The following is a 57,671-nucleotide window of genomic DNA, read 5'->3' as shown; positions in this document are numbered from 1 at the left end:
CTGGATAATATTTTCGGGAATCACAATGGTACCCGGTTACAATTGATTGAGATCATTCCGCCACTTGAGGGCAAAGTAGCACAAATCACCTTTAAAAAAGGCGATTCCGAAATCCATTATAACTATCTGAGTGCTGGCGAAAAAGAAGTTTTTAACCTGCTGATAAATTTGTTGAGCAGAAGTGCTCTTTATCAGGACAGCATTTATTTTTTTGATGAAATCGACCTTCATCTCAATACAAAATTACAATTCCGTTTACTGAAAGAAATAACAGAAAACTGGATTCCGGAAAACAGTCAGCTTTGGACCGCCAGCCACTCCCTTGGATTTATCGAATATGCCCGGACGAATGATAATGCATCCATTATTGACTTTGATGATCTTGATTTTGACGTTCCAAGAAGTCTGTATCCAGAACCAAAAGACAATCCGGATCTTTATGAAATAGCTGTTGGAAAGGAATTTTTGCCTTCTCTCTTTCAACATCTTACCATATGTTTTGTAGAAAATAAAGACCGTCAGTATTATGCAAATACGGGGATTGAGAAAACGGTTTTTGTTTCAGCAAATAACAGAAATGACGTTTATCATAAGATAAAAACATCATCTTCATACAAAGGAATTGTGGACAGGGATTTTTTAAGTGATGAGGATATTGTTCAAATCAGAAAGTACTACCCCAACTTGTTCATTCTTGACTATTATAGCATAGAAAATTACTTATTCCACCCCGAAAATCTGGCGGAATATTATCAAAGTCAAAACAAAGCTTTTGACAAAGCCAGGTATATATTGTTGCTCACCGAAGCTAAAGACCGGGAAAAGGATGCATTTATCCCCAACCTGACAATGGACAGGACCTCTTATCCTTTTTTCGGTGAACCGGAATTTAATAACAAGCCTTTGCAAAACCGTTTTAAAAATAAACAGGAAAACAAAGATCAGGCAGTTATTATCGCAGGGTATATCAACAGTGATGACTTTGAGCTTTATTACAAAGCGCTCCCGATGAAAAGTTATTGCACTCAGTTACCACAGCGGCAGAATATTGCGAAATCCGATTTAGCAAAAACAAACTGGTTCAAAATGAAAATCCGGGAACTGTTGGTTTAAATTCATCAAAAGGAATTTTCAACCAGCACAGTCCAGAACAAATTCTAAGGGGCGGGAAACTATCTTCTGTCCAAATTCATTCTGATGACTGGACGGCTACTACTTCTGATCTCCCTCTTGTTTTCGCCCTGTGTGGTTTTTTCACAACCGGCTTCTGCCCCCGCAGACTTCGTCTGGGTGGACGCCAGCGGCGAAGGCCGCTTCCAGGCTGCCTGGTTTCGCTACGAAACAGATCTCGACAAACTCCCACAAAGTGCGGTAATTCACCTCTTCGCGGATTCCCGCTATCATCTGATGGTCAATGGCACCTTCGTCAATTTTGGCCCTTCCCGGTTTTATGCCGATCATCCTCAATTTGATACCTACGACCTGCTGCCCTTTCTTCAACCGGGAAAAAATGTTTTGATCGTAAAGGTCTTTTCAAATGGTACGGACTCCTACCAGTTGAAGCGAAACCCGCCGGCTTTTATCGCCTGGGGTGATATCATTCCGGCAAAAGGCAAAAAACTTTCCCTCCAGACTCCGGGAAACTGGCTTTGCCACCGCATGGAAGGCTACGATTCGCAGACCAATAAAATGTCCTTTGCCCTCGGGCCATTCGAAGTGTATGACGCCCGAAAAGATCCGGCAGACGCCGAAACTTTTAATGCAAATACCAGGAACTGGAAAAAACCGCAAAAACTTACTCAACCGCTGCCCTGGGGCATACTTACTGCCCGTACCATTCCGCCGCTAACGCAGGAGCGTTTTTCGCCATTCTCGCAAACGGGCCCCTATCTGCTGACCAATGACGAGGAAATTTACTCTTTTAGGGTAAAAGTGCCCGATGAAAACAACGAGGAGTTCCGGTTTGGCCGAACGCTGTTTGGCCATACATGGATATATTCGCCCAAAGCACAAACCATAGAAGCCGGTATCTGGTGGGGCGAACATTTCCTCAATGGGGAAGGGCCGCTCAAACAAATTAATGCGCATGAAAACAATCCACACAAACAAATAGTTGTATTAAAACTGAATGAAGGATGGAACGAATTTTTTGTTCGAAGAAAATCCTTCTGGGGATCGTGGGACTTTTTTCTCTCTGTCCCCCGCTCATCTGGCTTAGTTCTATCATTGAATAAAGCGTTAGAAGATTCCCTGTGGTTTGAAACCGCAGGTCCGTTCCGCCGGGAAGAGGAAGAAAGAATACAGCAATTAGCCATACCCTTTCCCCCTAACCAGCTTCCCGGCGTTCTTTCTTCCCAATGGCAACCCCACCATCTCAACGATGACGCCCATAACCCCGCCTTTGACATGGCCTGGCGGTATTTTTCAGAATCAAAAATTCCTGGCCCGGTACAGCCCATAACTCTCAAAGCCGGAAAAGATGCGGCAGTGGTTTACGATTTCCGGTACAAAAAACTGGGAAGAATTGTCGTCGAATACGAAGCACCCGAAGGCACCATTCTTGACCTTGGATTTACCGAAGACCTCCTGGGCGAAAAACCCTGGATGATGAAACGTTCGGGGCTCTACATGGGCGCCCGACATATTGCCCGTGAAGGCGTCAACCGTTTGGAAACCCTCCGGCCTTACGGACTTCGTTATCTCCAGCTCAACATCCGCAATCACAAAGGCCCGGTTGTCATCAAAAATGTATATGTCATCAATCAGGTTTATCCATTCGAAGAAACAGGTTCATTTGCCTGCTCGGATCCCATGCTGACGGCCATCTGGCAGCTCGGCTGGCGCACGCTGCGCGTATGTGCGGAAGATTCCTACACAGATACGCCTTTTCGCGAAAGAGGGCTGTACGCGGGAGATATGCTGCCTCAGATGGCTATCACGCTGGCTGGCAGTGGGGACTTGCGGTTGGTACGCCGCTCGCTGGTGCTGTTTCAGGACATGTACGCCGACCTTTTCCATCCGGGCACGCCACGCCATCCCGACGAAATCGGCCTGCTGGAAGATTACCCGCTACTGACGCTGGAAGCCCTTCGCTGGTATGCCGTTCGTACGGGAGAATGGACTTTTGCAGACAGTCTGTATCCCAACTATGTCCATTTGCTCGATGAAATACTGAAACGAAGAAATGAAGACGGGCTGATTTTAAATGAAAGAGTATTTATCGAATGGACGCAGATACAAAAAAGCAAGGTGTACAATGCCGCCTATCACGCATTGCTGGCCCGCTGCTGTTTGCTGATGTCGGAAATCGCTGGTCATCTGGGCAAAAAAGATGATGTGAAAAAATATCAGACATTTGCCGCAGAACTTACCCAATCCCTTCAAAAAGCCTATTGGGATGAAAATAAAGGTATGTACCGCGACGGGATAACAGGGGATTCGGCCATCAGCCACCACTACCCTATTTCCAGCGCCTGGCCGTATATTTTTGGCCTGACCGATCATACCCGGGAGTCGCAGTTTCTGCCACAGATCGCAGAGATGCTCAAAGACATCGGAGATGTCAACCGCCAGAGACTGGCTACACCTTATGGCTCTTTTTACCTGTTTGCAGCGCTTTATAAGGCCGGCATGGCCGGAGACGCAGAAACGTTTATGCGCAAACACTGGGGGCCGATGGTTTTAAAACATGATGACACAGCGTGGGAAAATTTTGGCGATACGGGCATCGGCACCCTGAGTCATGCGTGGAGTGCAGCCCCCACCTTTTATCTGACCACGCAGGTATTGGGGGTAGATCTGGGTTATCCCCATGCCACAGATGATGCGACCGTGCACATTTCCCCACAATCAGAAACGGTAGAATGGGCAGAAGGAGATGTGCCCCACCCCAAAGGAATCATACATGTGGAGTGGAGAATACAAGGGCCTGATTTGTGGCTCGAATATACAGCACCCCAGGGTGTGACCTGTATCGTCAAACCCCGGGGCAGACTCGCAGAGAAGACCTTGTGGGTGAATGGGGAAAAATACTAACCCGCTATTTTACATATCATACATGGCAATATCATGGAGAATCTTAGACACCTCCGCTGGTTGCAGTCCGGTTGCCTTAACATTAATTTTCAGATCACCAATCAACACAGAGGTATCCGTCCAGGACAATGTGCCATACGATTTGATTTCACTCCATGAAATATATTTAAGGTCGGGGTTAAGCCAATAGTCAGGATTCCCCTGGCGGATAATTACCCCTCGTTCGGTAAATACAAATCCATAATCAAATTTTTTAAACGCCGAATACCAGGAAACATTGTTGAGAGCGCCGGCAATCACTTCGTTCTCCGAGACCCGATAAAAGGTGCGCAATGTGCTTTCCAGAACATGATCGATAGCAGACCGTGGATACACATTGGATGCATGACTCGCGCCGGCAATTTCTTTGTAGTTTTCAAGAATGCCGCTGATTTTTGTGCCTGGGATTGAAGTGGGTTTGGGGGAACTAATTATTTTGGAAGTAAATAAACCTTTTGTTCTCGCATATAATTCCCGAAAAACCTGATACATAGATTGCGCTACAGGAGCTATTGATAACGGCCAGGTGACCAATACATCACAAATTAGCTCCAAATTACCTCCACTATTATTCCACAATGAAGGGGTAGTTTTTTGCTTATCAGCGGTATCGGCAGGTCGGTTGGGGGAAATCGGTGAAGCCCAGTTTGTAAAAGGTACAATCTGGAACTCAGATTTTTCCCAGGGGAAAAATTTTTCTTTAGCCATACTGGCCATAACGCCTATTGCTTCTTCTGCCTCCTCTCTCAATTCATAAACGATCTCCGCTTGCATGATACTCCCCAGACTTTTTAAAGCCCAAAGAGACTGAAAGGATGTACTCGCCATATCCAATTTGTTTATGCGATTTGTATAAGAGTTTATACTTGATCGATTATTTATGAAACCTACACACATCCTTACCAAACCACTACAAACTAAACGTGGCAATTTTAAAGTTGCCACACATGCATATGTACCTACCATTAGTGGAATACGGTTTCTCATGAAGCCTGAAGTTACCTGAAATACACTTTTTCCAGTACTCAGTTGAATTTCATGTACTGTCGCGACCTCATTAGAGGCAACTTCGGTGATACTAAGAATTGTCGGCTGAAGTGTTGTTTTTTGCAGATATTCTTTATTTTCAGCCTTTAATGACAGCATAGACAAGAACGGCAATAAAAATATTACCCATGAGAATTTTTGCAAGGGAATTCGTTTCATAATGGTTAGATTTTGAATAAAACTTAGTAAATGAGATAGAAGTAAGCATTCTGGGAGCAAGGAAATACTAGAATATCTTCTTTCGCTGAAAATATTTAATTAAAAATAACATCAGAAAGTCAAGATTGTTTAAAAATAAGATATTGTTTACCGATCACCAAACTTCAGGTGTAACAAATTTCGGAGTATTTTTTACCCGAAAATATCCTGTTCCCCTCTTACTACTCCTCACACTCGCGGGAGTAATCACCTGGTTTGGTGATGCTTTTTTTCACCCCAATCAATATATTTTCAGTGGAGCAGGCGACGGACTAAGGGCCTATTATGCAACCAGTTATGAGCTTTTGTACGGACATTTTGGCACATTCAGAGGGGTCATGTATCCGCATGGTGTGCCGCAGGTATATATGGATATGAATCCGCTCGTGACGGGGATCATGAAGGTTTTCCAGTCGTTTATCAATATCGAACCCTATACCGTCGGTTTTATCAATACGCTCATGATCCTGGCCTTCTTCCCGGCGGCATTTTTCAATTTCCGTCTGTTTCAAAAAAGCCTGATCCCGGCGGCGCCTGCTATTATTTTTGCGCTGATCATCACATTTATGGCTCCGCAGATCCGGCGGCTTACGGGACATTTTCCGTTGGCTTACAGTTTTTTTGTGCCGATGATCTGGCTGGTTTTATTGCGGGTGGGGGAAAATCGCCAGACGGGAAAATGGCTGTTGGTTTACGCGGGTCTTACCTCGCTGTTTTCTTTTACCCATCCCTATTACTTTCTGCTGGGAGGGGCTTTTATGGTGAGTTATCTGTTGGTACATTTTCTCCAAAACAAACCCCTACGCCGAAAAAATGTACAGTTTTATCTGGCAGGAGTGGGCACCGCTTTATTACCCGGTATCATTCTGAAAATATGGGAAATGGTTACGACTCCGCAGGATGCCCAATTCGTCAGTTATCCCTATGGTTTCCTCAATTATATGGCGGGGTTTGAATCGGTTTTCCTCCCCTCTCAACCGCCTTTATTTGATATGTGGAGGCTTTTGATTCCTGTCCGCAGACTGGACAGTGAAGGATATGCCTATGTCGGTTTTGTGGGCTTACTGGTTTTGCTTTCAGTAACAGGGCGAATATTCATCCTCTGGCGAAAGAAAAAACGAAACCGAATTTTGCGCCCCGTTTTACCCGATACCCTGCGCATTTCTCTCTGGGCAGGAGCCTTACTACTGATTCCCGCTTTTGCCTATCCGTTTCAACTTTTCCCCGATTTGCTCGATCTGGTTCCGTTTATCCGGCAGTTTCGCTCGATGGGCAGGCTGGCATGGGTATTTTACCATGTGTTTATGGTTTTTTCGGCCTTTTATATTTACGCTTTTTACAGAGCTCTTCGCATCCAACACAAAACTGTACTGGCAACGATGCTACTGTTTCTGAGCGTTTTTTCGTGGGTAGCTGAGGCGGTTATTCTCGCAAAAAACGAACGAAAAATCATTCTCGCCAATCATATCTCCCATTTCCCCGAAAGACAGGCAGACTTCTCGCATATACTTTCTGAAGCGGGTAAAAATGCTGCTGACTTCCAGGCGATCATTGCGCTTCCTTTCTTCCATATCGGCTCGGAAAAGCTTCAAATCTCTGACTGGATGGCCAACCGTTTGGCTTTTGCCGTATCGCGCCATACGGGCCTGCCGATGGTCAATTTTACCGCTGCCCGCACCCCGCTTTCTTATTCCCTCGAAGCGGTCAACCTCGTCAGCCATCCGCTTATACCCAAAGAACTTCCCGGCAAAATTGACGACCCGCGCCCGTTTCTGGTGATATATCCGGGAGGAAACCTTTCGCCTGGCGAACAATTTATACTTGACCGGGCCCGGCCAATCGGCAATTTTGGCGAAACACAATTTTATAGCCTCGGCTTACCGGATCTCTCTTACGATCGGATAGGTTTTACAACTGCGGTTAATAATGAAAATGACAGCTTATGGGCTTCTGCAGGAGAATTATCCTATTCGCCCCCGTCAGCTTCGCCCCCGCTTTACTGGAATAACTTTGGCGACGATGGGGGATTGCCGGGAAAATTGGTGCTAAACAGTAATCAAAAATTTACAACCCTATACGACGGCGTATTGTCTGTGACAGAAAATAATTTTCCGCTCGAACTTTCATTCTGGACAAATCTCGACATCGGATCCAACTATCTTTCCCATATCAACGTGAAGCAGTATAAAGGCGAACGAATGGTGGACTGGCAGAAAATCCCCATTGTAGATACCCGGGATGTGATGGAAAAAATGGCCAGGGTTTCTGTTCCCTTTACGGTACTGGAACCTAAAAACCGCGTCCTGATAGACACGAGGTCCGAAAACCGATGGTTTGACAATATCCTTATTTGCCCCGCAACAACACGGGTGAAAGGGTATTTTGCCGGTGATAGTTGTATGATGTACAACAATTATCTTATTTGCCAGCCGGGAAAATGAGCAGTTAGTTTAGCGCCTGATCTAATTTTTCGAATGCCTCAACGTTGTAAAGAGAAAAATCTGTGAAAATTGTACACTATCTTTTTTTGATTATCCTCACAACCTTTACCCTTTCTGCCTGCCGGTTGAACCCCACCGAAGGCCTTGAATGGGATGCGGATTTTCTTACGCCGATTGCCCATGCATCCACAGGCATTACGGATCTGGTTCAGGACACTACTTTGTTAAGTGTGGGGCCTGACAACCTGATCTCGATCGTTGTAAGGGATACAGTGGCCAGCGCCGCACTCAAAGACTTTGTCGAATTTCCCGACACGACGGTAGTACTCGGAGTCAAACTCGACACCCTGACCCTCGCGTCTGACACCATCAGTCAGACCCTGACACTGGCCGATCTGGCCCGGCAGCTTATCGCCAACGGCGACGCAACTACGGGCAACCTCCTGCTCCAAAACCACGGCAATACCGTGCCTATTGTCCCCGGTACTCCCGGACTCAGCAGCGGCCTGATCGAAATCGATGCCAGCACTTTTTTTCAATATGCAGAACTCCAGGAAGGCGAGCTCGTACTCAGCATCACCAATGAGTTTCCGCTGAATATCACCAATGTCATTCTGGATGTAAAAAATAAAAACCTGCCCGGCCCGTCGCTGGTCGCAGATACCTTCGGCATTATCTATAAAAACTCTACCGTAACGGAAACCTATGACCTGGCAGGAAAACAGGTAGAAAGTGCGCTCGAAGGCCAACTGGCAAATCTGGATGTGGAAACTGGCTTTTTTGTTCCGATCGACACCAATGATTTTATCCGAATCACCCTGGTAGCGCAAAACCTGAAAGCCAAAACAGCCACGGCCGTTTTCCCGGCACAAACCATCATCGACAGTGTCAGAAATACCACCTACCGCTTCGGCGGAGATTTTGCCGATATAGAGCTCACCAAAATCGTTGTAAAATCGGGTAAAATACGCGCCTCCACGATCAGCACGGTCGAGGACACCATCCGGTTTCAGTATATTCTTCCCGCCGCAGTCAACAGTCTGGGACAGGTTCCATCAGTGGACATCAAACTTAATCCGGCGCCGCCGGGTGGGGTTACAACACAAATTGTCGAGCGGGAACTCGGCGGGTTTACCATCGACCTGACTGCCGGAGGAACCACCTACAACACATTCGAAGAAAAAATCCTCGTCGAACTCCTGGAGTCGGGCAAAATCGTGACCCTCGACCAAACCGACAGCATTCAGGTAGAATTTGGCCTCGTGGAAATCGAACCTACTTATGTTGAAGGATATATCGGACAGGAAGTCTTTCGGTTTAGCGGCTCGCAGTCGGTAGATGTATTTAATGACCTCGATGTAAAAAAATTAAAATTCACCGAACCGAGCGCCACCATTACATTTGCCAGTTCGGTAGGAGTTGATGCGCAGGTTGAAATCAATACATTCACCGCCGTCAATAAAAAAACCGGTGTGGAGACCCCGCTTTCCGGAACGCCGCTGGTTACAGGGCCATTAAATATTGCCGGGGCAGAACTACCCGATACTGCGGGAATCGTGCTGACAACTGTGCGGTTTACCCCTGACAACAGCAATATTACCACGTTTATCAACCTGCTGGCAGATGAACTCGCCTACGACCTGAAAGTTACCACCAACCACAATGGCAATCCGGCACTGCACGACAACTTCGCTTCTGACAAAAGCCAGCTTGCCGCTTATGTAGATTTCCAGTTGCCGCTGGCAGGGATTCTCGAAGATCTGGTGCTGAATGATACGACAGACCTCGACTTCGGCAATATCGATCTCGCAGAAATCGAAGGCGGCACGTTGCGCATTCTGCTGGAAAATGAATTTCCGCTGGAGGCAACGGTAACAGCGCAGGTGTTTGACGAAAACTACCGGCTGCTCTCCACGCTCACAGAAAATCAGATCCTGTCTCCGGGAACGGTAGATGGCAGCGGGTATGTCACTACACCCGGAAAAACTACGCTTGAAAAGAGTTTTACCCTGGCTGAACTCGAATCCATTATTCAGGAAGGAAAATATCTGGCGCTTCACTATAGCATGCGCACAGCGCCTTCGGGCACCCCCGTAAAACTTTACGCCGACTACCGGATCAACGCCAAACTCGTCGGACAATTTACCTACCGACTCAGAAACTAATTGTATGACAGCATATTTGCGGAGGATGTACCTCCTGATTTTCCTGATTTTTTCGATTGCCACCCTGAGGGCGCAGTCGGGATTACAAATACAGTTTCAGCCTGAAGAAATTACGGCGCAGTTTTCACAACCCGCCTTTCTCTCCATTCACCAGATGAAATCTTTCAGTGTGGGGGTCGGCGGAGAATACGGCTTAGCCGCCAATACCCTGAGTGTAAACCGTTTGCTGATGGACGACAGCTTTATCAGCAAGGAAGAAAAAGATGTATTGGTCGGGCAAATGGGTGACGATAACCGACTTCGGCTTGGCTTCAACCAATTGGCGATGCTCAATCTGGCAGTCAAAAACCAGCGGATCAGCATTTCATTTCGCGACTTTCAGGGCGGGTATTTCCGCATCAACAATCCCTCCACAGCCGGACTCATCCTTTACGGAAATGCGCCCTACGCCGGACAAACCGTAACAGATGAAAACATCACCCTCCGAAACCTCCGCTTCCGGGAAATAGGCGTAGGTTCAGCCTGGAAAGCCGGAGATTTTTCCATCGGGCTGCGCCTGAAAGCATTGATCGGCAGCTATGGCAATTTTACCGACAATCTGAGTTATTCGCTGTTTACGGCTGAAGATGGCAGTGATATCCGGCTCAACAGCAACTATCAGATTTTCAACGGAAAAAGCGGTGCAGGCCTGGGCGCAGATCTGGGTTTTGTATATCAACCCAATGAAAAAATACTGCTTCAGGCAGCGGTGCGCGATTTGGGTTTTATCAGTTGGAATGGCATACGCAGAGACAATCAGGTTTCTATTTCTTATGAAGGCGTGGATTTGAATCAGTTTATCGACACAGATTTTTCCACCGGCGGGCAGCTTTTTACGCCCGATACGCTGCAGGAATTATTTTTCCCAGACTCAGCCAGCGGCACCTACCGGATGAATATGCCCGGCAACTTTTCGATTGGCGGTTCGTGGGAATTTTCTACCGGAAAAACCATCTCCGCATCAGTCAATGGCGGCTTTTCACAATATGCAGCCTGGACACCAACACCCCTCGTAAACGTCGGCTATTCCCACCAGTTGTGGAGGCCCCTGACGATTGGGGTTAATGCTTTTGTCGGGGGAATGGAAGGTTTCGGATTTGGCGGATTTGTCAGGGCAAATGTGTCTTTGGCTGATCAGTATGGCGTCAGTCTCTTTGTCGCAGCCGACAATGCCGCCGGGCTCATTTCTCCCGAAACAGCGCGTGGATTTGCCCTTCAGGGCGGAATCACGGTTCGGATGCTGCAGGAACCTGCTGCTTCTGCCGTTCCCGCGCAGTAGCGTAAAATTGCCGGTAGGCCTGAGTGATTTCTTCTGCCGAAAAACCGCCGCTGTAAACCGAAAGATACATCCGGAGCAAAGGACGGGGAAAAGAACCATAATCAACCATAGACGCAAAAAACACTGTCTGAAATGGTTTGGTACATCGTTGATAGATTTTTTCAAGTCCGGGCTGGAAGACAAAATTGTCGTCGTAGATCGAATGGATTTTCCCCTGCGGGTACATCAGCACCATATTCGCCGGATTTTCGAGCAGGCTCGCTGTATAGCGAATCGTTTCGACCATCGAGCGATTGCCCGGATTGATAGAAAAAGCCCCGCCTTTGGTCATAAAAAGCCGTTTGCTCAATTCTGATTCCAGCATCATGACGTGGTATTCCTTCCGGAAAAACCATTTATTGAGCATCATGGGCCAGAAACCATCCCACCAGCTGATATGATTGCCGATCAGCAACAGCGCCTTATCCGGCGCAATTTTCAGTTCCCGGTCATATTCCACCTTGCGGAAACAGACCCGCATCGACCAGGCACTGAAATTTTCCCAGAAAAAACGGCCAAAGAGAGAAGGAGAAGCGACAATCATATTAAATAAAATTTCGAAAATATATTCTGTGATTCCTTTGCGAAACTCTGCGTCCTCTGCGTGAACCTTCGAATTGCTGATCGAAGATCAGTTTCACGTTCTTGAACGCAGATTCCCGCAAAGTACCACGCAGAGTATCGCAGAGGTAGCTTTTATCAAATACACTTTGCGTCTGTGTTTTTTATGGTGCCAATAGGTATATCATTCAGTAACATTCAATCCCCAAACCTGCGCGGGCCAGGAAAATTCGGCGGCTGGGGCGGCTTGCGGCGCGGCATAGAATTTTCCGATTTTTTGCGCTACTTTTTTCTAAAAAAAGTAGCAATTAAACCATCCCATCCACAATCTTCGCCGAAAGCAAACAAAGCGGAATCCCGCCCCCCGGATGCACACTTCCCCCACAAAAATACAGGCCATTTATGTCCGGATGAAAATTGGGATGCCGCAAAAATGCCGCAAATTTATTGTTGGAGCTATTGCCGTACAGCGCCCCCTGGAAAGAAGAAGTCCGGGAGTCAATGGTGCGCGGGTCGAGAACTTTTTCCGTTAGAATAAACGCCTCCACCGATTCTCCCAGCATTTTTTCGAGTTTCAGGAGAATATTTTCCCGTGCATTTTTGATCAGGCGATCCCAGTCCTGCCCCGAATTCGCCGGAACATTGATCATCACAAACCAGTTTTCACAGCCTTCGGGCGCATCTTCAGGGTTTTGTTTACTGCTGATATACACATAGACCGTCGGGTCGTGGAAAATGGCTTTTTCCTGCCAGATTTTCCGGAATTCCTCCTCATAATTTTCACTGAAGAAGATATTGTGCAGATCCAGTTGGGGGAATGTTTTTTGGATTCCCCAGTAAAAAATCAGCGCAGAACTGGATCGCGGCTGGCGGAGGATTTTTTCAGGTGCGGGAAGATCAGACAGCAAATGGCGGTAAGTCGGCACGACATCCGCATTGCTTACGACGACGTCTGCGGCGATTTTGGCTCCATTTACCCGAACCCCTTTCACGCGCTTATTTTCAACCAGAATTTTCTCCACCCCGGTGTCAAAAGAAAAATGCACCCCCAGTTCTTCTGCGAGCTGGTACAGGCTGGTAGTAATCGAATACATGCCTTTGGCGGGGAAATAAGCGCCGAGATTGTGTTCGAGGTGCGGGATAATATTAAGCGTTGCGGGAGCCTGGTAGGGGTCGGAGCCATTGTAGGTAGCGTAGCGGTTAAACAACTGCACCACCCGCGGATCGCGAAACTGCTTTTTATTGGCGCGTGCCATCGTGCGGAAAGCGTCGATGCGGTGCAATTGCAGGGCCGAGACCAGCGTATCCCAGCGCAGGTAGGTCGAAAGTTTGTGGAGCGAACGTTCGAGGAACACGTGATGGGTAATGCCGTAGAGCACCTCACTCTTTTTAAGCCAGCGGAGGACGCGCGATTTGTCTTCACCCGTCTTTTGTTGCAGTTCTTCTGCAAAAGCCACCGGATCGCTCCACGCCTGAATCTGCGTGCCGTCGGGGTAAAAATATTGGGTAATGACGGGGAGCAACTCGTAGGCAAAGTAGTCTTTCGGATTTTTGCCGGCAAGGGAAAAGAGTTCCTCCACCAGCCCTGGCAGCGTAAACAGCGAAGGCCCGGCATCAAAGCGGAAGCCATCTGCGATTATTTCCGAAAGTTTGCCCCCGGGGCGGGGATTTTTTTCATACACAGACACAGTGTATCCCCTGACTTTCAGGCGAATGGCGATCGCGATCCCTGCGATCCCGGCCCCGACTATAACAGCATGTTGGCGATTTTTCACAGAAAATTTTCTTTGTAAATCTACGAAGGGTCCGGATTGTTTGCACAAGAAGATATTTTCTTGAAAATAAGGTGCCTTCGGCACGTTTGCGACAATATTTTCCACGCTAAAAGGTAAAAGCCACGAATGATGCGAATGGCACGAATGGTGTCTGGGGTATTTTTTAACACGAATATTCTTATAAAATAATCTGTTCCCCTTCGCCACAGGCGAAAATCCCGAAGGGATGACATTTTTATAGAAATGTGCAATGGGTAAATCATCAAACTCCGAAGGAGTGGTATTTTGGGTTTGCTGGGGCCTTCGGCACGTTTGCGACAATATTTTCCACGCTAAAAGGTAAAAGCCACGAATGACGCGAATGGCACGAATGGCACGAATGGCACGAATGGCACGAATAATATCTGTAAACGCGGGGATTTCCTCCCGGCTTTTTAGAAGGTCCCTCCCCCGAAAGGGGCCTTTGGCTCGCTATCGCTCGTTCGGGTCCCGGGGACTCCTTCGGAGATGACGAAATGTCGTCTTAATAACGCGCTTCTCCGGCCGGAGAAGCATATTTATACTAACACCAGCCGTCATCCCGAACGACCAACGGGAGGAGGGACCTTTTCCTCTTTCATCCGTTGGATGGTTTTGGTATAAGGCGAAGCCACGACTCCGGAGGAGTCACATGTTTGTAGCCAATCGGGCCACCCATTTATTTTTTTCTTTATGTTGCGCGCCGCAGCGCGCCCATGCGACCGGGGCTTCGAGCCTCCTCAGCCGCCGGTCAGATGCGCCGCAAGGCGCGCCAAAACCGGTGGGTGAGGCCCTCTCAATCCGGTGGGTGAGCGGAGTCGAACCCCACCGGACACGCCCTACCCCACTCCGGGTACAGACCACCAGATGCTGGTGAGGTTTTGTAGCAGGGCTCCGGCTTTTTCTTTGTAGCCGTGCCCGGGGTTGTTGGCGATTTTTTGTAATACGGCTACGGCCTTGTCTCGGTCGCCGGCTTTCAGCCAGGCGAGGGCGAGGTACCACTCGGAAACTTCGCCGTACTTGCTGTTGCTGGTCAACTGCTGCAAATGGCCGATGGATGCGGCTGCCTCGCCTTCGGCAAGGAGGGACATCGCCAGGTAAAACCGGGCGTCAGCCAAATCGGGATATTGTGCCAGTGTCTTTTCCAATGTCTGCCGGGCGTCGGCGTAGTCTTTCATATTATATCTCGCCATAGCCGCCAAAATCAGCGAATCGGAGGGCAAAACGTCGCCTTTATAGGTGATCACGTCGCGGTAGGGCTCAAACTGCTCGCTTGCGATTCTGTCAGGGTCGTACCGGTAAAACAGTAGTACCCACGAACTCGCGAGCAACAGGAGGATAACCGCTGCTGCCCGGAATACCGGATGGCTAAAAATATTCTTCCGGCCGGAAAGGGGAATGGTTTTTCCCTCTGGCGCGGCTTCCATGGCTGCGTCGATGCGGCGCAGCTTTTCTTTATAGTCAACCTGTGTGTAGAGTTCCAGCAGTTTATGTGTCTGACGGTGAAGTTTTACTTCTTCAGCCAGGGTTTGATCGTCGCGTATCTGTACCTCAAACGCTGCCCGCTCTTCCGGTGTCATTTCTTCGGCCAGGTATGCTTCGATTTGTTCTGTCATTTGCTCTTTGTTTGCCATGAGTCCCGTAATTTTGCCAACTAACTACCGCTCAACCAATTCTTCTATTAAAGCGCGCGCTTCGGGGTGGTTTCTTATCAATTCTTTCAACTCGCTGAGGCAGTGGTTTTTTTTGTTTCTCACTACCTGCTCGTTCTGATAACCGAGTTCGTCGGCTATTTCCTTCATCGAATATTTCTCCGCCCATCGCACCAGCACCTCGCGGCATTTTGCCTTGAGGGAGTCCAGCAGGTTTCTCACCAGGTCGCGCTGGTCGGCATCCATAATGCTGACCTCAGGGGTAATGTCGGTTTCGTCTTCTTCCCCGACATTTTTATACCCCTCTTCACGCGTGCTTCGGTTAAACCGCCGGTACCAGAGGTTCTTGCTGATCGCGTACAGGTAGGTGTTAAGGGCACTTTTTCCTGCAAATTTCCCTTCCCTGACCGATACCAGCAAACTCACCAAAGCATCCTGGAAAATATCCTTCGCCTCTTCTCTGCTGCCATTGCGCGCGGTGATAAATGAAATAATCTGTTCGACATGCCGCCGGTACAGAAATTCCATCGCATCATCACAGGCAGTTCCTCCTTCCCTGATTGCTTTTATCAACGCTTCATCTGTATAGTTGAGCCTTTTCATCATATTGGTTCACCTGACGGGGATAAATGTAACCTGAAAAGATAAAATATTAAAAATGTTCGTCAACAATCTTCATGGATTGTTACATTTACGCTTGTCATCTGAACCAACAGGTATCATTTTCAAACAAACAACAGTAATGAAACCTTATTCCGTTCCATCTATTCTTATGATCTGCTTCGCGCTTTTTTTCCTTCGGGGAATGGCGTTTTCTGAAGTATCTGCCCACGTCTCCAGCAATAGTAATTACCCGTTTCTGCACCTGGTGAGCAAAAATGAACAACCCTCACAAGCCAGTTACCGCTTCAAAAAAGGCAACCAGAGCCTGAACCTGCAACTCAAACTTCAGGGTGGAGATGTTTTGGTTCGAATGGTTGTCGGGCAAAATCAGGTTGTCGCATTGGGAAAAATCACCAAAAATGGCAATCGTCGCGTCACGACCGTAACCAAAACACAAGATGGCCTCCTCGCCTACTGGCAGTTTGCGCTGGACAGAGTTGCGATTATCGGCAGCTCGCTGGTTCTGCAATCCGCAGAGCTTGTCCTTAGCCATGAACTTCAGGACTGCCTCGATGCATGTGCACGGCAGGAACTCTTCAACCTCATCAAAGCCGATCTGGCGGGCAAACTCCTCGATAAATACAACCAAACTGCGACCAGTGACGCCGGAGGTTGCGGGGAAATATCCATTTGTACAGCAGGAACGCTGAACGAATACGACCAGTGCGTGCAGAATTGTTATGACCGATATGGCAATTGACGGAAAATAATTGCCGGAAAATCCGCACCTGTTTATGCAAAAAATTTTCAGTCTGGTTATCTGTATCGTTGGGTTCTGGGGGAATGGATTTCCTCAATCTTCGCCCTCCCATACCGGTGGCCAGACTGATATTGTTTTTTTTCTGGAAAAAGGCCAGAAGTTTCTCAACCTTTCCGAGCCGGACTCGGCATTTGTGTTTCTTCCCCGGGCGGAATTGCTGGCAGAAAAATATCTTTCCCCTGAAGATCCTGTGCGAATTCGTGTTTTGCTGGCGAATGCAGCCGTTCATCTGGCGCTCGATCATTACCCCGAGGCAGAAACGCGACTTCAGCAGGCACATACATCCGCAACGAAGGCACATATTCCCGACCTGGAGGCAGAGTCTTTGATTTCGCTCGGGTATGCAGCGTGTGCGACAAACCGCTACCCGGCAGCGGAAGGCCATCTTGCCAAAGCGGAATCATTGCTTATTGCGCAAACCAAGCCCCAGCCGCTACTGTTTGCAAAACTTCGTTTCGGACAGGGTTACCTGCTCCAGCTGCAGCAGGACTACCCCCTCTCGCTGAAAAAATATGCAGAGAGCCGAACCCTGTTTGAACAGGCGCTTTCCCCCGATGACCCCGAGGTTGCCCGCGCCCTCAACTTTGCCGGTCAGGTGTACCGGGCAATGGGCGAAAACGAAAATGCCTTAAAAAACCATCTTCAGGCGCTGGCCATTCAGCAAAAAAAATTGCCCGAAGAACACCTCGAAATCGCCCGCACCTATCTCTATCTGGGAATTTGCGCATACCAGGAGGGTGACTACCCGGCCGCACTCGATTATTACGAACAAGCCCTGCGCATCCGCCGCAGGAAACTGGGCGAAAAACACCGCCTCGTGGCTTCGGTGTATAACAACCTCGGCCTGGTTTTCTGGATGGAAGGTCAGCCCCGGCAAGCCCTCAGCTACTATACTTCGGCAGTGAGTATTTATATCGAACTGTTGGGACCCGAGGATATTGGGGTGGCAACGGGTTACAACAATATGGGCCTGTGTTACACGGACTTAAAACAATTCAAAGAAGCCATTCACTACTACAGCCTGGCCCTGGGCATACGGATAAAACGACAGGGAAAAGATCACCCCAGTCTGGCAGGCATTTACAACAATATCGGACTGGCACAACTCGATGCCGCCAACTATACACAGGCAATGGCGGGTTTTCGCGAAGCCCTGCGAATCGGCGAACAAAACGAAGGTTTCCATCAGGTGCGGGTAGGCAAATATTACAGCAACATCGGCAGGGTCTATCGGGAAATGAAAGACCCGATACAAGCTCTACAATGGCATCAACAGGCGTTGATTCACGCTATTACAGACTACAGCGACACCAACTGGTGCCACAACCCGCCCGTAGAATCGTTCCCCATTTCTCCCGATTTCCTCGAAATTCTCCATCATAAAGCCCGCAGCATCAATGACCTGCCGCAAAACCAGGCCAATGCAACCTGTGCCCTCGAAACCTATCTCGCCGCCGCATCCCTCATCGATCTGATGCGGGTGCGATACCTCAGCGAAGATGCCAAGTTTAGACTGGCGCGGCGGGCTTCAGAAATCTACGCAGATGGCATTACCACGGCCCGGCAGTTGTATCTGCTTTCAGGAAAAAATCCCCAATACATGGATATCGCCCTGCGCTTCAGCGAAAAACAAAAAGCTATGGTGCTGCTGGAAGCACTGAATACCGCCCGCGCAGAGAAGTTTGGGATGTTGCCCGAGGCCTTAATTATCCGGGAAAAACAACTGCGAAAAACCCAGACAGAACTAAAGGAACTTTTATTCGAAGAAAAACAAAAGGGGGGAAAATCCGACAGCCTCGTCATTGCAGAAATGACCGCCAAACTATTTACCGCTGGCAGGCAATATGATTCGCTCACCCGGATTTTTGACACTCAATATCCCCGCTATTACCAGCTCAAATACCAGTCAGAACCACCAGGCATTTCCGATATCCTTGGCCAGCTTCCGCCTGAAACGGGCATAGTCGAATATTATCTGGGGAGTGGCAACCTCCACATCTTCCTGATTACCGCTTCCCGTACAGAATGGATGGTCGTCTCCGATATCAATAACCTGAGTTCTATGGTGAAACGGTTTCAGGAGAGCATATTTGGCGGATTCAGAAATATCGGGGTTAATGATTCTCTGCATCTGCAATGGGCGGATCAGTATGTGAATCTGGCAGACTCCTTATACCAACGAGTTTTTGCCCCTTTGACAGACGCACCCCTTCCTGAAAAACTATTTCTCATCCCCGACGGAATGCTGGGATATATTCCTTTTGACGCCTTACTCACCTCAAAACCCGAAAACGCAGGAGCCTATCGCAATTATCCGTATCTGATTCGCAGATTTACGCTCAGTCAGCATTATTCTGCAGCTTTATTATTTCGCAGCGACAATGATCCTTCGGACACAAAACCGCTGAAACATGCCGTTATATTTGCGCCGGTGTTTACGGAAGAAATGGAAATGCCAGGCCAGAAAAAGCCACAGCCATTGATATACAGCGAAGAAGAGGCTCAAAAAATAACGCGGCTTACCGGCGGAGATATTTTCCTGAAAAGAGCTGCATCCAAATCCGCTTTTTTTGAGCAGGCGGGAAAATACCAGATCATCCATATTTCCAGCCATGCGCGGGTAAACGACAGAGATCCCATGTTTTCCACCATTGATTTTGCCGAAGGAGAAACCGTAAATGTATTGGATCTGTTTGGCATGGAAATCCAGGCAGATCTCGTTACCCTGAGTGCATGTGAAACCGGTTCGGGAGAATTATTCAGCGGGGAGGGAATCATGAGCCTTGCGCGGGGGTTTATTTATGCAGGAGCAAAAAGTATTGTCAATACCCTGTGGGAGGTAAATGATGCTGCCACAGCAGAAATCATGACCAGCTTTTACGAAAGCCTGTCAGCAGGTAACTCTAAAGACGAAGCGCTCCGAAATGCCAAAACCGGCTGGTTGTCGAGAGCCGATCACCTGATGGCACATCCCTACTATTGGGCAGGGTATATAGCAGTGGGAGATATGTCTGCGCTGCCTGTCAGCCATTTACCGGTAACACTCTTTCTTATCGCGGGGGTCATAGTAGCAATAATTCTGACTTTTTTTCTGATTTACCGGCGAAAATAAGGTTACGTTTTTTCTGTTTCAGGATACCAAAAGGTACAAATTAACCTTTTCACCAAACAAAAAAAACAATGAAAACCTTAGTAAAATCCCTCGCTTTCTTATGCGCCCTTATGGTTTGCGCTATCGTTTTTCAGGGCAACACTTCCCCCGGTATTGAAGAAGGATTTGGCGAAGTAGCTGTCAATGACAATTATGTTCCCGTAGGCATTTTAGGCTGTGATATCACCGTCAAAGCCGAAAATAAAAGCCTCAAAAAAATCACCATTCAGTTTAGTGAGTCCGATGTCAGAACCCAGACCGGCTCATGGTCAAATATCTATTTTGGTACATTCAACAATACCCGTTGCGACAAAGCCAATCTTATCCTGGAATCAAAAAGCGGAAATGAAAGCAACCGCTGCGAACTGGACATGGGCTGTAATTTTGAGCGCCGCTACCGGTTTAAGTTGAAGTGTGTTTATGAAGGAGAAACCAGCTACGCAACGGTCTATTATCCATCCTCCACCGACTATGCCGATAAAGGGGCTACCGTCATAGACCTTGGCAATATAGGCCGTCATTTTAAATAAACCATTCGCCAACCCTTCACCGAAAAGCCAATAGAATGAAAAAGTATCTGAAAATCTGCTTTCTGATCTTCGTATGCGCATTCAGCGACAAACTAATTGCACAGCCTACCGATGCGCAAATCAAAGCAGACCTCACAAGTCCCGGCGTTACGAAAATAGAGCTTTCCAAAACCAACGGCGCAAAGGTATGGAGTTCCACGTATCAGCAGTATTATTGGGAGCGTGGAGCAGTCATCACCCGCAATGCAAAACTTGCGGAGTATCCCAATGCCACGATTGAAATCGGCGGAATCGCCCGCTACACGATTGTAAACGGAAAGTTTTCCTATAATCGTTTTCTGACCACCTGGAATGAATACAAAGGCATTCCCACCCCGACAGATGAAGATGTTCTGGAGATGGTAAAACAAAACCTCAGCTCGTTTCTGGTCGGCCGGTACAACGATATAGTTAGCGAACTGGAAAACCTGCGGATTGCAGAGGAGAAAAACTCAGAGTGGCATACCGCCAATTCATTTTCCATCAACCTGGCCTGTTCTTATGAAAAGAAGATCAGCTATACAGAAACTGCCCGATACGATGCCATTTACCGGGTGCGCTTTTACCGCGACGCGATCAGCAGTCCGTGGAAGCCGGGTTTTGTCTCTTCCAATGTATCGGAAACCGAATTGTCCAAAACCACCCACAACGCCGACGACCTCCGGGTAATGCCTACCCTCGCCAGTATTGATGAGGAGAAAAAAGCCAATGAGGCACTAGCCGGGCTACCCAATGTAGAGATTCCGCAATTTCAGAGTGATGTGGAGGCATTTCTTTACATTCACAAGATCCTGCGGGAGGGAACTGCCGATGAGTTTGAGGCGATGATGATGAAAATGCTGGCGCCGGCCTATTTTATCGAGGGAAGCAAAGTTTTACTTAACAGAAACGGAGCCGATATGATCAACAACAACCGCCGCATTGCCTTTGAGGGAAAAAGCACCTATTCTCAGCAATACTGTGAAGACCCGCTGATCAAACACCGGCAGACCAATATGATCGAGTTTCTCAACAAAAGCAAACAAACCTATACGCGCATTTCGATCGACAAATTTGGCGGCAGATACGAGCGGGGCGTCAAGGTAGATCAGGAATACAAAATCGTCAGTCTCTCGGTAGGAGTATTAACCCGTCAGGAAGACCTCGATTATATGAATTCTTTCCCCGATGACGAGCTCTGCAAACAAAATTAGGACGATCAACCTGCAATAAGTTTTTCCAGAAAATCACCCACGAAGTAGGAAACCGCTGCTGCTGAACTTCCCAGTAGCAGCGTTTCCAGTATCCCTCTGATGCGAGAGGTTTCGGTTACTACAGCTTTCAAAAGGCCAATCCCGACAAAAGTCAGGGAAGTAAGGATAGTAGAAATCAGAAACAACCTGTCAAGAGACTGGTTGGAATGAATATTAAAAAGATAAATCATCAGCGGTACCACCCCCACAAGAAGAAAAGAAAGATAGGTAACCGCAGCAATGGCAAGGGGAGATTTCTGCTCCGGGATCATCTCCAGTTCATCCTTCATCATGACATCCACCCAGCGGTCCTTATCAGCGGTAATTACTTCGACAACTTGCTCCAGCAATTCACCTTCAAATCCTTTTTTTCGGTATATCTGACGGATTTCTTCGCGTTCGGACTCCGGAATTTCCTGTATTTCCCGGTATTCGGTTTTGCGGTGTTTTTCGTAGTTTTCCCGGCTGGATTTGGTCGAAAGATAAGCCCCCACGGACATGGAAAAGCCATCGGCCAGAAGATTAGCCAGGCCCAAAATCAGGATAATCGAAATGTCAAGATCTGCACCGGCAGAGCCGGCAACGACGGCAAAGGTAGTGACACTGCCATCTATTCCACCATAGACAAATTCGCCCAAAAAATCCTGATACTTAAATCCGTTCAGAGGTTTCGAAACATCTGATTCATTTAAATTAATCATCTCGTTATTCAGGTTTACGAACTATTTCCTAACTTTCGGGTGAAATATCAAACATATTTCACATATCGTAAAGAATTTTATCATGACAAAAGTAGCGAACATTTTCACGATCCTTTGCCTTACCGGCTTTATGTTTTTTACATCTGCCTGCGGCGAAACCAAAACTGCTTCCGAAAGCGAAACTACCAGCACAACAACGGATGAAACTTCTACAAAACCGACTGAAGACAAGTCCAAAAGACCAAGTCCGCCAGCCGTTGCGACTGCTGCTGTAGGAGCCACAAATGTAACTATTGACTATAGTTCTCCCGCAGCAAAAGGCCGCACCATCTGGGGCGACCTCGTACCTTATGACCAGGTCTGGCGTACAGGTGCCAATGAGGCTACCACATTCACCGTTGACAAAAACGTCATGATCAATGGTCAGGCTTTGGCTGCGGGAAAATATTCACTATTTACCATCCCAACCCAAGGCGAATGGACAGTGATTTTCAACTCAGTAGAAAATCTGTGGGGTGCCTACGACTACGATGCAACCAAAGACGTGCTTCGCGTTACCGCTTCTCCGCGTATGCTCGATGAGTCGGTCGATCGCCTGAAATTTGACATAGGTGCAGATGGCAAAGTTACCCTGACATGGGACAAACTGGCTCTCGATTTTACCGTTGCCGAAGCAGGTAACTAAGTTGTCTATAAGGACATCTGGTCCACATAAGACCGCAGGTCTTCCACTTGTTGGTCGCTCATGCGCTCCAACGGATAATGCGGCATATAAGGACGATGGCCGGGCTGCGCCCAGGTACCATAACGGATGATCTGATACAGCGAATAATGACTGTCTTTCACAATCTTTTTATCAAGGTTACGGAAAGACATTTTGGACTGGTCCAGTACATACTCTGAAACCCCATTGGCATTGTGGCAATGAAGGCAACTGAGTTCGTACAGGGCCTTTCCTCTTTCAGGATCACCGGTAAGGCCATATCCCTTTTCTTTATCCGGTGGTGCATCCGAAAAATGTGCAGGTGAAGTTTGCAGATATTTCCCCTTAACCAGTTTCCTCAGCGACTCCCACTTTGCCGGGTTATCAGACTCCGCCCGCAATTGCGCCAGTTCTTGCGGCGTCATCTGCAAATCTCCCAGGGTAAACTGCAAAGACCAAAAATAAGCCAGCACCGCGCGCATTTCCCAACCTTCGAGCAGGCGCCCCTGAGAACATTGTACCGCACAAAGCTGAATGGCCTCCCTCAAATCATCATGGGCGGGCTTTACCAGATCTCCATACTTTTTGACATAATCGTCATTATACCAGGATTCCCTGTTGACAATGCCGTCAAATGTAGTTCCCTGAAGAAACGGAATCCGCTTTTCCTGAGCATAGTTTAAGCGCAATTCCGGATCGCGGCTGGTCAGGTCAGGATCTTCCTGTACGATGTTGTGACAATTGGTACAGATAAAATACTTGCTCACGTAAGTAGAGAGTTTTCCATTGGGACCTATTGTCCTTCCACGTTTTACAATGTCCTCTCCCTGCTTGATGATCATGATCTCCCGGGAGCTTTCTCCGGGAAGAAGGTGGGAAGGAGCCCCTTCCCCCAGTTCCTGCAAAATTTCCTGTACCGAAGTATCTTCGTCCCAGTCACTCCCCACGCCGGGGGCAACCAGCCATTCCCCCATAAAAAGAAATACCAGTACGGAAGTTAAATATTTCGTTATTAATACCATCTGCCTTTCATTTTGAATATTCTACTCATATTAAATCCAAAATGGATATCTCCACGCAACACATTGCCCGTCGTCTCGGGTATAAAAAACCTTTCGGTCATACCGCGGGAATTGGTAAAGTGAAGCTGAAAAACGTGCCCGCCGGTTCCAATTTCAATCCCAATTCCTGCCGGATTAAAGTAAAGATCGGAAAGCTGGTTGGGCAGAATATAATAGTATTCGCCTGTCAGTGCGATATTTTTGTTCATCCTTACACGGGTGGCGACACCGATGGCTTTCACATCATTTTTTTCTGCGCGGCTCTCCGTAAAATTTCGGTGAACCACAGTGGGCATTACCTGGAATGAGAACCTGTCTCCAATTTTGCTTGCGATGAGTACCTGATGGGAATAAAACAAACGGTTTGTATTAAATAACGCCCTTACCGAATCAGTCTCATGCAGGGTGCGAATCGCAGATCCACCCACATAAGTAACAGAAAAAGGCCAGCCGCCTACCTTCTGTCGAAGGAGGCGAGCCTTGATAAACCCATCATACGTTTTTTCATAAGAACTCCGCCCCATACCAATAGACAGCCAATCTTTCATTCCATACTCGAGTCCAATACGCATACTGGCCTGATCAAGACCAAATAATTCGTAAGGACCGCCATTGAGTGTGCCAAATCTGTGAGCGATGATCATCTCAAGCTCCCCCTCACGCTGGGTTTCGACAGAGTGCCCATTGACGATACGAGTTCCACGAAAAGTTTCATAAACATTTTCGCGCTGGGCAAATGCAGCGAGAGAAACGACTGATAAAAGCCATAAAGCAAAGGAAAAAATGAGAATCTTTTTGATTTTAGGCATATATATTAATTATCAGGAGTTCCATTAATGATCCAGGTTTCAATTTTAAGAATATCGCAAGCAGGCAATTTTGCACCACCGGGAGGCATGGGAGAATAGCCATTGTTAAACTTAATGCTACCCAGGAGTTTGCCATTGTCTGCCTGAGCTTTGGCTTTTGCGAATCCATTCAGATTAATGCCTCCCGAAGCCAACGATGCGCTGTGACAGGAAATACAATTGGCCTGAAGAACGGGAAGGACATCAATCTGGTAGGAAACCGCCGAAGTGTCGCAGGTATTCGTACCACCTGCACCGAGAAACGGCTCAAGGTCATCGCGGTTGTCATAATAACAACCGCTTAAACTGACTACAATCAAAACAGAAGCAAGAGTCAGAGTTGTAAAAAACAGGTTAATTATTTTTGGCGCCATCGTCAATCCACATTTTTATCAGAGTAATTTCACATTCGGGAAGTTTGTTACCGCCTTGTGGCATAGCAGCAAATCCACTGATATGGGCAATAGAACCATACAATGTCCCATTGTCAACCGTAGCTTTCACGCCGGCAAAAGTTGAGTAATTGATCGTCCCACTACTATGGCATCCCAAACATTTGGCTTCAATGATTGGGCGGACATAGGCAGCATATCCGGGTACAGAAGTAGTGTCACATCCTGATACACAAGAATTGTTCTGACCGCCCTGGCTAATCCATTTTTCAATCAAAGCAATCTGAGATGCTGTCATCCTGGAGTAAGGAGGTGGCGGCATTACATCGCCCTGATTATTGGTTTTTATGATTGTCACGAGTTTACTTCCCGAAGGATTGCCGGGTTTTACCATACTTGATTTTTGAGTCAAGGTCTCATAAGAAGTGATGGTAATTCCCTCTTTATGTGACTGCGCACTGTGGCAACCAGACATAGCACAATTGGAAACCAGCATAGGTAATATCTGCTGCTCAAAATACACGGAGTCTGGATCACACACTCGGCCAACCGGGTCATTGCCAGAACCCCCGGTGCCGCCACCGCCGCCGCCACCAGTACCTCCACCACCCCCACCGCCATCATCGACGATTGGATCAGGTTGTGGATCAGGGCCCCACCAGCGATGTTTACATGACTGAAGCGACATCATTCCCACTAAAATCAACAGGAGCAAGAAAATTTGCGAAGGGTTTTTCATAGAATGAATTCAATATTATGTCTGAGAACGGTAATTCGAAGGGGGAATTATTAGGATTTCGTAATATGTCAATGAATGTAAGATTACAGCCTTTGCTGTCGCAAATTATTGTCAGCGCTGATAAAGTAAGGGGGAATTGTAACCGGGACGCAGGAAAAAATAAAAGGGTTGCCCGGAATAAAATTATTTTATCACATAACCTACACCCAGGTTTGTACCGACCAGATGGAAACGTCTTTTTTCGATTCCCTGACCTGAAAAACCGGGAGAAACCGTAATCTCTGCAAGTCCCATCCAGTGTTTGCCGAAAAACATCTGTCCGCCAACAGCACCCTGGAAACTATTCCAGGTCCACGGCACCTGATTGATAGAAACAAATCGCTTCTCCTCCACGCCGTTGTCTTTTAATTCATACATAAAGTCCTGATTCAGGACTTTATAACCCAGTACACCGCCGCGAAGGTAGGGTTGGATATGCCGATCAGGCAGGAAGGTATATTTTACGCTGACAGGTACCATGATCCAGTTGCCATGCATTTTCACTTCGTGTAGTTTTTGGAGATCATCTATCGAAGGTAACTGAGGAAGCATTCCTACAAGATCATCAAAATCAGGTTGGCGAATGTTGACAGCCATTTCATAACTCATCCCCGAAACACTTGTTTGCACGATCAACGACCAGTGAGGATTAAGCACAAACTCACCTTCAATAGCCCCAGACACGGCAGCCCCGGCCTCTCCACCTTTGATCAACCCACCCTGCGTGCCAATATAAGATTTAACCCTGATCCCGCGGATTGTGACGTCAGGCATAACCAATTTTTTCTTTATGGGGTTAGCGGAGTTCCCGGCAACCGCCTCCGATAAAACCTCCTCATGGGAAATACTATCTGAGCCAGCTGATTCATGCTTTGGCGCCACAAACACCACGGTCATCTCAGCACCTGGTTCCGGCAAAGAATCAGCATCTGCAATCGGAATAAGCAAATGCTGGCTTCCGTCAGGAAGCTCAATGGGAATAACATTTGCGGCCACAGGCGATTCCGGGGAGGTATGCGGGGAAAAACCGGAGGTCGCAGCCTGAGAATATGGAGGAGAAGTGTAGGGGTAACGGCGGGGATCAACCACCTGAGCTAGCGGAACCCACAGGGTGTCGCGAATAATATTTTCACACCAAAGGGTATCTGTCAATATCTGAGGTTGAACTTTACCTGACTCAAAGGCTGCAAGTTTGGTGTTGATAGACTCCAGTTGCTGATTTTGAACATACAAGAGGTAGCCCATACCTCCCAGCAAAGTTAAAAGAATGACAGCCCCGCCAGCACCCAGCCAGTTCCCCCAAAACCGAAACCAGGCAGGTCGGGGCGTCAATGTTTGTATAGCAGGAACAATCGCCTCCCAGGCAGACTCGTCAAACCGCGTCTCCTCCCATTCTCCAATATTATCACGGAAAAACCTGTCGAGTTGATTGTCATCCATATTTTTCGAATCTGTCTCTGTCTATCGCATAGAGCATTTCTTTCAGTTTATTTCGGGCTTTGGCAAGATTTGATTTGGAAGTCCCCACGGTTATACCCAACATTTCGGCAATCTCATGGTGCTTATATCCTTCAATTGCGTAGAGGTTAAAGGACATTCTGTAGGCAGGCGGAAGGAGTTGCACCAGGCGAAGTATTTCTTGTTCTGACAATACGGAGTGACTATCCGGAACAGATACTTCTTTCACAAAAGGAGAAATTTCACACTGATCCTGATATTTTTCATTGCGGCGAAAAAAATCAATCGAAGCATGAATCATTATTTTCCTGAGCCAACTTTTAAAAGAACTCCCTTCCCGCTGATCCCTGATATAAGCGAAAACCTTTAAAAAACCATCATTTACAATCTCTTTTGCCTCTTCCCGATTTTGAGAATAACGTAAACATACACCTATAGCATACCCATAGAATTGTTTATACAACTCTTTCTGGCTGTCTATTTTCCCCTTTCGACATTCGTCAACCAGTTGTTTCAGATTGTTCTCAGGACTGGTTTTCCCCAATGTTATTCATTTGTTTTTACCGGGACGGGCGATTTCCGGAAATGGTTGCCCGAAAAAATAAAATAACTCAATAAAAAAATAAACCGGGATGACAAAGGTCAGTTTCCTCACCTTTATCATCCCGGTTGTTAAGCCGGATAGATTATTATCTGATTATTTTTTCATCCACTTCTGCATCCACAACCCTTTAGTGGTCTGCATACGAATGATATAAACACCCTCAGGCAAATTAGAAATTTCCATAGAACCCGTTACTGCTGGATTTACTTTGTTCACCACTTCCTGACCGAGCAGGTTAGTGATGACCATATTTTCAATCCGGTAATCTGAATTCCAGAAAATTACATCTTTGGATGGGTTGGGGAACAAACGAATCGCTCCGGAAGGCAGCAGGTCTGCGATCCCGTCTGTTTCAGAAATTGTGATCACAACGGTGTCGGTAGAAACCATCGCATTGTTGGTAACCGTAGTGATGGTCAGAACAATCGTTTCTGTTCCCTCCACATCGGTATCATCCACAATTGTTACTACCAGAGCAGCTGTATCTGCACCACAACCGGTCAGTGAGACGGAAGTACCGGAAAGGGTAAAGTCGGTTCCTTCTGTCGCTGTTGAGCTGGCAGCTACCGCAACTGTTATTTCTGTCGTATCAGGGTTTCCATCAGCCTGGGAAAGGGAAATATTTACATTACCTGCTGATTCGTCTACAGAAATGGCGGACTCATCAAAACCAACTACAGGGTCCGGATTTTCTACGATATCAGCAATGTATCTCGGGAGAAGCTGATAGCCATCATTGTAAGGATAAGAGGGGTCAAACTGACCGCCCAGACCGGTTACTGACAGCCATTTGCCGACAGGTGCAGGTGAACCATTGATATCCACGTCGCTGTCGATGCGAACCACAAATGTATCTACCCCATTGGTCATATTGATATTGACGCTGCCACCAACTGTCGAAGGCCACTGCGAAGGATCAACCATGGTTAAACATTCTATCGTAACAAGTTCGTTTTCGGAGATTTCATCCAGGGTTGTTACGACCATGGGTGTAACGGTAGGATTGCCCTGAGAAACGAGGATGATATTATCGGGAGGGGTAAATTCTGCCAGTCCGTTGAATGAACCAACTACGCCCTGGACAATGACCTCATCACCTTCAGTAACGACATAACCAAAGTTATTTCCACTGAAGACCGCAATACCACCGGTAGAATCAATCATGGTGAACAGAACGGAGGGAATTGTACCACCCTGAAGGTCAATACCGTGGACAATTCCGCGAACCTGGCATTTTACACCAAGGGAGTCGGTCTGTCCGTCGCCATCAGCATCAGCTGTAACAAGGCCGATCGGATATTCGATATAGTCATTGTCATTGATCGTGAGCGTAAAGGTACCTGCACCGATCAACGAACCATTGGTTGGGTTGATCAGGTTTACAACAATGGTTTCATCTGATTCTACATCAGCATCATCAATCAGTGCTACACTCAGTGATATCGGGCTGGTTGCATTGGCAGGGAAAACGATCGTAGTATCGCTCCATGTGAAGTCAACTCCCAGGGTAGCCGTTGAAGCAATGGCATCAAAAACAACCTGAACCGCTACCGTATCAGCGCCACCGTTGGCAATCACTACGTCAAATGCCGCAGTACCTGCACCTTCGCTTACATTGGCAGCAGTTGGGGCAAAAGATACAGAAGGTGAATCGGGAACCGGCGCATTACATGGGATCATATAGTGAGAACCGAGGCTGTCGAAAGTATTCTGTGGGAATACCAGCCACTGCGTAGCACCAATCGCCCAGTCGGTGGTTCCTTCATGGATAGAAGGCATACGCACGAGAGTAAATTCGCTGGTGGCACCTGCGCCTACAGGCCAGTTGGTGCCCGGGTCATTTCCAATTTCACCAATAACATCGATCAAAAGACCTGTCGACTCATTGAGAATGGCCATGGCATCATCTCCGTTGAAAGTGATCACACCAGGGAAGCCGATCGAATCGTCGGCAACGGCAAGAATCGCCGGGTCTGCCGCATTATTGGCAGAAATATGAACTGCACCCGGAGCCAGTGTACCTGAAAGTTCAAATGTATCGGTAGGAGTAGGAGAACCATTTCCATAACGATAAATCGTATAGTTGGTAAGGTCAACAACGGAATCAGATGGGTTGAAGATTTCTACCGCCTTATTGTTGCTGCTTCCTTCGATATACTCGGAGAAGAAAATATCAGTAGTACAACCTGTGCTGTCATTGCCAGGGTTGACCGAAGAACAGGGAGTCATGGTATGTGCTCCCAGAGAATCAAAATAGTTCTGCGGAAATACCTCCCACTGCGTAGCGCCAATCGTCCAGTCATTGATACCGGCGTTGATGGAAGCCATACGAACGAGCGTATACTCACTCGTTGCGCCTGTACCTACCGGCCAGTTGGTGCCAGGATCAACCCCCAGTTGACCGATCACATCGGTGGTATCACCGGTAACCGTATTGAGGATCAACAACACATCGTCTCCATTGTAGAAGGTAAGCGAATGTGTGGTATCACTTTGTGCCAGGATCAGGGGATCCCCGCTGGCATTTCCAACTACATAGACTTCGCCGGGAGCGAGAGTATGATTAATAAACAGGGAGTCAGATGCGATAACCGATCCATTATTAAACCGGTAAAACTTGTAAACGCCGAGGTTTACGACCGTGTCAGATGGATTATAAATTTCCACGGCTTTATTGTTTCCGCTTCCTTCAATATACTCCGAGAAGAAGATATCGGTGGTACAACCACTTCCGGGGGTAACAGAAGAACAAGGAGTCATGGTATGAGCGCCCAGGGAATCAAAAGTATTTTGTGGAAACACATCCCACTGGGTAGCACCAACATTCCAGTCTTTGGTACCTTCGTTGACCGACATCATCCGCACGAGCGTAAATTCACTCGTTGCACCTGTACCTACGGGCCAGTTGGTGCCAGGATCCACGCCGAGTTGGCCGATCACATCCACGGTGTCACCGGTTGTATGATTGACGATCATTACAACATCATCGCCATTGTAAAAAGTCATTGAATGAGTTGTGTCACTCTGCGCAAGAATCAACGGATCTGCGCTGGCATTACCAATGACATACACTTCGCCTGGGGCAAGCATGTGCGGGATCGTCAGCGAATCGGAGAGAACAACTGCGCCATTATTGAAACGGTATATTTCATAATTGGCGAGATTAACGGCAGTATCAGAAGGGTTGTAAATTTCCAGAGCCTTATTGTTTCCACTGCCTTCGATGTATTCGGAGAAAAAGATATCCGAACACTGGCCGAATGAAGTGTAGGCTCCAAAAACCAACCCCAACACGAAAAGAAAAGTACTTTTTTTGGTCATGGGTTTTAGGTTTTGGTAATTTTAGGACAAATATAGGGTTTTCAAAGGGATTGTTCTCCTGCCATATGATTAATAAATTGTGAAAATTTCCCGTTACCAGCTGATGACCTGCCCGTCATACGCGAGTTCCACGCCTTCCGGCATTAAGGAAATGATATCTTTTTCTACTCCCATCAGATGACTTACATGAATAAAATATGACCGCTTTGGCGCCAATTTTTTTACTATTTCCAGCGCGCCTGCGAGGTGAAAATGTGAATGATGGGGTTCTATCCGCAAGGCATTTAACACTAAATACTCTACTCCTTCGAGCAGGGCCATCGACGTTTCGGGAATAAAACTGGCGTCAGTAATATAGGCAAATGGCCCCGTACGAAAACCCAGCACATCCATTTTCCCGTGTTTGACAGGAATAGGTGTCAGAGGAATATCCCCCACCATAAATGGCTTTGTCTCCACTTGATTCATGATCAACCTCGGCACTCCGGGATAGGTACTGTTTTCAAAAATATAATAAAATTCCCGCTTCAAATGTCCGATCGTCCCAGCATCAGCATATACCGGCATGTCCATATTCTGAAGAAAATTGTAGGACCGCACATCATCCAGCCCGGCGACGTGGTCGCGGTGAGCATGCGTGAATACCACCGCATCCAGCCGGTCAACCTTTGCCCGGAGCATCTGTTCTCTAAAATCCGGCCCCGTATCAAAGACCAGTGTCGTGGTCTCTGACGAAAGAAGCCCCGAAGACCGTAGCCGGTTGTCATGCGGGTTGTCAGATTGACAAACTACGCACTTGCAGCCAATAACCGGAACCCCCTGAGATGTGCCTGTACCAAGAAAGGTAAATTTCATAACCATTTATTCTTCTATCCCAGCCAGCACTTGTTTAAACAGCTTTTTCTGGTCATCCGAAAAAAGCGATTCGTCCACATCTATCTGGCGGATGATCTCCTGTAATGTACCTATTTTGCTCTCCAGCGGGTGAAATTTGTTGACGATAATCGTCTTCTGATCCATGACTATACAATACCCTCCCTGAAAATTGCCGCGTTCATAGCGCACAATATACCCCTGGTCTTTGAGCAGGGCCTGGAGTTTGTCCTGTGTGGTTTTTGATATTCTCATAGTTTTGGTGAGACAAATATAGGAATTATTCCGCCGGGGTGATTATCTTTTGGGCTCTGAATCTGGAAAAGCAATCTGAATGGAGACATTTGCAGAAGAAACCGAAGACCTGCGGGATCTGTATGCTTTTTTTCTAAGCAGGTGGAAACTACTTGCTATCACCTGCACAGCCGGCCTGCTTTTAGGCCTGGCCTTTGCCGTGGTTACGCCTTTGCGTTACACCGCCAAAGGAATCATTTACCCTGCGCCTTTTCGGGATACGGTTACCCTGGTACATAATTCCCGGCTGGGGATTGAGTTATATTCCGACCGTATGGTACAGTTGCTCCGCTCGGAAAGGGTAAGAGACGGGTTGAAAAAAAAGTTTGGCGATATCTCCGCGGTTGATATCGCCGTTTTTCGCACAGCACTTTTATCGATCGAAATATCGGTCACCAGTGGCGATCCCGGCTATTCAGCCGAAATTGCCAACAGCATCATCGGTATGACCGACTCCCTCCGGAAGGAGGTGTTTCGGGAAACCTGGCCGGTAGAAAAAATCTACGTGGTAGATTATGCCCGACCGGAGCCGGAGGCAGTCAGTCCTCTGTTATGGAAGTATGGCCTGTCTGGTGCAATCATACATATTCTCTTAGTAGTAGGGTTCCTGGCTTACAGTAAATACAGCAAAACATCTAAATGATCTGCCGTATTCGGAAGAAATATCTATATTGGAATAAAATTCGAACGTGTAAATGAAAAGTGGTGAAACGTAGATAGCTTATGAAAATCGAAAGTATAAAACTCAAAAACTTTAAAGCGTTTCAAAATCTCGAAATAAATAATCTGTCAGAACTCGCCATTTTTGTAGGAGCAAATGGTGTGGGGAAGACGACCCTGTTCGATGCATTTGGTTTCCTGAGTGATTCTTTAAAAAATAATATCCGGCAGGCTTTACTAAAACGGGGGGGATTTAAAGAAGTGATTACACGAGGGCAGCAGGGTTGGATTGAAATAGAGCTTCAATTCAGGCTTTCAATAGCTGGTAAAAACCGTCTTGTTACTTATCGGTTAGAAATTGGCGAAGAAAAAGGAAGGCCTATTATTGAGCGGGAAATATTAAGATACAAAAGAGGTGCCTATGGATCTCCTTATCATTTTCTCGATTTTTCAAGGGGAAGTGGATACGCAATTACCAATGAAGAAGACTTTGACAAACCGGATGAAGAGCTTGACAGAGAGGAACAGAAATTGGGGTCTCCTGATATCCTGGCGATAAAAGGGTTGGGGCAATTTGAAAGGTTTAAGGCGGCAAATGCTTTCAGAAATTTTATTGAGAACTGGCATGTATCTGATTTTCATATTTCAGAAGCCCGCCCCAGCAGAGAAGCAAGCTATGCAGAGCATCTATCCCCTACCGGAGAAAATCTGCCATTAGTTGCTCAATATATTTTCGAGAATCACCCAGATCTATTTAAAGATATTTTGGAGAAAATGAAACACCGTGTGCCTGGTGTAAAAGATGTAACGGCAGAATCTACAGTTGATGGGAGGATAGTCCTTCGCTTCCAGGATGGGTCATTTAAAGATCCATTTATTGCAAACTATGTGTCAGATGGAACCATTAAAATGTTTGCCTATCTGATCTTGTTAAATGACCCTAACCCACACCCATTGCTATGCATAGAAGAACCTGAAAATCAATTATATCCAAGTCTTCTTCCTGAATTATTGGATGAGTTCCGGCAATATGCAAAAAAAGGTGGGCAGGTTTTGGTTTCCTCTCATTCACCAGACCTCTTAAATAGTGCCAAACCAGAGGAAACTTACTGGCTTGTCAAAGAAAATGGGTATTCCGGAATATTAAGAGCATCCGACTATCCCGAGATTGTGGCCCTATATGAAGCAGGAGACAAACTGGGTTACTTGTGGAAAGAGAACTATTTTAAAGGAAGTAATCCCCGGTAAACATGAATTCACAGGTGCTGGAAATTTTGACTGAAGAGTCGTCTATGGAAATTTTTCTCCGGGAAATCCTGCCAAAAATTTTGCCAGAAGACTACCAGTTGGATGTAAATTGTTTCATTCGGCCACATGAAGGAAAAAGTCATCTAAAAAAATCTATTCCTATCAAAATGAAGGCTTATCCCCGGTATCCTTATCCTGTAAAAGTTCTCATTGTACACGATCAGGATTCAAACGACTGCCTAATTCTAAAAAAAGACCTTCAGGCTCTGTGCAATTCAGACATCCCTGTTGTTATAAGAATTGCCTGCAGAGAGCTGGAAAACTGGTATCTCGGTGATTTCCAGGCTATTGAGGCAGTTTATCCTGAAATTAAAGCTGCCAAATTTGAGAAAAAAGCTAAATACCGCAATCCTGATATAGTGTTTGGTTCAAAGGAACTTGAAGGAATCACTAAAAACTTCAGTAAGTCGCATGCATCGCGAGAAATCCCCAGGTACATGAATATCAACAACAATCAGTCTCCCAGTTTCCAACATTTAATTTTGGGACTGAAAAAACTGATTAACCAATAATCGACAATTACCTCCCCCCCATCAGCGCCGCAGTCTTCACCAGTCTGATAAATTCAGCTCTGTCGCCATTGATATCTGCGCCCTTCGCGGCCTGTGCACGTGCGGTCAGGGCCTTATAGGATGCCTCCTGCTTAAACTCCGAATTGCGCAGCAATAACCCCCACTCTGCTACAGCCAGGGAAAATTGCACATCTTCCGGTGCATTTTCCCAGTCCCGTACTTTCCCCTTAAGTGGCTGGTCGAGGTAAATGCTGATACTTTCCCCGGGGTTTTTATAGCGTATTTTGACAGTCAGCCATTCAGCGGATGAGGCCACAACTGCAGAAGATGACTGGTATTTCAGGGGGTCAATTTCCTTAATAAAGGATGATTTCACGCCGACAGGAATCACCTCGTAAATTGCGGTAACTGTATGCCCGGCACCCATTTCACCGGCATCTTTTTTATCATCTTTAAAATCTTCGGTGTTGAGCATCCGGTTTTCGTACCCGACCAGCCGGTATGCCTGCACTTTGGCGGGGTTAAACTCAATCTGAAGTTTCACGTCTTTCGCTATGGTATACAGTGTGCCGCTCATTTCTCTTACCAATACCTTTTCGGCTTCCAGTATCTGATCGATATAGGCGTAGTTTCCATTGCCATGATCGGCAAGCTTTTCCATTTTGGCATCCTGATAATTGCCTGTACCAAATCCCAAAACCGTAAGAAAAACACCCGAATCGCGCTCTTTCTCTATCAGGCGGGTCAACGCGCCATCATCGCTGACACCTACATTAAAATCTCCGTCTGTAGCCAAAATCACCCGGTTGTTGCCCTCTGGCAGAAACTGCTCCCGTGCGATTTTATAAGCCAGTTCGATTCCTTCTCCGCCTGCGGTAGAACCGCCAGCCGAAAGTTTCCCCAGCGCAGCTTTGATGGCTGATTTTTGTGTGCCGGGTGTGGAAGGCAAGACCAGCCCTGCAGCACCTGCATAAACGACGATTGCCACCCGGTCTTCCCTGCGCAACTGATCAACAAGCATAGACATGGCTTCTTTCAGCAGGGGCAGTTTGTCATAATTATTCATCGACCCCGACACATCCAGTAAAAATACCAGGTTGGCTGGCGGAATCTGACTGGCGGGAATCTCGCGACCTTTCAGCCCGATATGTACCAGATGATGGTCTTTGCTCCACGGGCAACTCGTGAGTGTAGTCTGCACGGCAAATGGGTGCTCACCTTCCGGCTGCGGATACTGGTAGTCAAAATAATTGATCATCTCTTCAATCCTGACAGCATCGGGCGGAGGGAGTGTTCCATCCTGAATAAACCGGCGCACATTGGCGTAGGATGCGCGGTCCACATCAATGGAAAAGGTTGAAAGTGGATCATTACTCACCTGCCGGAAAGGATTTTCATATATACGGTCATACCCTTCGCGGTTGAAATCGTCAGCGTCTCCTGCCTCACCGCCCCATTCATCGTGATAAGATTGCGGGGCAACGGGTTTGGGTGAAAAAGCAGCAGCAGCATTTTGTTTTTCAGACAACATCAAATGGTTGATTTGCACTTTGGACATTTCTTCCCGCCTCCTGTTTTCTTTCTCGGCACCTGCGACAACGACCTCCTCTAATAAAGCATGATCGGGCACCAAGTGAATATTTATTTCCGTCCGTCCATTTACCGGGATTTCCTGACGAACAAAGCCCATGTAAGATACTTCCAGCACATCATTAAGCCCACAGGATATAGTGAACTTCCCATCCATATCAGTAAGTACACCACGGGCAGTACCCTTAATCACCACGGCCACACCGATCAGGGGAGACATATCTTCCGAAGAGTAAACGGTACCCGAAACAAGCAAAGACTGGGAGAATGCAGTTGTGGAAAAAACAACACAACTCAGCAAAAACAGGAGAAGCGATTTCATAGGAGAGCGTTAAATAAGTGAATCTTTCTCCTATAGAGTGAAATATGGGTGGGATTCCATAAGAGGGGCGCAAATCAAAATATCGGTGTTATCTGCCAGCTCCTCATGAGGGAAACCAATGTTTCTCCGTTGGAGAAACCGGGTAGCGCGTTACAGCGTAAAAACGCCAACAGCCAACAGCTAATAGCTAATAGCTAATAGCTAACAGCCAATGCGACCCCAAATGCAACATTTTGGTTTGCGCCCTACTTCCTTCCCAGAAACTGCTTTGCTATTTCTGCAATAGATTCCTCCACAGGGGTATAGGTAAATCCAAGGGTTTGGATTTTGCTTCCGTCGAAAGTGCGGGCATTAGTACTGCTGCGCATGCTTTCCAGCGACACAATCGGCGGGGTTCCGGTGATTCGGGAAATCACCTCTGATACTCTCCCGACACTCAGTGAAAGCCAGTTGGGCAGATTCCAGCGTGGAGGTGTTTTGCCTAGATTTCTGGCGATTTTTTCAAACAGTTCCCGGAAAGCCAGATTTTCTGCAACCAGAATATAACGCTCTCCAGCCGGAACTTCTTTTTCCATTACCAGTCGTGTTGCTCGCGCCACATCCGCGGCGGAGACAATGCCCGTTGTGCCATTGGGATAAAAACGAAGGCCTTTGTTTACAACCGAAAACATCTTGGGCGGCCCCTGCGTCCAGTCCCCCGCACCGAGAATTACTCCCGGATTGACCATTGCTGCGTTGAGCCCCTCAACGATCCCGCGATACACCTCCATTTCTGCCCGGTATTTGGATAAGGCATAGCCGGATTTGGCATGCTCAGGCTTCCAGATCGTATTTTCAGTGATGGCAGAACCATCGTTGGTACGGCCCAATGCTCCGATCGAACTTACATGTACCAGTTTTTGTACCCCGGCATCCAGACACATATTCACGACATTGGCGGTGCCTTCTACATTAATCCGCATCAACGCTTGTCGCTGTTTTCGCCAGAAACTCACCATTGCTGCCGCGTGAACCACATACTCTACCCCGTCCATCGCCCTTTCCAGTGAAAGCACATCCATAACATCCCCTTCAAAGACCTCTACCAGACTTCCCCAGGGAAGTTGTCGTGAATCAGGATTTCGCACCAGAACGCGCAGTTCATGACCAGCCGCCAGAAATTCATCTGCGAGATATTTGCCTAAAAAACCTGTAGCGCCGGTAAGAAGAATCATACTATTGGATAATGGGCAGCAAATTACAAACAAGGAATGACAAATTACAAATCAGGCATTACCCCAAGAGCTTCCGGGTGATTATTCATTGAAAGTTTGATCTTTCCGGCAACCGGACCCATCTTTTATATAATTCTAACAATCCAATAAAATAGAGTAGTTATATTTGCAGGATACGATCGAATACTTATCTCCAATTGCTATGAACCATTCATCCCGCCGGGAATTTATCCGCCTCTCAGCCCTTGCCAGCCTCGGTTTTAGCGGGCTTTTTCAATTTGCCTGCAATGTAGCAGAATCAGGTGCCAAGGTGCCCATGGCCAAAGGTTTTGGCCCTCTTATCCCTGATCCCAACAAAATCCTCGACCTCCCTGCCGGATTTTCCTATAAGATTATTTCCAAAAAACATCAGCCTATGGCTGACGGCCTGCTGACACCCGGCGCGGCTGACGGTATGGCGACCTTCGCCCGCCCTGACGGCAAAGTTGCGATCGTACGCAACCACGAATTAAACCCCAATGAATATCACGACAGCCCCTTTGGCAAAGACAATGAACACCTCAGCCAGTTTCCCAAAGAACATTTTTTTGACTACGGAAACGGGAAAATGCCTGCCATTGGCGGTACAACTACGGTCATCTTCAACGAAGAAACTCAAACCGTTGAAACGGAATTTCTGAGCCTGGTAGGTACCATCCGCAACTGCGCCGGTGGTCCTACGCCCTGGGGAACCTGGATCACCTGTGAAGAGACAGAATCCATGGCCGGAGAATATAGCAACGAAAAAAACCACGGATATAATTTTGAAGTTCCGGTTACCGATACGCCTTCACTCGCTGCGCCCATTCCGCTCAAGGCTATGGGCCGGTTTTCGCATGAGGCCATCTGCGTCGATCACAGAAGTGGTATTGTCTATCAAACCGAAGACCAGGGAGACAGTCTGATTTACCGGTTTATTCCCAACGTCCCCGGCCAACTCGCCGAGGGAGGCAAACTTCAGGTACTGAAAGTGCGCGAATACCCCTCTTTAGATACCCGTAACTGGCCAGGCGGACCAGAATTTAAGGTTGAACAGGGTGTCTGGTTTGAAACGGAATGGCTCGATATTGATGATGTAGATTCTCCGGCAAATGATCTCCGGATTCGCGGCCACAAAGCCGGAGCGGCACTTTTTGCTCGTGGAGAAGGGATGTGGTTTGGAAATGAAGAAGTGTATTTCGCCTGCACCAATGGGGGCCGTAAAAAACAGGGACAGATTTTCCGTTATATCCCCAGCGAGTTTGAAGGTACCGAGCGGGAAAATGAAGCACCTGGAAAACTTCAGCTATTTGCAGAACCCAACAACTCCGATGTTTGCAGTTCCTGCGACAATATTACCATGGCTCCCTGGGGAGATATTGTAATGTGTGAAGATAAGTCTGATCCTAATATTGTCGGACTGACTTTGAAAGGCGAGTTTTATCATTTGGGCACAAACAAAGGTTATCCCAAATCGGAGTTCACCGGCGTTTGTTTTTCCCCCAGCGGCAAAACCCTTTTTATCAATATGCAGGGCCCGGGTTTGACTTTTGCCATCACCGGACCATGGGAAGCGGCCAATGCCTGAGTAGATCTGCCCTATATTCCGGTTATCTCTTTTGCTCCTGAAGAACTGTCACCTGGCGGATGGTTTCGTGTTGAGTCGGAAGGTTAAATTCTTTGAGTATATCCGCGACCTTAACCTCCGGGTCGAGGCTTTCGATAATGGTCCATTCTTCCTCTTCAAAAGTGGTTAGGCGAACCTTCTGCCCATATTTTTGCATGATTGCGGGGAAATGCACAAATGAAGGCCAGGCAGGCAAAAAGGTTTTTTCCAGATTGACCGGAGCGCAAATCCAGTCTTGTTGCCAGCGACCTGTACGGGCAATTTCTTCGCCGGTCATATCAAAGATTTTGGTCGCGCCTTTTGCCGTGCTGGAAACCAAATATACCTGATGCCGCCACGCCCGGCTGCTGATCTCCCTGCCTCCTCCGTAAGCCGAAGGCCAGAAGATGATTTCGGCGCCTGCCGCTTTGAGTGCGTGCCAGCCTTCCTCCCATTTGAGGTCAAAACAAATCTGGATACCGATTTTGCCAAAGTCTGTTTCAAAAACCGGCGGAGTCATTGGCCCCGGCCGAATGCCAGATTCGATTTCGTTCTGCGCGGGATGCATCTTGAGATATTTTCCCACCACCTCCCCTTTGCGGTCAATCAGCACGGCGGCTATGTACATATCTCCGGCTTTTTTAATCAGCGTAGGGCAAATGACATAACAATTATGTTTTCGGGCAAAAGGTGCTATAGCCGACACAACCGGGCCGGGAATTTCGGCTGCGGCTGTTTTCCAGTCAACAGACTCTTCCAGATTTGAAAAGGCAAAAGACTCTGGCAGACAGATAATGTCTGGATTCATTGCGGCCATCTTTTCCATGACGGAAAGAATTTTTTCCACCATGTCAGCAGGGTTTGCAGCCCTTATGCCTTCGAGGGAAACCGTCCCGATCCATACTTCTCTGGGTAACCGGAGAGCATTGGTTTCCGGTTTTGAATCCGCGAGGAGAGGGGACGCAGTTGTAACGAGTCCCAGGCCCAGCGCAGATTTTTTCAAAAACCGGCGGCGGGAAGAAGATTTTTTCATTCGATGAAGATTAATGCCAGGCTCCGAGAATAGCACCCATGATTCCCAGAAAAATAATCTGATAAAACGCATCAATGGCCCAAAGCATCAGCGATTTGCGTTGGTATAAAATATTGATTGCCATGGATGTACCGATAAACAATAAGCCGACCAATAGTCCGTGCCAAAGGCCTGACTGCCAGTTGATACTGTTGTCACCGTGGCCCTGGATGAGGGTAGCCATTCCAAATGCCATGATCAGCATCATCAAAAAGCTGGTTCCAAATATCTTCAGCATATTCCCTTCCTGAAGGTACTCATCGGTAAATCCCAGCGACTTTTGCCATGCTTTTCCAAAAAGTATCGGGCTATACCAAAGTGCGCCAAGTGCAAAGCTGGCAACAGCTGCCGCAATAACTGCCGGATAGTTGATTTCTTCGAAATTCATATTTCCGCGGTTAGGTGAAAGGCGTCAAAGTGTTTCTTTGTTCGATCTTGCAGATATTAAGATAATCATTTTTTTCAGTTTTCCATCAAACCTTTTCATGATTCTCCTGATCTGCTGTGTACCGAATCCTTTCATACACCGATCCATATCCCGGCAGACCTATTTACAGGCTTTATTGACACCCATGACATAATTTTTGATCACATCGAGTTGTGTTGCTGTTTCAGCTCCCGCAAATCCGCCGATCATATCGGGGCTTACCTGTCTGCCGTAGGCTGCCAGGTATTTTTGGGCCAGCGGCATATAGGACCAATGCCACCGCTCTTCTTCATACCCGGTGGGCCTTTCCTCGCCCTTGGCTGTATAAGGCTGACAAAACCCAAACTTATAGGCATTTGCCTGAAGCCAATCGTATTCTGCTTTTCCTTTGCCCGTATCAAAATAGTGATTGTCCAACGCATTGATGTCCATATCTGTACCCCAGTGATGGCGCGATGTGCCGGGCATGGAACTATACAACAAAATGGTTTGAGCCCTTTCGCCAGGCTCAGGAACGGTTACCGACAAATCTTTTCCCCCGACCTTTATCGATCCTTTCCATTTCCCCTCCCAAATTTCCTTCTGCCGGTTGAAATTGCGTGTAGCAGAAAGAATGGTCAGGGTGATTCCATCTGCCTTGGCAGCGTCATACATCCTGACAAATGCCGCATAACTCTCCTTGTGCAAATAGGCTCCGCGCGCAGAACCTTTGGCGTGAATGTCTGCGATCTGCGCAAAGGCGGTGTCTTTGGCCGGGTCAAATTTGCCAAGTAAGTAATAGGTTTCTACCGTATCGGGAATAGATGCCATAACCAGCGTTTGAGGATTGGGGAGGATTGTATCAGTAACGACTACTTTATTTTCTTCTTCTGCCGGTTGGCCGCAACTCACAAGCCAGCCGAAAAACAATATCATTATCCCTGCAAATGCAACACAATTACGCATATTCGCATGTTTTATGTGAGGAGGTTTTTTTGATCGGAGGTCTCTTGCGTAGTTTTTACTTCCGGATCGGTAATGGGTTCTGGCAGGACACCAAAAACTTCCAGCTGGATTTTTCCGGGTACCTCCATATACAAATGAATGGGATAAGGATAATTCTCAGAATTTTTCCAAAACCATCGTCTTCCCAGCCAATAACCATCTTCGATTTGTGCCAGGTCATCAGTACCGAATGCTGAAATATTCCGGTCATCTTCGCCATATACTTCCACCAGCCGGTTTGTAACGATCTCTGCCTGCTCGTTGATCAGGGTGGGAAGATAGGTATTGGAGAATACGATATTCCGGCTCCCATCTTCCATCACGAATATTTCCACCAGATTAAATAAATCCATTTCGCCCACGCCCAGATGCAGCCGAAACAAATCCGTTGCTTCTCCGGTGTCTCCTTCCGGCAATGGATGCGGACGACACGATTCATTGGGTAGCCGGCGAAGGCGGGTTGAGAAAACATCGAGTATATTTTTCCGTGCTTTGATTGCCTTTTCGGGAATCTCAGGAATCACGCTCATCAAAGGTGAAAAGCGGGTATGCAGGAGAAATGGTTTGAGGTTTCCATGAGCCAGGTCATAAATTCCGGCAATATTTCCCGTCTGACGCAGATAAACCAGTACGGACTCGTTGGGCAACTGGCTGACAATATTGGCGCGCATCGGCACACCTTCATCCAGATACAAGCCCTTCAATGCTGTGATTCCCCGCAGAAACCGCACGTCAGACAGCCGGTCTCCCCTAAGATAAAGTCTTGAAATGTTGCGTATATCGGTGAAAGAAAGACTGGTAAGTTCGCGCCTGTCGGAAGACTGATTCAGACGCGCATACCCTTCCAGCGAACGATCTGCGGCCAATGCCTTTTGCCAGCACATCTGATGGAAAAACTCTGCGGCTTCCGGCAATGCGGCAAACCGCGTATCACCGGGAGTCCATTCTTCATAGAAGGCCTTCCAGGCAACAAATAACCCCAGAAACCCTTTGTGGGTAAACCGCACATAACCTTCCGGGAAGATTTCGAGAAAAGTATGGTCAAGATCGCTGAGGTTTACCCCCAGTTCACCTGCAAGTTTTTCAGCTTCCGTGCGTGGCATGGCCCACCTTCGGTTTTCATCCGCACCTTTCCAGATATTGGCCGCGAGGTCGGAAGCAAAGGCAAATATTTTTTCCTTAAGTCCCTCCTCCCCGGGAATATTTCCCAACAGGTAATGGGCCGCGATTTTGTAAATTTCAAATGGGTATTGCGCCTGCTGGCCGCTAAGCGCAAGGGCGTGAGACCATTTTGCCCATCCCGGACGCCTGTACAACGCCGGATTCATGATTATTTCCTCCCGAAGTCTTTGCTTTTCCTCCCCTGACAATCCAGCCAGCTGACGTGAAACCAACCGGTCCATATCCCTTGCCACAGGCGGCTGAATTTCAACTCGGCCAAACAGCTGATAACACGATTCGCCCGTATATTTTACAGATTCTTTATCTGCTCCACCCCGTACACCCTCTGGCAGGAAATTTCGCTGTACAGAAATCACCACCTTGGCAAAACCAGCTGTCTCCGTTAATATATTGTCCAGTCCGGCTTTATAATCATGGGAGGCCCGCATATTGTCTTCCAATCCATCCAGCAGCAATACTGTTTTTTCCTTATTTTTATATCCCTGAAGAATAAAAGTAGCGGAAGGGTCCGAGAGAGAAATCAGCAACACAGAGAAGTCACGACTATCGAAAGTATAACGATAGGCTGCATACAGACGGATCAGTGCGGTAGTTTTTCCTATACCAGAATCTCCAAGGAGCAGATAATGGCTGTATTCAAAATTCTTTTTGGTCAGGGTGTTTTTCACAAACCAGGGAATCATCTCAAATGCCGGAGAATTGCCGGTTGTAATCTTTGGAGGAATGTGATTTTTCCAGGCATTGCGTATGGTAGCGGAAGAAAAATAACGTTTGAGATCGTGTTTTACCCGGAGGATCAATAGTTCACGAAAAATAAGTCGAAACAGTCTGAAAACCAGAATGAGCAAAAAAATAGCCAGACCCACAGACAGCAGCAGTATCCAGGGGTTGTTGAGGTAAATGAGCAGGTTTTCCAGATTTAAATTATCAAACAAAATCGAGCGGTTTTTCTGGTGTTTAATTAATATAGAACTTCGGTTTGATTTTCCAATGGAATTTCCAGTCTTCTATCAATTATTTATGCGAATATCGCAGATTCCAGGCAAAAATACCTGCCGAAACTGCGGCATTCAAAGACTCTGCGCCTCCCTCTCCGGGTATGCAGACCTTTTGCAAGCCGGAAATGGCCTTCAGTTCTGTGGAAAGGCCTCTGGCCTCATTTCCAATCACTACAAATTCTTTTCCGGACCAGTCAAAATCCTGTAGATTTTTACCCTCCAGATCCGCGGCCACCATTCGGTCACCCTCATTTTCGGCCAGAGATACCAGGCTTTCAATATATAGCACATTCACCCGAAAAACAGCTCCCATCGTACTTCTCAGCGTTTTGGGATTAAGCAGATCTGCGGTTCCCGGACCTAAAATCACATGGGGGAATCCAAACCAGTCGGCAATGCGAAGAATCGTACCAAGGTTGCCGGGATCCTGAATTCCATCGAGTATAAAACCAGGCCCCTCGGGCAAGGAATTGAGAGACAATGGAACACAAAAATTTTCGTTAGGGAAATGCAGGATAGCTAATATTCCTTCAGGATTAGGGTGTGCAGACAAGCGTATAAACTCGGATTCTGTGGCAGAAAAAATTTCCGCTTCGGGAAACCACGCTGCTGCTGATTCCGCCATATCTTCCCGTGCAACCACTGCTGCGGTTTTCCAGTCGGATAAGATTGCCTCCCGCACCATTTTTTTTCCCTCAACGATAAATAACCCGTGCTGATGCCGGTACTTTTTCACCGAAAGGGAGGTAAAAAGTTTTATTTTTGCTTTTGAAATTACCTGCATGAACGCAAAACTAATAAAATACCAGTTGATATGGGGAGTAATGGTAATTTCCATTATGATGTCTGCATGCAAAACAACCCGGCATCTCAAACCTGATGAGTATTTACTAAAATCCCTCCCGAAAGTAAAAACAGATGACCAGTTACTACCATCTGAAATTTATAGTGCCGTAAGGTTTAAACCCAACCGAAGGACCCTCATACCCAAGACGGCGCTTTATATTCACAATTTTGGGGTATCGCTCAAAAATACTTTCGCAAAAAACAAACCTGACTCCACCCTTCAGAAAGGTTTTCTCCATATGCTTATGTATCGGTGGGGAGAAGCGCCGGTAATTATCGATACCACCCTCATAAAAGAAGACACAGCCAATCTTCGGGCAGCCTGTTTTTCCCGGGGATATTTTCACCCCAAAATTGATTACCGCATTGATACGTTGCATAAACTGTTTCGAAAAAAATACAAACAAAAGGCGCAGGTAACCTATTTTGTGAATGAAGGAACAGCTTATCGGTTTAAAAATATCACACTCCGTACGCTTAGCCCTAATGAAGAAACTCCGCGGCTGGAACACCAATATGAAATTGCAAAAAGCAAGATAAAGTCGGGAGAAAACTATTCAAACGATGTGTTTCTACAGGAAAGAGCCCGGGCCACGGATCTGCTCCGCAACAATGGCTACTTCACCTTTGCCCCAAAAATGATCGAGTTTTCGATAGACTCTGTACTCGAAGAGAATATTCCTGCAGAAAATCAGCTCCCCCTGGAAGAAAAGTGGCTGAATGTTGAAATACAACTCACAGAATCTCCCCCCAGATATATTGTCAGAAATGTAGATGTCTATATTGCCCCTTCCTCGGGATCTTCGCCGGGGACTGATACGCTTGATCTGTATGCATGGCTACTGACCGACAAACAACGCGATAGCCTGGGTGTATCATATAAAATGTTGGATTCGCTCGTTACCGTGGGATTTCACCTTTCTCCCGGCTCACTGTTATCGCAGGTAAACCTCAATTTTATCGCCCGCCGAATCCATTTCCTCAATGATCGCGTCTATCGCCTTGCACAATCACAGCGCACCCGCCAGATGCTACAGGAACTGGGTATGTTTCAGTACATGGTTGTCAACTACAAAGTTGATGAGCAAAACAATATGATGGATGTGGTCATCGAACTGAAACTTGCCAGGAAATATCAGCTAAAAGGCGGTTTTGAATCATTTACCAATATCATCACATCTACCAACCTGCCGGGTGTGGGAGTAAATGTCTCTCTTCGGGATAAAAACGCACTCCACAAATCTGAATTTCTTGAATTTGGATTAATGGGTAACGTGGGTTTTTACGCCGGGCAACAGGGACGAGGACAGTTTGACCAGTTTTACTACGAAATTGGTGCAAATGCCAACATCAATTTTCACAGGTTTCTCTTTGCCAGGCCATTTTTGTTTATGGTACCGGAAAAGTTGAAAAGCAATCTCAGCCGATTTAGTCCGCTGACAGCTTTCACCGGGCAAATCCGCAGGGAAAATCTGCTCGAATATGACCGACTCACCACTGGCTTTAAAGGCACCTACCGATGGCAACATATTCCCTTTACTGACCGGGCAGTAAGCAGTCTTACGCCTTTGGCTGTAGACCTTATCACCATCAATCCAGATCCTCTTTACCGTGATACCACAATCAATCTGCTTCCTCCTGCCATCAGGAGAGACTTCCAAAACCGGTTTAGTTCGCGATTGCAGTACAATTATACCCAACAAAATTACCGGCAGACGCGGCTCTATCCTACCTACTGGTACCGGCTGGGAGTAGAATGGGGCGGTAACATTCCCTACCTTCTCGACCGAATCCCCAACCTCAGCGGATCTGACAATAGTTATACAGACAACCTGTTTCTCGATAGCCTTTATTACGGTCAATATATCAAAGGTAGTTTTGAAGGAAAATTGTATATCCCTACCGGAAAAAACTCAGAGGTAGTTTTGCGGGGAATTATCGGTGCGGGATTGCCCTACAATCATACCCCTACCGTGCCACAGGAGGCGAGATTTTTTAGCGGAGGCACCAACTCCATGCGCGGCTGGCAATCCAATACACTGGGACCGGGAAGAAGCCGCCTGCGTGATTTCCAGGGAACAGATACCCTTACAGCCAGCAACCTGATTGCACCCGGAGGCGAATATATTATTGAAGCAAATGCAGAATACCGGTTTGATGTACTCACCTATCTGGAAATGGCCGTATTCACAGATGTGGGGAATGTCTGGTTTAATAGAAATGACCGGAATGAATTGGTAGAAACTGCATTGCTCACGGCCAAAAACCTGCGATTGGGATGGGATGCCGGAGTAGGGTTCAGGTTCGATTTTTCATTTTTGATCTTACGTCTGGACATAGCCCAACAGTTATATGCTCCCGATCTTACGACCCCCTGGGTGATGACCCGGGCGACCTCTCGAAAAGCAAGGCGTCCTCAGCTCAATCTGGGTATTGGTTATCCATTTTAGGCAGAAAACTGTTTATTTGGACTGTACATCACACCATATCTATGAAAAACGTACAAATTCCCGTTTTGGCAGCCCTGTTGTGTTGGGTAGGGTGCAGCCCAAAAATTCAGACAAATCCCCGGCATTTTATCTTGTCAGAAGCGCCAACTGTCGATCTGCATCAGTACCGGTCTGTTCAGTTGAGACCCCATCAGAACCCCGATTTTGCCATCGCAATGGCGATCTCGGGGGGAGGTTCACGGGCCTATAATTTTGCGATTGGTGTACTGCTGGGTTTGGAAGAAATTCCGGCTGGAAACAGTAACCTTCTCCATGAGGTTGACTATTTTTCAACGGTCTCCGGAGGTGGTTTTGCGGCGGGGAGTTATATCGCTGCGCGATATGAATATGACACGTATGGTGGCAAGGAGTCATTTAAACTTCAGGACTATTTTGTGCATACCATTAAAGAGAACCTGGCCCGCTCTTACTCCACGCCCATCGCACAAAGCTGGTTTTACCCCAAAAACTGGTTTACCTACCTCGACGATGGCGATGCGCTCGAAAAAGCTATTGACCTGAATGTACTGGGCTATAGGCACCGAAGACAACACTATGGCAGAAGCCATTCCCGCAGCATCCGGCTCAGTGATATGTTTGTCAATTGTTATGACACCCTAACCCCGGTCAAACTTCCTATGCTGGTAGCCAATGGTACGATTTTTCCGCGGATGTCTATTTTTCCATTTGTTCCCAATGTGATCGACACCTTTCAGATTTCAGGCTATACCCATCTTTTTCGGAACAATTTCCAGCAAGGGCCCATTGACCCCTACTCCCTGCCGCTTTCCGTGGGGATTAAAGCCAGTGGCAGTTTTCCTGCGGCAATCTCAAATACCACGCTGCTGAGTTCGTGGGATTCGGTATTTCGATATCTCCATATCGTCGACGGAGGAATTGCAGACAATATCGGCTACCAGACCGCTATCGAAATGCTCAAACAGGATACTGTAGCCACACACAAAGTGCTGCTGGTAGTGGATGCCGACGGTGGCGGAATTCCCCCCACTTTTTCCCGGCGCAAAGCCGGTTATCTGGGCATCAGCGTATTCAGCAAACTTCCATCCAGCGGACTGGATGCACGACATAACCTGTTGCGTACAGAGCTTACCGAAAGATGCCGGCAAAATAATATTACACCGGTATTCCTCAGTTTCAGCAATCTCATTGAAGGTAATGCGTTTATTCCGCCACCGGAAATTGACGTGATACCTGAAAGAATCAAACTGATTTCCAAACTCAATCTCGCACCTCAGCTTCTTTCTCCTTCCGATCTGAGTATTTTATACGAACTAGTAACCCAAATACCCACCAAATACAGCATAAAACCCGATGAACAGGAACTGTTGTATCTGACCGGAAAAAAAGTCGTTCTAATGCAGCAAGAAACGCTGCGGGAAATAATTGATATGCAAAACGCAAGAAAAATCAATGGAAAATAAAGAGGCTTTTGCAGCATCTTTTGGCATCCGAAGGATGGAAGATATTCATCTCCATACCGGCGGTAAACCGGGAAGTCCACACCGCCATGATTATTATACGGTGATCTGGATTCAGCAAGGCGTGGGCCAACATATTATTGATTTCCAGACGTTTACACTTTCAGATCATCAGGTATATTTTATCAGTCCCGGGCAGGTTCACCTTTTACTTCCCGACAAAAAACCCGCCGGTTGGGTGATCACCTTTTCTCCCGAATTCCTCATCAGAAATAATATCCGGGATTGTTTTATCTCTGATATAAATCTTTTCCGGGATTATGCAGATTCGCCGCCACTGATTCTCGACAAAAAAACTCAAAGTCGCCTCTCATCCCTGGCTCAGGATATGGAAGAAATGCTTTCGGAAAACAGCCAGTTTAGGTATGAGGCGTTGGGATCACTGCTCAGGCTTTTCCTTATCTACTGCAATAATATCTGTGACATTCATCGTGAAGAAAATACACAAACCACTCAGGCGGGCCTTACCATTCTCCGAAGTTTTAAAAACCTGGTAGAAACCCATTTCAAAGAACAGCATAAGGTGAATTTTTATGCAGATCAACTGATGGTCAGTCCCGATCATCTCAACAAAACAGTAAAAGCCTTGATTGGAAAAAGCGCAAAAACCTATATTCAAAACAGAATCATCGCGGAAGCCAAGCGTGTATTGGTATTTTCAGAAAAAACAGGCAAAGAACTCGCATTCGAACTGGGATTTGAGGAACCCTCTCACTTCAGTGCTTTCTTTAAAAAAATAACAGGGGTTCCGCTTTCCCAGTTTCGCTCCACCCCTAATCCCGGGTTCTGATACATCAATCCCGGATTTTTATATTTGCTGTCTTCCCTTTTAGGGAGAACTTTGTAAAAAATTCAAAACAATGAAAACCGTTTTACACAAAGCCAACACCAGAGGCCATGCCAACCACGGCTGGCTCAACAGTTATCACTCTTTCAGTTTTGCCAACTATTACAACCCAGAAAGAGTACATTTTGGTGTACTCCGCGTATTAAATGATGACACCGTTTCGCAGGGCATGGGATTCGGCAAACACCCTCACGACAATATGGAAATCATTTCTATTCCATTGGAGGGCGATCTCGAACATAAGGACAGCATGGGAAATACGACAGTCATTCGCCAGGGTGATATTCAGGTGATGAGTGCTGGAACCGGGATATTTCACAGCGAATACAACAAAAACAAAGATAAAGAAGTGAAGTTTCTCCAAATCTGGATATTCCCCAACAAAAAGAACGTTAAACCCCGGTATGACCAGATCTCACTCGATGAAGCGGAACAGCACAATGTATTCAGACAGGTTCTTTCCCCTAACCCGGAAGATGACGGCGTATGGATTCATCAGGATGCATGGTTTCACCTCGGGAAACTGGATGCTGGCATAGAAACTACCTATTCGCTCAAAAAGCCGGGCAATGGCGTATATGCTTTTGTACTGGAGGGCGATGTCTCGGTTGAAAATATTTCACTCAACCGCAGGGATGGACTTGGTGTATGGGAAACAGATACACTCCATATTAAGGCTGATTCGCAAACCCAGGTGCTATTAATGGAAGTACCGATGGAACTGAACTAAAAAAAATTCCGGGAGGCAAAAAACAGCTTCCCGGAATTTTCATATTAATATTTATTATACAGACCTACAAACCGTAAACCGGCTGATTTTTAGGATATTTCACTTCGAAGCGAAGTTTCAGCGTGCGGGTTTCCCCTGGCTTGAGGGTGATATTCCACGAAACCTTACCCGAAACATCATTAAATACGCCATCCGAAGATTCCAGCAATTCCACCTCGATATCTTTATTCTGAGATACGGGAATCTGATCTTCGATATTTAAGTTTACTGCTTCAGTTTTGTTGTTTTTCAGGATAATATCATAGCCAAATGTCTGGCGTATATTGCTTCCGACGACTTTCTTTTCTGTAAAATCTTTGACCTGCTCGCGCTGAATCTGCACTTTTGGATCACGGCCAAGTGAAATTTTCATCGAATCGCCGGGGTTGTCTGTATTGACAAAAGTTTCGCCAACAAAGGTTCCTTCGAAATACACATTCGCCTTCGCCCGAAGCAAATCCTGTGAAATATAGGCGACAAGAAATGCATCTTTGTCCAGCTTGGGTATGGCAAAATGTTTAAATTCTCCTTTGACATCTGTTGCGAGGATATCCACCTGATGTTCTTTTCCGTCGGAAGGAATATCGTAAGGAGAGGCTATTTCAAACTCAAGGCCGAGCTCTCCTTCATTGGTGGTAGTCATGTCATAGGCATAGGCAATCTCTTCCTTGACTTCCATTTCCTCCTGAGGTTTCACATCATCCATGGTATTGGCAACCCCTGCTCTGCTATCAGATTTATACATCGGTGCAGGACGGGTCGCTGCGCCCATAGGTGCCGAAGGATATACCGGACGGGCAAAATCCACCACCCAGGGGCTCAAAACCGGGCTGTTGTTATTGCCATTATTATTGGTGGTGGAAATGCGAAGTTTTACCTGATCCCAGTTGATGCCTGTGCGGTTGACGACGTTGGCTTTGAGAAAAAATCTCAAAGGGTCGCGGGTATTTTCTACCCTGATATCGTAGAATGGACTCCAGCTTGCATCATTGACCAGATACTTTAGCGTCAGATTGACTGTACCTGCGACCTTTGCATTAAAGGTAACGACCACTTCTTCTGTAGGCTGGCTCCGCAAAGAGTTTATCTGATTGATTTCCAGTTGGTAGTCGCTTTGTTTTTGTCGCAATTCTCTGGCCCCGAGATCCAGCTCACGCAAGCGCTTGCGGATCGAAGCAAGTCTTTCACGGTAGAAATTAGCCATTTTTTGCAATTCATCGGCAGTCAGGCCATTGTCAGTCCCGCCAATTTTATTGTTGGTGAGCACCAACTGCTGCTCATTTTCATAGACAAATTTTTCATCGTCCAATACCTTCAGCTTTTCGCTGATTTGTTTGAGGCTGTCTTCCAGCATGAGAAGCCGGGGCGGTTTTGCGGTTCTGTTTAAATAATTGATCCGGTGAGTAACCGCCTGAATAGTGCCACTGCCTGTACCACTGACAGTGATGCTATTTTTAATAAGAGAGTGGCTTAAGCCACTGAAGATGAGAAGGTTGTCACCCTTAACCACCTTAGCATTTCCCGTCTCGACGATCATGGCACGCTGCCGGTAAACGTTCACTTCAGTAATGGCTGATTTGACAGGAATCTCGTCCGCGCCCAATACCCATACAGGAAGCAGACATGCAAATACAATCAGAATATTCAGTTTCATGTGTAAAATGTTGTTTGTTGTATCCTATAGACAAAATCTTTACCTATAATCCATAATTTGTGCGCTTAATAAATATATATCCGCCATTTTCGGCACCCCAGACCTGATTTCCGGCGGCATCAAAGCCCTGATCCCAACTTTCCAGTCTATCCGGGAAAATGGTCACGGTCGAAGTGGCATATGCCGCACCACGCAGATTACTCTCACACGTTTTTTCACCGGTACTCCCCTTGTAGGTTCCCCCTATGCCTGTCATTACCACAACACACCCGCTCCGTTCAATCAGGGAGTCAGGAGAAATCGCTGCAAACGCCCCGGGGTCGTTGTTTTTATTGATAAATCTTGAAGGATTCGCTACTTCAAATACTTTACTCAGATATTTGCCCTCCTCGTCGGTGGTCAGTTGATAAATTCGCTGGCGGTAGGGACGATTTGCCGCAGCAGTAACTGCCTGTTCCACATACAACCAGTAGCCATCTTTTCGCTCTGGCCAAATACGGCTCATGTGAAGACTAATATCGTAATAATTGCTATCAGAGGCCGCTTGTTCGGCACTGTCAAATTTCCCTGTCATCCATTCGGCCAGTTGGGCTAAAGAATGAGAATCTTTGGCTGTGGATTTGACCGTACGGCAGGAAAAAGGAATAACAGATAAACTGATGATTACAAAAAGTAAACAGCGCATAATCGAAATTTTCTGCAAAGTAAAAAATTCCGGCATCACCTGCTGACTGATTTTTGTGTTGGCTTTTGCGGGTTTTCAACGGTGAAAGTCTGCCTGTAATAATATTTTGTAGCATGGTATTTGCTTTTGATAAGATTTAAAGATCTTATCATTATTCTCCCATTTCGACCAAAGCCCTCTATATGACAGCATCTTTTATTCAGTCCTCTGTTGAAAAAATACTTTGTCCGGTTTGTGAAAGCAGTACGATTACCCGGAAATTCAACAAAAATGATTGCTGGATTTGTACATGCGAATCTTGTGGACATATGTTTGCAGATGTTAAGGCTGATCTAAGCCACACAAAAGCTGTCTACAGTGACGAGTATTTTGAAGGTGGGAAAGATGGTTATCCAGATTATTTTCTGGAGAAAAACCTGCTGATCAAACGAGGCGAAGGGTACGGGAAGGTTGTCAACAAATATATGAAACCCGGCTATATGCTGGATGTGGGTGCGGCTGCGGGTTTTCTGCTGAAAGGTTTTCACAATACCGGCTGGCAGGGCGTAGGAGTTGAGCCCAATGCGAAAATGGCGAAATTTGGCCAGACTGAAATGAAACTCGATATCATCAATAGTCCTGTGGAACTGTTTCGGTCAGAGAAAAAATTCGATCTGGTTACCATGATTCAGGTTCTGCCTCATTTTTTCGACCTGAAAAAAGGGCTTCAGGTATTGGCAGATCATACAAAACCTGGTGGTTACTGGCTGATCGAAACCTGGAATAGAGAGAGCCTGACGGCAAAAATCACAAAAGAAAGCTGGCATGAATACAGCCCGCCGAGTGTACTGCACTGGTTCAGTCCCGAAAGTTTGACTGACGTAGGCAAAAAAATGGGCTTCAGCTTTGTCGCAAAAGGCAGAAAGATCAAATACATCAACACGACTCACGCCAAAACGCTGTTGTCGCATTCTATCCAGTCTTCCATCGTCAAAAAGCTTGTTGCAACCCTTGTGCCGGGAAATATCACACTCCCCTACCCTTCGGAAGATTTATTCTGGATTTTGCTGAAGAAAGACGCGTAACCGCCCTATCTCAATAAGGTCACCGTACCTGTCTGGCGAATGGGATTTTCACCCGGAATCGTCACAAACAAAGAATATACGTACACATCTTCAGGCGCATATTTGCCGCTGGCGGTTCGGCCATCCCATGAGTCATTGATAGAGAAACTGGAGAAGACCTCCTGCCCCCATCGGTTGAAGATTCGCAGTTCAAATGACTGAACCAACACACCGCCGACCTGAAAGAAATCATTAAATCCGTCGCCATTTGGTGAAAAGGCATTCGGCAAATGGACTATCCCATCTTCCACTACGATAAATGGGCCATAGGTAACTTCATCGGTACACACGCCTGAAGCATTTGAAACAGTAAGCGTCACAAAATACCTGCCGGTATCGGCATATACATGGAAAGGCGAATATTCAGTCGAAACGTTTCCATCGCCAAAATCCCAGAGAAAATTTTCTCCGCCTTCTGATTCATTGGTAAATGTAAATCCTGCACTGGAAATGACGACCGGAGCCAGGGTATCAGGCTGAAAACGAAAATCTGCACGAATCAGTTCCTGACTTCCGATGATGGCAAAAGCACTTCTTTCACATCCTTCCACATCAACTACTGTTACATTATAGACACCATCGGGCAGGTCGGTAGCGCGGGCAGATTCCTGTGGAGGTGTAGTCGTCCAGCTATAGGTAAATGGCGCTTTTCCACCATTTATGACGGCAGTTGCGGTTCCATCGTTATTTCCGTAGCAAGTCTCGTCCGTAGCAGTTGTTTCGAGGAAAAATCCAATTTCACTATCCACCTCTATTTCTGCCGAAAGTTCGCAAAACAGTGAGTCTTTTACTGTAACCCGATAATTTCCGGAGATCAGCCCGGAAGCGGAAGGCACCGTCTGTTTGGGACTTGTTGTCCATTGATAGCTATACGGTTCCGTGCCACCCGAAAATACAACGGTAGCTGTGCCGTTAGCGAGTTCGCAATATTCAGGGGTTGAAGCGATAGAAATTAATTCCAGCGGGTCATTTCCCGGCATACCGAAATGTTCCCGCTGAATACAAGTATCGGCATCTATGACTGTTGCATAATATTGAGCGCCATTTGACCGGTAAAGATTATAGGCGATAAGCGAGGTGTCTGTTGGTTGGGGGGAAAACGTATTCCAAATTACCCGGTAAGGCGCCTGGCCTTTAGAGATATTGATCATGGCAATTCCCTGGCCAAGTCCACAATTATCTGCCTGGGCTGTATCTATGGTAAAATAGGGGCCGGCGGCACTGCGAATCAAAAACTCTGTAGTTTTGACACAACCCAGAGAGTCGGTAATTGTAACAGAATAGAAATCAGGTTGAAGATTCAAAATAGAATCATTGGTCGAACCTGTAGACCAAAGAATATCATAAGGCGCCGTACCGCCGGAAGGATTTACCCAGGCTTTGCCGTTTCCGGAGCGGCAACCCGTAGCAGGATCAGCAGAAAGATTGGTCGCTACAGAGTCAGGCTGGCGAATATTTACAGCTGTATTAAAAATACATCGGTTGCCTGTAGGGTCTGTCAATCGGATAACGTACAGCCCGGCGGCGAGGCCTGTTACGGTTGGGCTTGTGCTCAAAATAGTATTGGGACTGTTGATCGGAAACCACTGATAGTTGTAGATACCATTGCCTCCGGAAGGGATTACGGTTGCAGCCCCCCCGCTTTCGCCAAAACAGTTTATTTGCTGTACACCAGCAATCACACCTGAAAAGCCATTGTTACCGGTTAGAACGTTAAAGGACTGAGTACCCTGACATTGGTTGGCGTCAGTGACGGTTACCTGATATACGCCATTGCGCAATCCTGTGGCCGTCTGGGTAGTCTGATTGCCTGCGTTATTGTCCCATAAGTAGGTAAAGGGAGCCTGCCCCTGGCCGGGAGCCACAATCACCGTAGCAGAGCCGTTGGGAGATCCGCAGGTATCGGGCAATGTACTACCCGTAAGATCCAAAGGGATTTGGGCAACGGTAACCGTTGTCTGGGCAGTACAACCCGCAGCGTCTGAAATCGATACAGAATAGTTGCCGGCAGCCAGATTATTTGCAACCGGAGTATTCAACGTAGAGTCGTGTGACCATACATAGGTAAATGGTGCCGTACCATCATGCACCAGCGTAATACTTCCGTTGGTCTGGTTGCAGCCGGCAGCGACAGAATTGGTAGCGGAAATATTGATACATAGTACCCTGGCTGGTATAGGAGCGGGAACATGGCTGGCTTTGGAGACCTGTATAAACCCACAAAACAGGCCTAAAGAAAACAACAACTTCAAATGAATATTCATTTCAGACAAAAATTTATATCACATGAACGAAGCAAAAGGATATTTATGCAAAGGTAACCTTCGGTTTTGAGACAATCCAACTATCTTTATCCCTAATTTATGGAATCACTGGGAAGACATATACTCGTCGACTACCACGATTGTTCGAGGCAAATACTAAATAATACAACTTTGATTGAGGAATTCATGCTGGAGGCTGCCCGACAAGCATCAGCGACGATTATTCAATCACATTTTCACCATTTCTCTCCTTTTGGGGTATCGGGGGTGGTGATTATTCAGGAAAGTCATCTGACCATTCATACCTGGCCGGAATCTCACTATGCAGCCGTAGATATTTTTACCTGCGGGGCACAGATGAATCCATGGAAAGCCCATGAATACCTCATGCAAGCACTTTGTGCCGGCCATTCAGACATAAAAGATATTTCCAGAGGAAGAAGGGACAATATTATCGGAAAACCGTAATATAATCCGTATAAACAGCATTGTCAGGATCTCCGTCGATGGGACCTGCGAGATTTCCAGACCGATCCCAAAGTTGAATGAGGTAACGCACTTCCTCTTCCTGATTGGTTCCGGTGTTGATCGTCAATGGAATGGTAACCGATATTTCACCCTGAATCGCCGGGTTGCGGGCATCTGGGGTTAGATTGGGTACACTATAGCTGTTGGTCGCCTGGTCAAGGGTAAGGATCCCCCGCTGGTATCTGTCGTCAATCAGTTTCAGATTAATATCTCCGGGATTTACAGCCCCCAGGTTGCCATCACCATCCTGAAATTTAATTTTTACTACTATAGAGTCCCGGAAATGTTGAACTAACCGGGGTTGAATGTCCAGAAATTCTACTTTGGGCTCAACGGGAAACACCGGCGTGTTGTCGCAAGCCGTAAGCATAACCAAGAGCAATGGGATGACCAACAGA

The 57,671-nt window shown here is 46.9% G+C and carries 46 protein-coding genes (2 of these 46 running past the window's edge); 20 read left to right on the top strand and 26 right to left on the bottom strand.

Going from position 1 to position 57,671, the window contains the following annotated elements; translation table 11 throughout:
* Nucleotides 1-1,113, top strand: partial view of an AAA family ATPase gene (locus R3D00_14460; protein ID MEZ4774384.1) — the 3' portion only. 549 nt of this gene lie to the left of the window's left edge; 1,113 of the gene's 1,662 nt are visible here — the last part of the coding sequence; its start codon lies off the left edge, out of view; its stop codon occupies nt 1,111-1,113.
* Between the two features lie 84 nt (nt 1,114-1,197).
* Nucleotides 1,198-4,035 carry a hypothetical protein gene (locus R3D00_14455; GenBank protein MEZ4774383.1) on the top strand — a complete coding sequence of 946 codons (2,838 nt, stop codon included), beginning with the start codon at nt 1,198-1,200 and terminating at the stop codon, nt 4,033-4,035.
* Nucleotides 4,036-4,044: 9 nt separating this feature from the next.
* Here R3D00_14455 and R3D00_14450 read toward each other — a convergent pair whose 3' ends face one another.
* Nucleotides 4,045-5,280 carry a hypothetical protein gene (locus R3D00_14450; protein ID MEZ4774382.1) on the bottom strand — a complete coding sequence of 412 codons (1,236 nt, stop codon included), beginning with the start codon at nt 5,278-5,280 and terminating at the stop codon, nt 4,045-4,047.
* Nucleotides 5,281-5,423: 143 nt separating this feature from the next.
* On the opposite strand from R3D00_14450, the gene R3D00_14445 reads away from it, so the two are divergent.
* From R3D00_14445 to R3D00_14435, 3 genes are all read left to right on the top strand, one after another.
* Nucleotides 5,424-7,760 carry a hypothetical protein gene (locus R3D00_14445; GenBank protein MEZ4774381.1) on the top strand — a complete coding sequence of 779 codons (2,337 nt, stop codon included), beginning with the start codon at nt 5,424-5,426 and terminating at the stop codon, nt 7,758-7,760.
* 62 nt (nt 7,761-7,822) lie between these two features.
* Nucleotides 7,823-9,925: a hypothetical protein gene (locus R3D00_14440; GenBank protein MEZ4774380.1), complete on the top strand. Its 2,103-nt coding sequence runs from the start codon at nt 7,823-7,825 to the stop codon at nt 9,923-9,925.
* 4 nt (nt 9,926-9,929) lie between these two features.
* Nucleotides 9,930-11,243, top strand: a complete 1,314-nt coding sequence (locus R3D00_14435; protein ID MEZ4774379.1) for a DUF5723 family protein — start codon at nt 9,930-9,932, stop codon at nt 11,241-11,243.
* On the opposite strand, the gene R3D00_14430 is transcribed toward R3D00_14435, so the two are convergent.
* The 4 genes from R3D00_14430 to R3D00_14415 all read right to left on the bottom strand — a co-directional run bounded on the left by R3D00_14430 (nt 11,191) and on the right by R3D00_14415 (nt 15,894).
* A complete protein-coding gene (locus tag R3D00_14430) occupies nt 11,191-11,826 on the bottom strand; it encodes a lysophospholipid acyltransferase family protein (protein MEZ4774378.1) in 636 nt (211 codons plus the stop codon). The two genes, R3D00_14435 and R3D00_14430, sit on opposite strands and share 53 nt — an antisense overlap.
* A 325-nt stretch (nt 11,827-12,151) precedes the next feature.
* Nucleotides 12,152-13,618 (bottom strand): 1-hydroxycarotenoid 3,4-desaturase CrtD, encoded by a 1,467-nt coding sequence (gene crtD, locus R3D00_14425; GenBank protein MEZ4774377.1) that lies wholly within the window; start codon nt 13,616-13,618, stop codon nt 12,152-12,154.
* Between the two features lie 857 nt (nt 13,619-14,475).
* On the bottom strand, nt 14,476-15,270 hold the full coding sequence (locus R3D00_14420) for a tetratricopeptide repeat protein (protein ID MEZ4774376.1): 795 nt from the start codon (nt 15,268-15,270) through the stop codon (nt 14,476-14,478).
* A gap of 24 nt (nt 15,271-15,294) precedes the next feature.
* Nucleotides 15,295-15,894: a sigma-70 family RNA polymerase sigma factor gene (locus tag R3D00_14415; GenBank protein ID MEZ4774375.1), complete on the bottom strand. Its 600-nt coding sequence runs from the start codon at nt 15,892-15,894 to the stop codon at nt 15,295-15,297.
* 136 nt (nt 15,895-16,030) lie between these two features.
* On the opposite strand from R3D00_14415, the gene R3D00_14410 reads away from it, so the two are divergent.
* The 4 genes from R3D00_14410 to R3D00_14395 all read left to right on the top strand — a co-directional run bounded on the left by R3D00_14410 (nt 16,031) and on the right by R3D00_14395 (nt 21,624).
* Complete coding sequence (locus R3D00_14410) at nt 16,031-16,651, top strand: hypothetical protein (protein ID MEZ4774374.1); 621 nt, start codon at nt 16,031-16,033, stop codon at nt 16,649-16,651.
* A gap of 34 nt (nt 16,652-16,685) precedes the next feature.
* Entirely contained in the window at nt 16,686-19,823 is a 3,138-nt protein-coding gene (locus R3D00_14405; protein ID MEZ4774373.1) for a CHAT domain-containing tetratricopeptide repeat protein, read from the top strand.
* Nucleotides 19,824-19,891: 68 nt separating this feature from the next.
* The gene (locus tag R3D00_14400) at nt 19,892-20,392 is read left to right on the top strand and encodes a hypothetical protein (GenBank protein MEZ4774372.1); all 501 of its coding nucleotides are present in this window, start codon (nt 19,892-19,894) and stop codon (nt 20,390-20,392) included.
* 35 nt (nt 20,393-20,427) lie between these two features.
* Nucleotides 20,428-21,624 carry a hypothetical protein gene (locus R3D00_14395; protein MEZ4774371.1) on the top strand — a complete coding sequence of 399 codons (1,197 nt, stop codon included), beginning with the start codon at nt 20,428-20,430 and terminating at the stop codon, nt 21,622-21,624.
* A gap of 5 nt (nt 21,625-21,629) precedes the next feature.
* Here the strand turns inward: R3D00_14395 and R3D00_14390 are convergent, their stop codons facing one another.
* Nucleotides 21,630-22,364 (bottom strand): VIT1/CCC1 transporter family protein, encoded by a 735-nt coding sequence (locus R3D00_14390; GenBank protein ID MEZ4774370.1) that lies wholly within the window; start codon nt 22,362-22,364, stop codon nt 21,630-21,632.
* Nucleotides 22,365-22,446: 82 nt separating this feature from the next.
* On the opposite strand from R3D00_14390, the gene R3D00_14385 reads away from it, so the two are divergent.
* A complete protein-coding gene (locus tag R3D00_14385) occupies nt 22,447-23,049 on the top strand; it encodes a DUF2911 domain-containing protein (protein MEZ4774369.1) in 603 nt (200 codons plus the stop codon).
* A gap of 5 nt (nt 23,050-23,054) precedes the next feature.
* On the opposite strand, the gene R3D00_14380 is transcribed toward R3D00_14385, so the two are convergent.
* From R3D00_14380 to R3D00_14340, 9 genes are all read right to left on the bottom strand, one after another.
* Nucleotides 23,055-24,089, bottom strand: coding sequence for a cytochrome c (locus tag R3D00_14380; GenBank protein MEZ4774368.1), 1,035 nt, complete (start codon nt 24,087-24,089; stop codon nt 23,055-23,057).
* Nucleotides 24,080-24,937 carry a DUF5777 family beta-barrel protein gene (locus R3D00_14375; GenBank protein ID MEZ4774367.1) on the bottom strand — a complete coding sequence of 286 codons (858 nt, stop codon included), beginning with the start codon at nt 24,935-24,937 and terminating at the stop codon, nt 24,080-24,082. The genes R3D00_14380 and R3D00_14375 overlap by 10 nt, the downstream gene beginning before the upstream one ends.
* A gap of 5 nt (nt 24,938-24,942) precedes the next feature.
* The gene (locus R3D00_14370) at nt 24,943-25,350 is read right to left on the bottom strand and encodes a cytochrome c (GenBank protein ID MEZ4774366.1); all 408 of its coding nucleotides are present in this window, start codon (nt 25,348-25,350) and stop codon (nt 24,943-24,945) included.
* Nucleotides 25,331-26,107, bottom strand: coding sequence for a c-type cytochrome domain-containing protein (locus R3D00_14365; GenBank protein ID MEZ4774365.1), 777 nt, complete (start codon nt 26,105-26,107; stop codon nt 25,331-25,333). Before R3D00_14365 ends, R3D00_14370 begins: the two co-directional genes overlap by 20 nt.
* A 183-nt stretch (nt 26,108-26,290) precedes the next feature.
* The gene (locus R3D00_14360; protein MEZ4774364.1) at nt 26,291-27,586 is read right to left on the bottom strand and encodes a hypothetical protein; all 1,296 of its coding nucleotides are present in this window, start codon (nt 27,584-27,586) and stop codon (nt 26,291-26,293) included.
* Nucleotides 27,579-28,148: an RNA polymerase sigma factor gene (locus tag R3D00_14355; protein MEZ4774363.1), complete on the bottom strand. Its 570-nt coding sequence runs from the start codon at nt 28,146-28,148 to the stop codon at nt 27,579-27,581. The genes R3D00_14360 and R3D00_14355 overlap by 8 nt, the downstream gene beginning before the upstream one ends.
* 153 nt (nt 28,149-28,301) lie before the next feature.
* Nucleotides 28,302-31,529 carry a lamin tail domain-containing protein gene (locus R3D00_14350; GenBank protein ID MEZ4774362.1) on the bottom strand — a complete coding sequence of 1,076 codons (3,228 nt, stop codon included), beginning with the start codon at nt 31,527-31,529 and terminating at the stop codon, nt 28,302-28,304.
* A gap of 93 nt (nt 31,530-31,622) precedes the next feature.
* Entirely contained in the window at nt 31,623-32,384 is a 762-nt protein-coding gene (locus tag R3D00_14345) for an MBL fold metallo-hydrolase (GenBank protein ID MEZ4774361.1), read from the bottom strand.
* Between the two features lie 6 nt (nt 32,385-32,390).
* The gene (locus tag R3D00_14340) at nt 32,391-32,657 is read right to left on the bottom strand and encodes a hypothetical protein (protein ID MEZ4774360.1); all 267 of its coding nucleotides are present in this window, start codon (nt 32,655-32,657) and stop codon (nt 32,391-32,393) included.
* A gap of 79 nt (nt 32,658-32,736) precedes the next feature.
* Here R3D00_14340 and R3D00_14335 point away from each other — a divergent pair, with 79 nt between their 5' ends.
* The 3 genes from R3D00_14335 to R3D00_14325 all read left to right on the top strand — a co-directional run bounded on the left by R3D00_14335 (nt 32,737) and on the right by R3D00_14325 (nt 35,176).
* Entirely contained in the window at nt 32,737-33,339 is a 603-nt protein-coding gene (locus R3D00_14335) for a hypothetical protein (GenBank protein MEZ4774359.1), read from the top strand.
* An 80-nt stretch (nt 33,340-33,419) separates the two neighbouring features.
* Nucleotides 33,420-34,604 carry an AAA family ATPase gene (locus R3D00_14330; protein ID MEZ4774358.1) on the top strand — a complete coding sequence of 395 codons (1,185 nt, stop codon included), beginning with the start codon at nt 33,420-33,422 and terminating at the stop codon, nt 34,602-34,604.
* A 44-nt stretch (nt 34,605-34,648) separates the two neighbouring features.
* A complete protein-coding gene (locus R3D00_14325; GenBank protein ID MEZ4774357.1) occupies nt 34,649-35,176 on the top strand; it encodes a DUF4276 family protein in 528 nt (175 codons plus the stop codon).
* Between the two features lie 7 nt (nt 35,177-35,183).
* Here R3D00_14325 and R3D00_14320 read toward each other — a convergent pair whose 3' ends face one another.
* Nucleotides 35,184-37,088, bottom strand: a complete 1,905-nt coding sequence (locus tag R3D00_14320; protein MEZ4774356.1) for a von Willebrand factor type A domain-containing protein — start codon at nt 37,086-37,088, stop codon at nt 35,184-35,186.
* A gap of 245 nt (nt 37,089-37,333) precedes the next feature.
* Entirely contained in the window at nt 37,334-38,302 is a 969-nt protein-coding gene (locus R3D00_14315) for an NAD-dependent epimerase/dehydratase family protein (protein ID MEZ4774355.1), read from the bottom strand.
* Between the two features lie 202 nt (nt 38,303-38,504).
* On the opposite strand from R3D00_14315, the gene R3D00_14310 reads away from it, so the two are divergent.
* A complete protein-coding gene (locus R3D00_14310) occupies nt 38,505-39,908 on the top strand; it encodes a DUF839 domain-containing protein (protein MEZ4774354.1) in 1,404 nt (467 codons plus the stop codon).
* Nucleotides 39,909-39,930: 22 nt separating this feature from the next.
* Here the strand turns inward: R3D00_14310 and R3D00_14305 are convergent, their stop codons facing one another.
* From R3D00_14305 to R3D00_14285, 5 genes are all read right to left on the bottom strand, one after another.
* Nucleotides 39,931-40,959 carry a carbon-nitrogen hydrolase family protein gene (locus tag R3D00_14305; GenBank protein MEZ4774353.1) on the bottom strand — a complete coding sequence of 343 codons (1,029 nt, stop codon included), beginning with the start codon at nt 40,957-40,959 and terminating at the stop codon, nt 39,931-39,933.
* Nucleotides 40,960-40,969: 10 nt separating this feature from the next.
* Complete coding sequence (locus R3D00_14300; protein ID MEZ4774352.1) at nt 40,970-41,386, bottom strand: DUF1761 domain-containing protein; 417 nt, start codon at nt 41,384-41,386, stop codon at nt 40,970-40,972.
* A 159-nt stretch (nt 41,387-41,545) separates the two neighbouring features.
* Nucleotides 41,546-42,370 (bottom strand): M15 family metallopeptidase, encoded by an 825-nt coding sequence (locus tag R3D00_14295; protein MEZ4774351.1) that lies wholly within the window; start codon nt 42,368-42,370, stop codon nt 41,546-41,548.
* 11 nt (nt 42,371-42,381) lie between these two features.
* Nucleotides 42,382-44,526, bottom strand: coding sequence for a hypothetical protein (locus R3D00_14290; protein ID MEZ4774350.1), 2,145 nt, complete (start codon nt 44,524-44,526; stop codon nt 42,382-42,384).
* Nucleotides 44,527-44,605: 79 nt separating this feature from the next.
* Nucleotides 44,606-45,373 carry an RNA methyltransferase gene (locus R3D00_14285; GenBank protein ID MEZ4774349.1) on the bottom strand — a complete coding sequence of 256 codons (768 nt, stop codon included), beginning with the start codon at nt 45,371-45,373 and terminating at the stop codon, nt 44,606-44,608.
* Here R3D00_14285 and R3D00_14280 point away from each other — a divergent pair.
* The 4 genes from R3D00_14280 to R3D00_14265 all read left to right on the top strand — a co-directional run bounded on the left by R3D00_14280 (nt 45,372) and on the right by R3D00_14265 (nt 51,000).
* On the top strand, nt 45,372-47,885 hold the full coding sequence (locus R3D00_14280) for a BamA/TamA family outer membrane protein (protein MEZ4774348.1): 2,514 nt from the start codon (nt 45,372-45,374) through the stop codon (nt 47,883-47,885). The two genes, R3D00_14285 and R3D00_14280, sit on opposite strands and share 2 nt — an antisense overlap.
* 41 nt (nt 47,886-47,926) lie before the next feature.
* Entirely contained in the window at nt 47,927-49,366 is a 1,440-nt protein-coding gene (locus tag R3D00_14275) for a patatin-like phospholipase family protein (GenBank protein ID MEZ4774347.1), read from the top strand.
* The gene (locus R3D00_14270; GenBank protein MEZ4774346.1) at nt 49,356-50,213 is read left to right on the top strand and encodes a helix-turn-helix transcriptional regulator; all 858 of its coding nucleotides are present in this window, start codon (nt 49,356-49,358) and stop codon (nt 50,211-50,213) included. Before R3D00_14275 ends, R3D00_14270 begins: the two co-directional genes overlap by 11 nt.
* Nucleotides 50,214-50,283: 70 nt before the next feature.
* Nucleotides 50,284-51,000: a pirin family protein gene (locus R3D00_14265; GenBank protein MEZ4774345.1), complete on the top strand. Its 717-nt coding sequence runs from the start codon at nt 50,284-50,286 to the stop codon at nt 50,998-51,000.
* Nucleotides 51,001-51,064: 64 nt separating this feature from the next.
* Here R3D00_14265 and R3D00_14260 read toward each other — a convergent pair whose 3' ends face one another.
* Nucleotides 51,065-52,693: a DUF4139 domain-containing protein gene (locus tag R3D00_14260; GenBank protein MEZ4774344.1), complete on the bottom strand. Its 1,629-nt coding sequence runs from the start codon at nt 52,691-52,693 to the stop codon at nt 51,065-51,067.
* Nucleotides 52,694-52,736: 43 nt separating this feature from the next.
* Nucleotides 52,737-53,378: a chromophore lyase CpcT/CpeT gene (locus R3D00_14255; protein ID MEZ4774343.1), complete on the bottom strand. Its 642-nt coding sequence runs from the start codon at nt 53,376-53,378 to the stop codon at nt 52,737-52,739.
* A gap of 182 nt (nt 53,379-53,560) precedes the next feature.
* Between R3D00_14255 and R3D00_14250 the strand changes: the two genes are divergently transcribed.
* Nucleotides 53,561-54,442 (top strand): class I SAM-dependent methyltransferase, encoded by an 882-nt coding sequence (locus tag R3D00_14250; protein ID MEZ4774342.1) that lies wholly within the window; start codon nt 53,561-53,563, stop codon nt 54,440-54,442.
* Between the two features lie 5 nt (nt 54,443-54,447).
* Here R3D00_14250 and R3D00_14245 read toward each other — a convergent pair whose 3' ends face one another.
* The gene (locus tag R3D00_14245; GenBank protein MEZ4774341.1) at nt 54,448-56,745 is read right to left on the bottom strand and encodes a gliding motility-associated C-terminal domain-containing protein; all 2,298 of its coding nucleotides are present in this window, start codon (nt 56,743-56,745) and stop codon (nt 54,448-54,450) included.
* Between the two features lie 99 nt (nt 56,746-56,844).
* Here R3D00_14245 and speD point away from each other — a divergent pair, with 99 nt between their 5' ends.
* Nucleotides 56,845-57,213, top strand: coding sequence for an adenosylmethionine decarboxylase (gene speD / locus R3D00_14240; protein ID MEZ4774340.1), 369 nt, complete (start codon nt 56,845-56,847; stop codon nt 57,211-57,213).
* Here speD and R3D00_14235 read toward each other — a convergent pair.
* A protein-coding gene (locus R3D00_14235; protein MEZ4774339.1) for a hypothetical protein crosses the window boundary here: on the bottom strand, nt 57,197-57,671 show its 3' portion. The gene runs 20 nt beyond the window's last position; the window shows 475 of its 495 coding nt (coding positions 21-495); its start codon lies off the right edge, out of view; it ends in the stop codon at nt 57,197-57,199. The genes speD and R3D00_14235 overlap by 17 nt on opposite strands.

The organism is Bacteroidia bacterium (assembly GCA_041391665.1).
Taxonomy (GTDB): domain Bacteria; phylum Bacteroidota; class Bacteroidia; order J057; family J057; genus JAGQVA01.
This window is presented reverse-complemented; position numbering and strand designations above follow the sequence as displayed.

Coding starts and splice junctions, on each gene's coding strand:
- R3D00_14455 (MEZ4774383.1), top strand. CDS start 1,198: ATGACTGGACGGCTACTACTTCTGATCTCCCTCTTGTTTTCGCCCTGT.
- R3D00_14450 (MEZ4774382.1), bottom strand. CDS start 5,280: ATGAAACGAATTCCCTTGCAAAAATTCTCATGGGTAATATTTTTATTG.
- R3D00_14435 (MEZ4774379.1), top strand. CDS start 9,930: ATGACAGCATATTTGCGGAGGATGTACCTCCTGATTTTCCTGATTTTT.
- R3D00_14430 (MEZ4774378.1), bottom strand. CDS start 11,826: ATGATTGTCGCTTCTCCTTCTCTCTTTGGCCGTTTTTTCTGGGAAAAT.
- R3D00_14420 (MEZ4774376.1), bottom strand. CDS start 15,270: ATGGCAAACAAAGAGCAAATGACAGAACAAATCGAAGCATACCTGGCC.
- R3D00_14415 (MEZ4774375.1), bottom strand. CDS start 15,894: ATGATGAAAAGGCTCAACTATACAGATGAAGCGTTGATAAAAGCAATC.
- R3D00_14410 (MEZ4774374.1), top strand. CDS start 16,031: ATGAAACCTTATTCCGTTCCATCTATTCTTATGATCTGCTTCGCGCTT.
- R3D00_14405 (MEZ4774373.1), top strand. CDS start 16,686: ATGCAAAAAATTTTCAGTCTGGTTATCTGTATCGTTGGGTTCTGGGGG.
- R3D00_14400 (MEZ4774372.1), top strand. CDS start 19,892: ATGAAAACCTTAGTAAAATCCCTCGCTTTCTTATGCGCCCTTATGGTT.
- R3D00_14395 (MEZ4774371.1), top strand. CDS start 20,428: ATGAAAAAGTATCTGAAAATCTGCTTTCTGATCTTCGTATGCGCATTC.
- R3D00_14390 (MEZ4774370.1), bottom strand. CDS start 22,364: ATGATTAATTTAAATGAATCAGATGTTTCGAAACCTCTGAACGGATTT.
- R3D00_14385 (MEZ4774369.1), top strand. CDS start 22,447: ATGACAAAAGTAGCGAACATTTTCACGATCCTTTGCCTTACCGGCTTT.
- R3D00_14380 (MEZ4774368.1), bottom strand. CDS start 24,089: ATGGTATTAATAACGAAATATTTAACTTCCGTACTGGTATTTCTTTTT.
- R3D00_14375 (MEZ4774367.1), bottom strand. CDS start 24,937: ATGCCTAAAATCAAAAAGATTCTCATTTTTTCCTTTGCTTTATGGCTT.
- R3D00_14370 (MEZ4774366.1), bottom strand. CDS start 25,350: ATGGCGCCAAAAATAATTAACCTGTTTTTTACAACTCTGACTCTTGCT.
- R3D00_14365 (MEZ4774365.1), bottom strand. CDS start 26,107: ATGAAAAACCCTTCGCAAATTTTCTTGCTCCTGTTGATTTTAGTGGGA.
- R3D00_14360 (MEZ4774364.1), bottom strand. CDS start 27,586: ATGGATGACAATCAACTCGACAGGTTTTTCCGTGATAATATTGGAGAA.
- R3D00_14350 (MEZ4774362.1), bottom strand. CDS start 31,529: ATGACCAAAAAAAGTACTTTTCTTTTCGTGTTGGGGTTGGTTTTTGGA.
- R3D00_14345 (MEZ4774361.1), bottom strand. CDS start 32,384: ATGAAATTTACCTTTCTTGGTACAGGCACATCTCAGGGGGTTCCGGTT.
- R3D00_14340 (MEZ4774360.1), bottom strand. CDS start 32,657: ATGAGAATATCAAAAACCACACAGGACAAACTCCAGGCCCTGCTCAAA.
- R3D00_14335 (MEZ4774359.1), top strand. CDS start 32,737: ATGGAGACATTTGCAGAAGAAACCGAAGACCTGCGGGATCTGTATGCT.
- R3D00_14330 (MEZ4774358.1), top strand. CDS start 33,420: ATGAAAATCGAAAGTATAAAACTCAAAAACTTTAAAGCGTTTCAAAAT.
- R3D00_14325 (MEZ4774357.1), top strand. CDS start 34,649: ATGGAAATTTTTCTCCGGGAAATCCTGCCAAAAATTTTGCCAGAAGAC.
- R3D00_14320 (MEZ4774356.1), bottom strand. CDS start 37,088: ATGAAATCGCTTCTCCTGTTTTTGCTGAGTTGTGTTGTTTTTTCCACA.
- R3D00_14315 (MEZ4774355.1), bottom strand. CDS start 38,302: ATGATTCTTCTTACCGGCGCTACAGGTTTTTTAGGCAAATATCTCGCA.
- R3D00_14310 (MEZ4774354.1), top strand. CDS start 38,505: ATGAACCATTCATCCCGCCGGGAATTTATCCGCCTCTCAGCCCTTGCC.
- R3D00_14305 (MEZ4774353.1), bottom strand. CDS start 40,959: ATGAAAAAATCTTCTTCCCGCCGCCGGTTTTTGAAAAAATCTGCGCTG.
- R3D00_14300 (MEZ4774352.1), bottom strand. CDS start 41,386: ATGAATTTCGAAGAAATCAACTATCCGGCAGTTATTGCGGCAGCTGTT.
- R3D00_14295 (MEZ4774351.1), bottom strand. CDS start 42,370: ATGCGTAATTGTGTTGCATTTGCAGGGATAATGATATTGTTTTTCGGC.
- R3D00_14280 (MEZ4774348.1), top strand. CDS start 45,372: ATGAACGCAAAACTAATAAAATACCAGTTGATATGGGGAGTAATGGTA.
- R3D00_14285 (MEZ4774349.1), bottom strand. CDS start 45,373: ATGCAGGTAATTTCAAAAGCAAAAATAAAACTTTTTACCTCCCTTTCG.
- R3D00_14275 (MEZ4774347.1), top strand. CDS start 47,927: ATGAAAAACGTACAAATTCCCGTTTTGGCAGCCCTGTTGTGTTGGGTA.
- R3D00_14270 (MEZ4774346.1), top strand. CDS start 49,356: ATGGAAAATAAAGAGGCTTTTGCAGCATCTTTTGGCATCCGAAGGATG.
- R3D00_14265 (MEZ4774345.1), top strand. CDS start 50,284: ATGAAAACCGTTTTACACAAAGCCAACACCAGAGGCCATGCCAACCAC.
- R3D00_14260 (MEZ4774344.1), bottom strand. CDS start 52,693: ATGAAACTGAATATTCTGATTGTATTTGCATGTCTGCTTCCTGTATGG.
- R3D00_14255 (MEZ4774343.1), bottom strand. CDS start 53,378: ATGCGCTGTTTACTTTTTGTAATCATCAGTTTATCTGTTATTCCTTTT.
- R3D00_14250 (MEZ4774342.1), top strand. CDS start 53,561: ATGACAGCATCTTTTATTCAGTCCTCTGTTGAAAAAATACTTTGTCCG.
- R3D00_14245 (MEZ4774341.1), bottom strand. CDS start 56,745: ATGAATATTCATTTGAAGTTGTTGTTTTCTTTAGGCCTGTTTTGTGGG.
- speD (MEZ4774340.1), top strand. CDS start 56,845: ATGGAATCACTGGGAAGACATATACTCGTCGACTACCACGATTGTTCG.